Here is a 57,671-nt window from a genome sequence, read left to right on the forward strand (position 1 = left end):
TAAAATATTTGTTTAAATATAATATAACAAAAAATAAAGGTATTAATTGTAACGTCTATGCGAGGCGAGTAAATTTTATCGATCAAACGAAATCAAAGAGCCTTGGTGCCAGTTAATTTGAGACCAATCAGAACAAGAGAATTGAAATTCGGCAAGGGCACATTTGGGAAAAGATGCTGATAAGGCATCCTCTTGTGGTGTCCGTGTTTTAGAATATAATGGTAATAAATTATAAGCGAATTGATGTAATCCTGGATTATGACCAATTAAAAGTGCAGATTTTCCACGATCAATTTGGTTAATATGTGCTAATAAAACTTCAGGATGACAAAGATATAGTTTTTTTTGGATAAAGATGTGTGATTGATCATGATCTAAGTTGGAGTATTGTAATGTTTCACGAGTGCGAAGTGCTGAGCTGCAAAAAATTGTGTCTATAAAGGGTAACTTTTGTTTTAAAATCAGCCCTTTTTCAGCAGCCTGTTGTTGCCCTTTTTTTGTTAAAGGGCGATCAAAATCTGTATTTGCATGATCGCTTGCCTTACCATGCCTAAGAATAAAAAGAGTTAAATAAGGATTGGTTGACATTATCTTTGGTCTTTTTGTTCAGCAATAGCTTTGTGATGTTGTATGACTTCTGTGATGATAAAATTAAGAAATTTTTCAGCGAAATCAGGATTTAAACGCGCAGATTGAGCCATTTCACGCAGGCGTGCTATTTGTTTAGCTTCTCTTTGAGGATCAGCAGCTGGTAAATTATATGTTGCTTTGAGCTCTCCAACACTTTGTGTTAATCGAAAACGCTCAGCTAGGATATGAATCAAAGCATTGTCAATATTATCAATACTGAGGCGAAGCTTTTGTAATTGTTCTAATGCTTCTTCAGAAGAGGCCATTATAATATCCAATCATATAAAATAAAAAGTCACTTTAATTACACTAGCAATATTTATAGGGGAATATCAACCCAAGATAAATGCCCACCTTTGCTGGCACCTGTATCCATAAAAATAGCCGTCCCACCTGCATATCCTTTACGAACCCAAGGTCTTCCATCAGTAGAACGACAATCATGTCCACAATATAAAGTATATCCTTCGGGAATATGGTTTACCCATTTCAGTTTTCGAACAGGATACCCGCTTTTATACATTTTATTACTAGTTTCTCCATATAACGCTCTGGATAAAAGAGGATTAATCTGTGCCAAGGGATTAGATGGTGGGCTCTCTATCAACATTCTTGTATGAAAGCCTGCATGTACGAAAATTAACTTTTTTAATACAATCCATGCAGGTGCCTGTTCGAGCGCATAGATGATTTTTTCTGATAGATTTTTATCTGGATAATTTTCGATTTGTTCTATTGTTTCATTGAGAGCATTGTCTGTGCGTGGTTTATGGCCTTTTAGAACTAATCCTAACTTTCTATCATGGTTACCGATTATAAATAACCCTCTTTTCTCTTCAATAACCTTCAACATCAACGCCATAACTTTAGCGCTGTCAGCACCATAATCCACCAAATCACCCAATTGTATAATAAAATGGTGTGTGTTTACGGCATGACGAAAGGCGTGCCAGTCACCATGCACGTCGCCAATTATACGTAAAGATTTAGGGTAAGAAGTAAACAAATCAGACATAACAAAACATTTTAAACATAAACATTAAAATTTGCATCATATATTTCCAGAAATGATTCAAACACATGAGTTCACATTGTTTTGTGTAGTGTTTTTTAATTTTTTCTCTCATTTTTAAAAAGGAAAAGGTTATATAAAGGTTAATTAAACAAATAGGGGGTATTATGAGCCAGGAAAAACGTATCCATCACTCGGGCTTACAACATAAAATATGCAGCGCAGAAGATGCTGCAAAATGGATTAAACATGGTGACTTAGTCGGTGTCAGTGGTTTTACGGGTTCTGGTTATCCCAAGGCTGTGCCTGGGGCTTTGGCAGATCGTATAAAACAAGCGCATAGTGAAGGTGAAGAGTTTCAAATTAAAGTGTTAACAGGCGCTTCGACGGGCCCTCAGATGGATGGCGTGCTAGCTGAAGTTAATGGTGTTTCTTATCGATCATCATTTAACACTGACCCTAAAATGCGTGAGCGTATTAATAACGGAGATACGACGTATTTTGATATGCATTTAGGTCAAGTTGCCTCTTTTTATCGCAGTGGCGCCATAGGAGATATGGATGTTGCAATTATAGAGCTCTCTTCTATTCGTGCAGACGGCACTTTAATAGCATCTTCTGCGGTGGGAAATAATCAGCTTTGGTTAAATAGTGCAAAGAAAGTTATTCTAGAGGTTAACTCTTGGCAGCCTGCTGAGTTAGAAGGTATGCACGATATATGGGAAGTTACGACAACTTACCCTCAAGAAATCATCCCTCTTCGTAATCCATCAGATCGTATTGGTGTGGATTATATGACGGTAGATTTGGATAAAGTGGTAGCGATCGTAGAGACGAATTCGCATGATCGGAATACCCCCTTTAGTCCTCCTGATGATAATGCACGGATGATCGCTGGGCATTTAATGGAATTTTTAAAAGATGAGATGAAAGAAGGAAGAATCCCTCAAGAGTTTTTGCCGTTACAATCGGGTGTTGGAAATGTTGCAAATGCAGTGATGGAGGCGTTGAGTAAAGAAGATTTTGAAAATCTTATGGCTTATACTGAAGTCATTCAAGATGGAATGTTAACGATGTTGGAAAGTGGAAAAATGAGTGTTGCTTCTGCAACTTCTTTTTCACTAAGCCCAGATAAAGTTCAATATTTTAATAATAATATTCATAAATTTCGTGATAAAATTATACTAAGACCTCAAGAAATTAGTAATCATCCGGAAATTATTCGCCGCCTTGGGTGTATCGCGATGAATGCTGCGATTGAGATCGATATTTTTGGTAATGTTAATTCAACCCATATTATGGGTACTCGTATGATGAATGGAATTGGAGGATCTGGTGATTTTGCGCGCAACTCAAAACTTACAATCTTTATGACACCCTCTTTGGCTAAAAACGGTGCAATTTCTGCAATTGTTCCAATGGTATCCAGAGTAGACCATGCTTCGATGGATGTTCATGCGGTTGTTACTGAACATGGGTTGGCTGATCTACGAGGTCTTTCGCCTAAACAACGTGCTGAGTTATTAATTGAAAAATGTGCTCATCCCAATTTTAGACCTTTATTAAGAGAATATTATAATAAAGGTCTAGATAATGGCTCAATGTATACGCCTCATCATTTAAAAGAAGCGCTTTCATGGCATGAAAGATTTGTTGATACTGGAAGTATGTTGCCTAAGTCCAATTAGTTTATATTTTTGAGAAAGCCACATCATGATAATGTTAAAATGGCTTTCTTATTGATGATCTATCTAATCTAGGCAAAGTGTCAGTTGATCATTTGTTATATGTAAATATCCATCCTTTGGCCATTTAGGGCTATTTTTACAAAAGTTAATGTCTTGCTGTTCGGCAGCTTTAATATCAAATATTTTGCCCGTATAGGTATAAAATAAACCCTTGTATGACCAATCTACACTATTAATAGTATTCTTATTAACGATGATAATTTTTTGTCCTGTTGTATGTTTTAATATATCAACAGCTATATGCGAAGATACCCATTGGTCTTGGTTATTACTGTGTTCAACCTGAGTAAGAAATGAATTAGAAATTATAATCGCGTATGTAATTGCTATGATTGAAAGGGCATAGATTATTTTTTGACTAATACCCTGGCGGTATATAAAAATTAAAACCAATCCATAACAAAATGAGTAACCAAGTAATGACCTATGAGTAGGATCCCATGTTCTAACAATAGATATAGGTGCAATAACAATAATTAATGAAATAACAAATAATACAGAGATTAAAAGATATTTTTTAAAGGATAAAATTAATCCGTTTGTTATTGTTATTATAACTATTAACGATAATAAACTTGTAAACGAAGCAGGAATAATCCACCAATCTTTCCATAAAATTGATGGTATAAAAAACATAATATCATGTAATCTATGATTAATTTGTGAGATTGGGATCATACCAACTCTAGAATCCCAATTATTCAAGCCTGCAGCATTTTTAGTTATTGCATAAACAATTATATATAGAAGTATTCCGCATATTATAGGGGAAAAAAATATATAGATTTTGCGAATATTATAATTTATGTTTTGTACAAAAGCGTAAAAAAGACACCATATCGTAGCCACAGATAAACAGGGTTGATAAGCTCCACATGTTAAGGTCAAGGCAATAGATGCAAAAATTAGATATTTATATTGTTTAGATTCAAAAAAAGTTTTAGAGAAATAAAAAAAGCTACTCAAACATAAAAAAGCTACTGTATAGTTTGCTACGGTTTGATGATAGTCTGCAAGTGTACTAAAGATTGGGTGAGTGACAATCAGTGCAGAAGCAAACAGCAATGAAAAAATAGAATGATTTTTATTGGATAAATAGTATAAGAAACAAGAAACTGATAGCGATACAGAGGCAAAAAAAAGTATTTCGAAAGCAAAACCAGATGATGTTAAGGATAGGTTTAACCTATTAAATATAACGGAAATTGTTCCTTGTACAAAACGACCTTGCTGAAGAAAAAAAGCCAATGGAAGCTTTTCAACATTGACCAGATAGTCATCTGGAGTATAGGCAGAAAAAAGAGCTCGACCACAACTCAAAAAAAATAGTAAAAACGATATTATTGAGCAATATAATATCGATTTTTTTTCGCCTAATTCACTGAGTGTGAGATTAACATTAGTTTGTTGCATAATTTAATTCGCTATAGTCATTTGATAATGTGTTGGATATAAACATTCGTGATAAATTATAATAATTATTTATAAAACTAACATTAATAAGTTTTATATTGCACAGGTCTAAAGTGATCTCGGTTATAGGCGAGTTGCTCTGGGGAAAGTTGAAAGCCTATAAAAAGTTCATATCCATCAGGTTGTCTATCTGGTGTTGCGGGTATCTTAAGTAATATCTTATCTGATTTTAGCGTAATTTGATCAATATTATCAGGGAATTGCGCAACAGCAACAAAGTGTTTTTTGTCTACAATGTTACCATTTTTAATTGTTGTGATAAAATAGGGTATTTGATAACGACGTTCTTGTGCAGCTGGCCCCCGAGCAACCTGAATAACAATGCTCATCGTTGTATCAATTTTGTCAGTGTAAGCTTTGTGTTTTCTTTTCTTTTCTTTGTTGCTTCCATTGTCAGGATCATCAATACAATTTCCATCGATTCCTAAAATATTAGCTTTGGTTACTAAATGAGCTAAATCATCTTTATTGTTAGAAAAAGTATAATAATCCGAGGCAGAGGATAAAACGGTTACTTTGGGGCATGCAGGAGGAAAGTCATAGCTATCTTTAGCTGCACAACCCCAAAGGAAAAAGCTGGCTCCTAAGGGGAATAATATAGATTTTAAAGTCGATTGATGAAGAAACTTCGAAGGAATCATATTTTTTCTGCCATAATAATTTATTTAACATCACTTTGGGTTCATACCATAAAGCAAATTATACAAATGTGGAATATATTCTATATTTAAAAATTCTATTACGAAATGGTCTCTTGCTTACCGACCAAACTATAAATATATATTATAAATATACAGTATATAGATTTTATCATTTATTTGGGAATGTTATGCCTAGTCAAAATTCAGAATCTTTTATGAAAGAGTCTCGTGCGTTAAAAGTCTTGTTGGCTGGACCACGTGGCTTTTGCGCTGGTGTAGACCGTGCTATTCGTGTGGTTGAAGAAGCCCTGCGCAGGTATGGCGCTCCTGTTTATGTTCGTCATGAAATTGTTCATAATCGAACCGTTGTTGAGAATTTAGAAAAAAAAGGTGCGATTTTTGTAGAGGAATTGGATGAGGTTCCTCAAGATGCACATGTTGTATTTTCTGCACATGGCGTTCCAAAAACGGTACCACTTGAGGCAGTACGTCGCAACTTACTTTATCTTGATGCTACATGTCCTTTGGTTTCCAAAGTTCATAGAGAAGCAGAACGTCACTTTGCGGATGGTGGTGCAAACTCTCGTCATATTTTAATGATTGGGCATGCAGGTCACCCTGAAGTGGTTGGAACCATGGGGCAGCTACCCTCTGGTGCGGTAACATTGATTAAAGATGCAGATGAAGCCAGAACCGTGCAGCCTGAAAATCCAGATCGTTTGGCTTTTATTACGCAGACCACACTTTCTGTTGATGATACCGCGGAGATTGTAGCCATTCTTCGTCAGCGTTTTCCTCAGATTGAGGGCCCTAAACGCGAAGATATTTGTTATGCAACCACGAATCGTCAAGAAGCTGTAAAAAGAATAGCGCCTGAATGTGATCTAGTATTGGTGATTGGGTCTCCTAACTCTTCTAATTCTCAGCGTTTACGCGAAGTTGCAGAACGCTCTGGTGCACCTAGAGCCCTTTTAATTCCTAAACTAGAAAATTTAGAGTGGAATGCCTTGGAAGGTGTTAGTGTATTGGGGATTACTGCTGGTGCTTCTGCACCAGAGACATTGGTTCAAGAAATTATTGAAGCCTTGTCTGAAAGATTTAGCCTTGATATTGAAGAACGTATCGTTAAAGAAGAACATGTTACGTTTAGTTTGCCAGCACCTCTAGGATAATTAGGAATTATAGGGCTTATTCATGGCCGTTTATACACAAGTCTCGGAACAGGAAGTCTCGCAATGTTTACAAAATTACGAGATAGGTGATCTTGTAACGCTCAAGGGCATAGCCCAAGGTGTTGAGAACAGTAATTTTTTGTTGGAAACAACAACGGGTAAATATATTTTAACTCTATATGAAAAACGTATCAAAGAAGATGAGCTTCCTTGGTATTTAGAATATATGAAACACTTGGTACAACGTGGTGTTTCATGCCCTTTGCCTGTTGTAGATAAACGTGGTGTCGCACTGACAGTTCTGGCCAGACGACCAGCTGCAATCGTAACTTTTTTAGAAGGTAAAGAGGCACCACAAATTACTGAAAAACATTGTTTTTTGTTAGGGCAAGCGATTGCACATCTACATCAAGCAGGAGCAGGTTTCACCCAATTTCGGAAAAATAATGTTGGCCCAGATTCTTGGCAGGAATTATTGAATAAATCAATTGGATATGACCAAGAGGAATTGGTGCAAGAGATACAGCCTGTTTTACAGGAAATATTATCTCAATGGCCTACGGATAAAGATAATTTACCGATTGGGCAAATCCACGCAGATATATTTCCAGATAATGTTTTTTTTACTGCCCCTGATCAGCTAAGTGGTTTTATTGATTTTTATTTTGCTTGCACTGATTTCTTGGCTTACGACCTTGCTATTGCGATTAATGCTTGGTGCTTTAAAGATAATGGTGAGTGTTTAACAGATTTATCGGCAGCAGTTATAAAAGGTTATGAGACTATCCGTCCTTTAACTTCGGATGAAAAGCGGCTTTTTCCGATATTGAATATGGGTGCAGCAATGCGTTTTTTACTAACGCGGTTACATGATTGGATACATACACCAGCTGAAGCCTTGGTAACCCCTAAAGATCCCAAGCCATATTTATATCGACTTCGATATCATCAAACATTAATAGCGCTTTCTGATGGAACATGATCCAGCTTTAATTCTTGTTGATATTTGGACAGATGGTGGATGTAGTCCCAATCCTGGTGCAGGAGGTTGGGGTGTGCTTTTGCGTTGTCATGGTAAAGAACGAGAATTAATGGGGGGAGAGCCAGAGACGACCAATAATCGTATGGAGTTAACCGCGGCGGCTGTGGCATTGGAAACATTAACACGTTCTTGCTTGGTAAATTTGTATACCGATAGTGAATATGTTCGTAAGGGGATTACTGAATGGTTGGCGGGTTGGAAACGTAATGGTTGGAAGACTGCTGCGAAAAAACCTGTCGCAAATGCTGATTTATGGCAACGTTTGGAAAAAGCGGCACAAAGACATCAAATAGAGTGGCATTGGGTCAAAGGACATTCTGGGCATGTTGAAAATGAACGTGTAGATCAATTGGCAACTGAAGGTCGTCATCAATTAGCTTTGAATAAATGATTTTATTTTATGATAAGCTTAAGTATAAAATAATTGCAATTATAATTTCATATAATTGACTTGATAAATCATGGGACACATACTCACTTTTTTAAAGTTATAAGGTATGTGAATATGCAGCTATTGGTTGTGTGTGATCATAATCATGCACAACCAATAATGATGTTATCATAAAAAGGATTTAATAAATCGTTTATGTAATATTATTTAATCGTGCCGTTAGTTTATATATTAATACCCATTACCAACACTTTGTTGAAGAATAGCATCCCTGTTTCCACCAGGTTGTCCAGCATAAGTATCGTAAGATGCCGCTGCATTATAAGGAGGGGATACAGGTGCATTGAAATAGGCACGAATACCTGTTCCTGGAATATTTATTGATGGACCATTATAAGGGCGGTTAGGGGACTGGCTTGGGGTTGACCCAGGCATACCAGGACCTTTTTGTGAGGTGACACTGTCTGATTGTGTTGCTGTCATAGAGCTGGTATAGTCTTGAACGGGTTGATATTCAGACATGCCTGCACCAGGAGTTGGGCGAGCACTGGATTGAGCATAGGTATTGCTTGTTAATCCAGCACTTCCGATAAGAATAGAAAAAGAAAAAAGTGCTTGAGTAATTGTTTTTTTTGTAAAGTTGATCATTTTAATAAATCCTTTTCTTTTAATTATATTACAAATAAATCTTTTTAGTTGGCAATCAATAATAAAAAGTAGAATAGATGAGATTTTTAAAAAAAATGGTTTTTATGCCATATGTCTTAGGGTAAAACAGACTGAAAAGGAATAAGTTTTAATTGATGGATGAAAACCTAAATCATTCAGATCATGGACTTAAGAATATGATAGTGTGATGATTATGAAATCATAGATTGATTTAAAGAGATTGATACTAATAAAGAAAAGGTTCTGTAAATGACCATACAAGATCATACGAGTTTAACGCCACTTTCTTTGAATGATCAAGAAATTGCTCAATTGACAAATGCACTTGATAAACTTGAATCTGGCCGAGGGGTATTACTACGTCTGGCTGACATTATGGGTGGGGCCGTTGGGCATGCTGTAAAACTGGGTGGGCGTAGTCTAGGGATTTCTGCTAATTTTCAGCAAAAAATTCAAAATCTTGCTAATAGTGCGGTGCAACGTGCATTTGATGTTGCCGTTGTTGGTATGGATAAAGGAAATAATCGGCCTGTTAAATCTTTACAATATAAAAAGATAAGAAATACAGCAGTTCAAGCGGTAGTAGTGACTTCTGGTGCGGTAGGTGGGTTTACTGGGCTTGTGGGAATGCTACCTGATATTAGTTTTACTACATTGGCATTAATGCGTGAAATTGCTGCTATTGCTCAGGAGGAGGGTGAGGATCTGTCCACTGAAGAAGCAAAGAGAGCTTGTTTAGAAGTGTTTGCATTACGTTCTTTTGGCAATGCTGGGCGTGGTAATGAAGAGAATGAGTTGGGATTCTTTTCTGCTCGATTAATGTTACGTGGTCGTCCAATGGTAATGTTGATGGCAGATATTTCTTACCAATATGGCCTTAGCCTTTCGCAAAAATTAAGTTTACAAATGATGCCCGTAGTCAGTGCTTTATGTGGTGCATCTTTAAATGCAGCATTCTTGGCTCATTATCGTGCGTTGGCTAGAGTGCATTTTGTTGCGCGACGTTTAGAGCGCGAACATGGACCGTTGGCCAAAGAGACGATTGAATATATTCGTAAGCAACGTTTTAACGAATACGCAGCCTCCTAGGAGATGTCGATACCTACTGAAGAAATTACGGCTGATATTGTCTTAGACGCTTATAGAATAGGCGTTTTTCCTATGGCTGATGATAAGGATGATCCGCGGTTATTTTGGTATCATCCTGAGGAAAGGGGAATTTTACCTTTAGATGGTTTTCATTTACCCAGACGATTGGCCAAAACCGTATTGTCTGATCAATATGAAGTCAAAGTTGATACTGATTTTCTAGCAGTGATTGATGCTTGTGCCCAAATAACGCCCAAAAGAGATCAAACTTGGATTAATCAACCTATACGTTCTTTATATTTTGAGCTTTTTCAGCAAGGTCACTCTCATAGTGTTGAAGTATGGGATCAAGATCAGTTGGTTGGCGGGTTATATGGGGTGGCTATTGGTCAGGCTTTTTTTGGAGAAAGTATGTTTTCCAAAAGGCGTGATACTTCAAAGATTGCCTTGGTGCATCTAGTGGCACGTTTAAGATTAGGTCATTTTGAACTGCTGGATACACAATTTATGACTGCTCATCTTGCACAATTTGGAGGGATAGAGATAAATGAGGTTGAATATAAGAAACAATTAGATCACGTTATCGATAAACCAGCACAATGGTTAGATAATCAGTGGAAAGTGGATATTTTTCAGGAAATTAAGGCGATGCGTGCGTCGACATAATTGTAAAATACAGTTAATTTTTTAATAGAGTTAAAGGAAAAAAAATGTCGTCTCTTTTTAAAAAGAGTTATCAGTTGCCTTTTTATAAAGGGGCGATGTGTGGAATTGGTTCTTTATTACTGGTTCCTATGGCTTTGGCTCAGTATAACAATTCTGAAAAACCTTTATTTATGCCTAAGCGTGACGCTACGGTTATTTATGCAATTAAACCAGAAAATTCGTCTTTGTTGCAAAGCAGGAAGATTATTTTTTCTGGTGATGGTAATACCATGCGTGTGGATGGTCCTGATAATTTAGGGACTGTAATTGTTGATGCGGCCAAAAAGACTGCAACAGTTATTGCAAATAAATCTAGAATTTATACCGTTGTTGCGAGCAAATCAGGACAAGCAGGATTGTTTTTAGATCCAAGCATGACTTTTCAAAAGAAAGGCACAGAGCGTATTGCTGGGATCATATGTCGTGACTGGAAAGTCAAAGGACCCAAAGGATCTGCCATAGTTTGTATTACCGAAGATGGTGTTTTATTAAAACAAGAAGGGGCGGATGCTGATGGTGTGGAAGGTAAAACGGTTGCGCTTTCTGTTGATTATAGCAAGTTACCAGCGTCGACGTTTCAAATTCCGCCAGGATATCAACCTGTAAAGCTTCCTGAGCATAAAGGGGATAGCCCTGTTTTAATTAATCCCAATAGCACTGCTCAGCCTTTAATTCCGATGAAAGCTCAACCTGGTGAAGGACAAGGGGAAAAGGTTGAGGCTGATCAAAATCCTTTTATAACCCCTCAACGTGATGTGGATGTTGTCTATGCGATTGCTGGTGCGATGCCTGGATTACCACCATTTCATCAAAGAATGCGTTGGTCTGTTGGTGAATGGAAACAACGTATCGATTCTCAAGGAGTGGATACTTACATGATTACGGATTATAAAAACCAACAATTGGTTGTGCTTAATCCAGAACTCAAGAAAAAAACCACAATGCCTTCACCAGGAGATTCTATTTTGGCACCAAGCCAAAGGCCAACTGGGGACTATATGAAAGTAGGAGAGGCAACCATTGCAGGGCAACATTGTAATGAGTGGCAAATAGTGGATAGCGAAGGCAATCCAAATGATATTTGTTATACAGATGATGGTGTTATGTTGCGTGTGGTCAGAAATAACATTCCATTAGTTATGGCATTAAAAGTGGTTTATGCCCCACAAGATACAAAATTATTTCAGGTGCCCTCTAATTTAACAGAATTGGCACCTGCACATCCATAGGTTAAATTGTTAATTATTGGCCAAGTTGTTTGATTGTTTTTAAAACATCTTCAACATGGCCTGTAATTTTAACTTTGGGCCATATTTTTAAAATGGTACCTTGTTCATCGATTAAAAATGTTGCGCGTTCTATACCCATGTATTTACGGCCATACATTGATTTTTCCACCCATACACCATAAGCATAAGTGACACTGCCCTCTTCATCAGAGGCTAGGGGAAACGTTAAATTATATTTATCAGCAAATGCTTTGAGCTTTGTAACAGGATCTCTTGAAACACCAATGACTGGTATATTGATCTTTGCTAAAGTAGATAAATTTTCTTCAAAAGCACATGCTTCTTTGGTACAACCAGAAGTATCTGCCTTTGGGTAAAAATAAAGAATATATTTTCGTCCTTTTAGTTCAGCAGAAGAAATAGGTTTGCCCAATTGAGTTTGCATTTCGAAACTGGGTGCTGCATCGCCTTCGTTTAAATTGGCCATCATTGATCCTTATTTTATAAATTAACAAAATTAGTATAGCATAACATTTTATGACACAGCGCCAATATATTTAATGAATATAGTTCGAACTTTTGCTCCAACAAGTTTTGCTTTATCTTCTATTTGTTTAATAGCATCAATATCTTGGGTTGGTGTTTTTAATAAATCTCTAGACATGATTTCTATAATGGTTGGGGTCAGTTCTGTTCTTAGGTCTTGGGGTGGAAGCTTGCCAAAAAATATTCTTAGAAGGCTTTGCATATTTCTCCAAAAACGATCAGCTTGAATAAGGATTTTAGCATCTTTATGCTCTAAATATCCATGCTTTTCCAAACGTCTAAGTGCAATACGTGTGCAGGTATGATAAATTTCTGGATTATGTGCGATTAATTGCAAAGCCTGAGCAATAAATTCAACCTCCATTAACCCACCAGTTAAATGCTTTACATCCCATTGACTGCAAGGAGGGGCGTCTCTAAGTAGTCGAGCGCGCATATCGGCGGTATCTTTGAGTATTTGTGCATCACTGGTATTATGTGGGGCATTTAAGAGTGCATGTTGAATTGTTTCAGTGATATGTTTTTGTAACTTTAATGGTCCACCAATAATCCTTGCTCTGGTTAGTGCCATACGTTCCCATGTCCAAGCTTCTTCTTTGTGATAACGTTTAAAAGAAGTTAGCGAAACAGCAACGGGACCTTTGCTTCCAGAAGGGCGTAAACGCATATCAACCTCATATAAAGACCCTGCTGATCCAGCGCTGGTAATGGCAGAGATAAAGCTTTGGGTGAGGCGAATGTAATAATTATTTGTGGTAAGAGAGCGCTGCGTTGAATGAAGATGTGCATGTGAAGATAAAGGAAAGTGGCTTTCATAGATTTCAGGCGGATGATCAAAAATCAACATCAAATCTAAATCAGATCCAGAGGTCATTTCCCAAGATCCTGCTTTGCCAAGAACGATAACGCAAATACCACCACCTGGTATGTAACCATATTTTTTTTGATGCTCCTTGGTGACTTTATCTAACAAGGATTTAATAATGATATTAGCCATAGAGGTGCGTAGAATTTGAGTTCGATCAAGGCTAAGTTGATTATCTAAATACGCTATGGATAATCTAAATTCCTCGCTATGTACCAATCCATGTAAAGCAGGGATGGCATCCATATAATATTCTGTGTTTTTAAGATAATCTTTTACAGTTTTACGTAGGTTAAAGCGACTTTTTGCTAAATTAACCTCTAATAAAGCATCAATTGCAGCAGGGTTACTGGCCAAATGCTCGGCAATAAAATGTGACGTGCCAATGGCTGCGGATAGTCGTTTAATCAATGCAGGATTACGCTCAAACAACGACAAAAGCTGAATGCCAGCTCTGTGCCTTGCCAGTAAAGTATCAAACCGTTGTAAAACTAATAGCGGATTGCGTTGTCCAGCAAACGCGTCCAATAATTTAGGCAAAACATTGGTTAAAATTGTTCTGGCTTTGGCTGTGCGTAAAGCTCTGGGGCCGCTGTCATTCCACGATTGTAAAATAGAGGCAGCTTCGTCTGGAAAGCCTTTTTGATTTAAATATTCCTTGAGCTCTTCTGTTGGCATATCTAGGACATATTGCTCATCATTTTCTGGGGCTGCAAATAACCCTTCAAAACTTTGCCTAACAAATTGCATTAATGGGAATAATTCATGGGCGAATTTCTCGGGCGTTTCATATCCCATAAAAATTGAAAACTGACAAAGCTCCTCTAGGCTATTGGGAAAAGAATGTGTTTGATAGTCATTTTGCATTTGCAAACGATGTTCAGTTTTGCGTAGCAAGCTATAAGCTTCTATCAGTTTTTCGGTTTGAGGAGCAGTTAAAAGGTCTTTTTCTGTTAGTTTGGTTAACCCACCAATTGTCGTTGAATCTTGAAGCTCTGGGAAACGTCCTGCCCAGACAAGTTGCATGGTTTGTGGACAAAACTCGATTTCTCTGATCCCTCCATGACCCAGCTTAATATTTTGTCCAACTAGCCATTCAAGAGCATTTTCATCGGAAAGATTAGGGGGGAGTTTAGATAAATTGAGTTTTCCTGTTTTTTTATGCTGATCAATACGTTTTTTCATCGCATGAATATCATCAATAACGGTAAAATCCAGATGTCTTCGCCAAATAAAGGGGCGAATAGCTTCTAAAAAAGTATAACCAGCCTCTATATCTCCTGCGATGGGTCTGGCTTTGCTCATCGCAGAGCGTTCCCAAGTTTGTCCCAAACTTTCATAATAGGTGATTGCTGCGGGTAGAGAAACTGCTAGGGGTGAAGATGAAGGGTCTGGGCGTAAACGTAAATCAGTGCGAAAAACATAGCCATTTTCATCTCGTTCCTCCATCAAAGCGACGAGTTGGCGGGTTAATCTTACAAAAACCGTATTTAAGTCATCATTATCGGGATAAATATCGGGATCGTATAAAATAATCAGGTCAATATCAGAGGAATAGTTGAGTTCTTTTGCACCCAGTTTTCCCATTCCTAAGATAATAAAACCACAATTTTTCTCGGGTGTTGAAGGATGTGGTAAATTTATTTTTTTATTTTTATGTGCATGGAGTAAAAGATGGTTAAGAACAAGATTTAAAGTGACTTCTGCTAGATTGCTGAGAGTTAAGGTAATTTCTTGTAAAGACCATAAATTGCCAATGTCAGCCAACGCGCAGCCGAGGGCAATTTTTTGTTTGGTAATGCGTATGATTTTTGCAATAGCTTGACGAGATTCTTGTATTGAAAATTGATGTAAGGTATGAAATGTTGTTTTACATGCTTCATCGGGGCCATTCTGTAAAAGGAATTCGAAAAAATGAATATCTTTTAAAATTAAACTGGATAAATAAGGACTGTTGCCTCCAATTGCATGAATAAGATTTAAAATATATTTTTGCTGTATAAAAGTAGGGTCTTTTTCATATTGAACCCATAGCTTCATGAGGTCTTCTGCAAATATATTAGCAGATTGTTGGTCTGCTGGCTTAGGCCAGTTTTGATAAAACCATGGAGCCTCTGCGGAATGGGATATGGGCATATAAATGTTCCCTGTAATTTCTAAGCCATTGATGAGTAGTTAAATAAAGTATGCAATCAGATACCGAACAAGAACCACAAATAATAAAACAACAAAGTTATTTTATACGATGGCTGAAAAAGTTGCTATTCCTTATTCTTGGGGTGGTTGGTTTTTTCAGTTTTATGGTGATTGTTGGTGGGATTTATATTGCCTATAATCCAGTTAATATCACACCTCTTGTAAAACATTGGTTGCCATTACCGATTATTAAAGGGATCAATAAGAGCCATCCTGCTGGTATTCTTGATTTTGATAAACTCGTCTTAACGTGGCCTGTTGGTCAACAGGGTTTTTCTGCACCTTTGCAATTAGAGTTACAACAAGGAAAAATTTTAGATAACAAAGCGCAGATGCAAGGTTATGTGCAATATGCAAAAATAAAGCTGGCAGTATCTCCTTTATTTCATCGTGTTATAAAGCCGTTATCTCTAGAGGTTATTGGTGCTAGACTGCAATTAAGAAGAACAAAAGACTTGCAAATCAAGCTGGATATTGCTGATCAAAAAACAAGTTCGTCTAACTCTCGATTACATTTTGATTTTCATCATTTAGATCGAATAAATATTAAAAATAGTCATGTTCAATTAACTGATGAAATTGATAATAGAATTATACAGTTACAAAAAATAGATATGAATATCTTGCCTTTTTTTGTAAATAACACGCTTGGTATAGTTGGGCATGCGATGGCACAACTAGATATTAATGGCCATAGTATGAGTTTTAGTGCACAAAGTGGTGCTGATGAAAATATCGAAATTGCTCGTCAGCTATTGGATAATACGGGTGTATTAAATTGGCACATACAAATTAATGATTTTAATCCAGCAGATTTTTCGGGGATCAGTCCGTCTCTACATGCCTTAAAACAGATCGATTTGCCTATATCCGTTATGGCAGATATTAATTTAAAAATTGGTAAAAATCAGCATTCAATAGAGCCATATGAGGCTCAGTTTGCAATTCATATGGGCGAAGGTACTATTAACATCAAAGGACAGGAATTATATCCTTCATCGGTAACAGCGAATATCCATGCAAACTTTGCAATGGATGTGCAAAAACCTATTCATATTTCAATCGATGATCTAGCATTGCAGTTGCGCTCTCCGACAGCTTTAACCCAACCGAAAAGTGGTCCATTATTCCACTTTAAAGGCTCTTTATTTGCGTCTAGCATAGATAAAACAAAAGACGTAAAAGTAAATTTTGTTGCAGACAGCCCAGAGCTGGATTTTGCGACCATCAAAAATTATTGGCCAGCGAGTATTGCCAAAGGTGCGCATGCTTGGGTGACAGAGAATATTACCACAGGAACAGTTAAAAATTTTAATATTGAAGTTGGATTAGCAAGTCAAAAGGGGTGGGAGCATTTAGATTTGGTACATCTTGGCGGAGGCATAGAGAAGGCCGATCATGCTGAGATCCATTGGTTACGCCCAGCACCGCCTTTGAAAGATATGAGTGCTTCATTAAAATTTGTTGATCCAAGTCGTATTTATATTCAACTCAAAGACGGATATCAGGTCGTGTATCCACACAACAAGCCAACTGAACCCTATCACAAGCTTTATGTTCCCAAAGGGGATATGTGGATTACAGGGCTTGATAACCATCAAGAAACAGGAATTATTACTGCTGATATTCAAGGTAAATTACAAGACGTTATTTCTCTCTTATATGAGCCCAGATTACGTTTATTATCCCGACATCCTTTACCTTTTAAACATCCTAGTGGAGACGTAAAAACAACGTTAAAAGTTGAACTTCCCTTAAAGAAAAAGGTTAAAATAGAGCAAATTGGTATTCATGGACATAATGAAATTCGCAATGCATATATAGATAATGTAGCTTTAGATAAAGATCTTAAAGATGCTTTTTTAACGATAGATGTTGATACAGAACATTTAGAGTTAACGGGGAAAGGTATTTTTTCAGTTTTTCCAGTATCATTGAAATATATGCAGAAATTTTCACATAAAAATGAGCAAACAATTACAGAAACCGCTCAAGCAAAGTTGGATATTACGCCAGAATATCTAAAACAAATGAAATTTGATACTTCTGGTGATTTTATGGGGAAGGCATTGCTTTTTGTAGGGTATAAAAAACGTCATGATGGTAAATCAATGGTTAATTTAAAATTTGATTTATATAGTGCAGCTATTTTACTTCCTATATGGAAAAAAGAGATCGAACAACCTGCGCAAATGGTTGGCGAAATTGCTTTGGATCAGGGTAAACTGATGGCTATACGCAATGTTCATGCCGAGGGTAAAGACCTTTCATTAACTGCGAATATAGATGTAGTTAATCATATTCCTCAACAATTAAATATTACATCTTTTCATATTGGACGTTCCGTGGGACAGGCTGTTTTGAATGTGCCAATGACCAAAGAGTCAATTGATAATCCACAAAAAGGGGATATTCGCCTTTCTGTAAAAGCGGATGCGTTAGATGCGGCTCCCTTTGTTGGGAAATATATTGAAAAAGATAAAAAAATAAGTTCGAAAGCCAAATCAGAAGTAAAAGCCAAAGATCAATATCAATTACCGATTGCGGCGACGGGTCGGTATTCAGGACCTAGAGGGCGTAAATGGATTGTTAATTTACAAGCCCAAAAGATTTATTACCATAAAGATCAGTTCTTGAGCAGTGTTACGACATATATGGAGTATAATGGAGTGCGGTTAATGCGTTTATCTTATGGAATGCGCAAACCCTTTTTGTTGACAGCTTCATTAATTCCTAAAGGTAAAAATCGCTATTTTCACCTTGAGTCACAAGACTTTGGACGTATTTTACAAACGATTGGTGTTTCAACAGAGCTTAAGGGAGGGAAGGTTGTTTTTAAAGGACGATTTGATGATGCAAAACCTTCTGCACCTTTTGATGGCACGATAAATATAAAAAATGTTGTTTTGGAAAATGCACCACTGGCAATGCGAAGGTTAAGTGATGCTTCTATTTATGGGTTATTTAAAAGTAGAAAAAATAAAGAAATTATACTTGATACAATTAAAACCGATTTATTTTTGAATGATGGTGTTCTAACGGTCAAAGATGGATTGGTGCATAATTCAGAATTAGGGGCGACACTACAAGGTGAGATTAATCTTGATCAAGCCAAACTAGATTTAAATGGAACGATTGTACCTGCTTATGCCGTGAATAAGCTTTTTGGTATTATACCTGGTGTTGGCAAATGGTTTAGCCCTGAAAAGGGTGGTGGATTTATTGCTATTCCTTTTGACATTGACGGCAATTTCAAAGACCCTCAATTTGATATTCATCCATCTAGAATTTTAACTCCAGGGGCTTTGCGAGAATTATTTTGAATTAATGGTTAAGTTTAATGTTGAATTACAAAGAGGTAAACAGATTAAAAGGGTTTAAAATTATAGTAAGTTATTGGATCTGCCTTAATGCTGCCTTAATCTACACTTAATAATTTTTGATCTATAGTGAGGAAATCCGGCCTTAATTAAGGTATATTTTCTTTATTATAATAAAAATTCAATAAATAAATATTATTATTTATTTTCATTCATAACTATCTTTGTCGTGGTAACTGATTTTTTGCATAATATGATATATAGAGCTTATAAAATATTAGACAACAACGACTTCAGTTTGTGTAAAGATTATTGATTATCAAATTAAAAATATGGAGCATTTAGTTACGTGAATGCGATTGTTATTACGGCATTGAAACGTCCGTATACTTTTGTTGTTTTGGCAATTTTAATAGTGGTATTTGGTGTTCTTACTATATTTCGAACCCCTACGGATATTTTCCCAGATATTAAAATTCCCGTTGTGGCTGTTGTTTGGAACTATAATGGATTGATGCCCGAAGATATGTCTGGGCGTGTGGCCTATTATTACGAAAGAGCCCTGACATCGACGGTTGATAATATTGAACATATTGAAAGTAACTCTTTTTATGGTCGTGGAATTGTAAAAATATTCTTTCAGCCTGGTACGAATATTGCTGAAGCACAAACGCAAATTACTTCTGTTTCTCAGACTGTTTTAAAGCAAATGCCCAAGGGCATTACGCCGCCTTTAATTTTGAAATACAATGCTTCTTCTGTTCCTGTTTTAATGTTGAAAATTTCTTCTGAGACAATTACAGGATCTCAGCTTTATGATATGGCATCAAATCTTATTCGTCCTTCTTTGGTGTCGGTGGCAGGGGCAGCGTTGCCTTCCCCTTATGGAGGGACAGCAAATAATGTGCAGGTCTCTCTTAATCAAAAACGTTTGCTGGCTTACGGATTAACAGCGACAGATATTGGAAATGCTTTAAACCAACAAAATATTGTATTGCCTGCTGGGGATCAAAAAATTGGTGCCGTCGATTTTATGGTGCAAACCAATGCAACCCCAAGAGAGATCGAAAAGTTTAATAATATTCCGATTAAGCAAGTTGGTAATGCAACAGTTTATTTAAAAGATGTTGCTTGGGTCCATAGAGGGGGGGCTCCACAAACGAATTTGGTCTTGGTCAAAGGGCACAAAGCCATTTTAATGGTAGTGATGAAGACGGGGGATGTTTCAACGTTAAACGTCGTTTCTGACATTAAAAGGCTTTTACCCAAAGTTGAAAAAACACTGCCTCCTGGTGTGAAAATAGATATTATTTCTGATGCTTCTACTTTTGTAAAAGAGTCGGTAGAAGATGTTGTTCATGAGATGGTCATTGCTGCTTTATTAACCAGTATTGTGGTGATCTTATTCTTAGGTTCGTGGCGATCTACCTTGATTATTGCGACCTCAATTCCGTTGGCTATTTTAACATCCTTAATTGGGCTGGATCTTGCGGGACAAACAATTAACGTGATGACTTTGGGTGGCTTGGCATTAGCCGTAGGGATCTTGGTTGATGATGCCACGGTAATGATTGAAAATATTGATACGCATTTAGAGATGGGAAAAAATCTTTATGATGCGATTGTGGACGCTGCTAATCAAATTGTTATTCCAACCTTCGTCTCTACACTGTGTATTTGTGTTGTGTGGTTTCCATTATTTGAATTAACTGGGGTTGGGGGATGGTTGTTTATGCCTATGGCAGAAGCAATTATTTTTGCAATGTTAGCCTCGTTTATTTTATCCAGAACCTTGGTTCCAACGATGGCCTACTATCTCTTGCCAGGTCAAATTGCAGAGCATGAAAATCCCAATCGTAAAATTTCCAAATTTCAACAATTTTTAAATGGTTTTGATACTCAATTTGAAGAATTTAGAAAAAATTATAAAATTTTACTAGAACATTTGGTTTCTATTCGCAAAAGATTTATTGCTGGCTTTCTTGTGTTTTCTCTAGCTTCAATGGGGTTACTTTATTTTGTTGGAGAGAACTTTTTTCCTGAGATTAAATCTGCTGAATTAGACTTACATATGCGCGCACCATTAGGAACGCGTATTGAGGAAACAGGTAAGATCTCGTATTTGGTTAATGAAGAAATCGAAAGATTATTACCAGGACAAGTCAAGGGAATTGTTAATAATTGTGGTCTACCATTTAGCAGTTTAAATCAAGCCTTTATTCCTACTCCAACGATTGGCTCTCAAGATTGCGATTTAACCATTTCATTAAAGAATTCTGCTTCCCCAATTGCGGAGTATCGTAAAATTCTACGTAAAGGGTTACGTGACAAATTTCCAGGAACTGATTTTGCTTTTATGCCAGGGGATATGACCGCTAAAATTTTGAACTTTGGCTTGCCTGCACCGATTAATGTACAAATAGTTGGGCGTAAGCTTGCTGCTAATTATGAATATGCGAAATTAGTGGCTTCAAAATTAAAACGTATTCCTGGCATTGCTGACGTGCGTGTGCAACAAACAGTGACAACACCAACCTTAATGATAAATACACGCAGGACTTTCGCATTAAGTACGGGGTTAACTGAGGCCGACATTGCTAATAACGCTTTAGCAACCTTGTCTGGAAGTGGTCAAACAGCACCGACTTATTGGCTTGACCCAAAGACTGGGGTATCGCATTTGGTTAATATCCAAACCCCTCAATCTGAAATGCAAACAATGAATGATTTGGAAACTATTCCTGTGAACGGACCTGAAGGAGCCTCAGGAAAAACTAAAATGCAAATGTTGGGATCGTTAAGTCATATTTCTCAGACAGGAACAGGGGGCGAGGTTTCTCATTATAATATTATGCCTGTTTTTGAAATATACGCCAGTAATGATGGACGTGATCTTGGGGCAGTTTCTGCTGATGTTAAACAAGTGGTTCAAGAGTTAAACTCTCAGTTACCCAGGGGTTCTACCATTGCTATTCGAGGACAAGCAACAACAATGTATAATGCTTATTCTCAGTTAATTGGTGGGTTGGCGATGTCAATTTTGTTAGTTTATTTAATTATTGTTGTGAATTTTCAATCTTGGCTTGATCCGTTTGTGATTATCATGGCCTTACCTGGCGCATTGGCAGGCATCGCATGGAGTTTATTTATAACCCACAGCTCCATATCAGTTCCTGCATTAACTGGGGCAATTATGTGTATGGGAACTGCAACGGCTAATTCGATTTTAGTAGTCTCTTTTGCAAGAGAGCGTTTGGCGGTGCATGGGGACGCAGTGCTGGCGGCCGTCGAAGCTGGATATGGGCGAATCAGACCCGTTTTAATGACAGCTTTGGCAATGATTATTGGAATGCTGCCTATGTCACTTAGCAATACCCAAAACGCACCATTGGGTAGAGCGGTGATGGGGGGATTAAGCGTTGCGACTATAGCAACTTTACTTTTCGTACCTTGTGTCTTTGCTCTTGTTTATTATCGCCAGAAAAAGGAAACTGTATAATGGCCGGTTTTTCAAAGAAAATAAAAACAGTTTTTGCGATAATTGCTATTGGTGCTGTGATTTATACAGGCTTAGAGATTATTCAACGCCAGCATCATGTGCATGAATTGACCAAAGAGTCCAAAGAGGCTTCAATACCTAGTGTGCAATATGTTACTCCACAAACAGGTCCGACGGTGCGTAATTTAACCCTGCCTGGGAATGTAACGGCTTGGTATCAAGCCCCTATTTATGCGCAGGTATCAGGATATGTGCAACAATGGCATAAAGATTTTGGCGCAGATGTAAAAGCTGGAGACATACTTGCAACCATTGATACTCCAGGCCTTGATGCCGAATATGCAGCAGCCAAAGCGAACCTTAAAGTTGCTCAGACTAAATACCAACTGGCCAAAGTTACCGCACAGCGGTGGAAAGCGCTTTCTGGAACAAAAGCTGTTTCACAACAAGAGGTTGATGTGCAGGCAGCTAATGCCAAGGTGCAAGATGCTTTGGTTGATGCGGCAGAACATGAAGTTGCACGTTATGCAGCTTTACAGGCCTTCAAAAGTATCCGAGCCCCTTTTAATGGTGTGGTAACTTCACGTCTGACGGATATTGGAGATTTTGTAAACGATAATGGTGATTTAAGTCGGCATGGCAAGGCCACCGAACTATTTACAGTTGCAGATATTCAACGTTTGCGCGTTTTTGTTGATGTGCCTCAAGATTATGCATCAATTTTGAAACCAGAGTTAAAGGCTGAACTCAGTGCTATTCAATATCCAGGAAAAATATTTAAAGCTAATTATTTAACATCTGCTCGTGCTTTCAATACGGCGACAAGAACAGTTACAACAGAGTTGACCGTTGATAATGCCTCCCATTTATTATGGCCAGGAACATTTGTGAATGTTCATTTTGTTGCCCCAGCTGATCCTAATATTCTTATTTTACCGCAACAAGCATTAATTTTTAGGGCTCAGGGAATGCAGGTTGCGGTGGTTGGCCCTGATAATCGCGTTAGAATGCATAATGTGCAATTAGGAAATAATTTGGGTAAATCGGTGCAAATTCTATCGGGGATTACCAAAACAGATCGCATTGTGAATAATCCCTCAGCAGGGTTAATGGATGGGCAATTGGTAAAGTTGGTTGACAGCACACCTGGGTATAATGATGATTTTCAGAATACTGAGCAACCGACATTAAAACATGAAAATGATTCTTTAAAGAAAAATGCCGTGCAGCCAGTTGAGGTGCAACAATAATGTTAATTCATGCCAAGGTGCAATTCACTCGATCTATTGTCGGTTTAATTTCTGGTTTATTCTTGTTAAGCGCTTGCGATTTAGCCCCAGAATATAAACAACCTAAATATGCTTTGCCTGATACGTGGCAGGGCACAGCACCTTTTTATGTTGCACAACCTGCTGATCAAATACCCAAAGGGGAATGGTGGACTGTATTTAATGACCCTATTTTAAATCAGTTAGAAGATCAGCTTAATAAGAGTAATCCAGATCTTAAAGCTGCAGCAGAAACGTTTATGCAAAGTAGAGCTTTGTTAAGTGAGGTTAAATCACAGTTATACCCTAATCTTAGCCTTGAGGCAGGGGGAGGAAAGTATAAACAGTCTCACAACCGTTTATTTCGAAGCGCTACCAGTAATGGTCCCATCACAGAGAATAATGCTCAATATCAAGCTTCTGCAATGTGGGAAGTGGATTTGTGGGGAAGAATTCGCAACCAGATAAAAATGCAACGTAGCTTGGCTCAAGTTAGTGCTGCTGATTATGAAGCCGCAAAGTTAAGTTTACAAGCAGAGTTAGCGCGCAATTATATGATTTTACGAGGCTATGATGCGCAAAATGAAGTTTTAAAAGATTCCATTAAATATTTTGAAGCAGCTGTCGATGTAACTCGTATGCGAGAAATGGGAGCAATTGCCGCAGGCATAGATGTGTCAAGGGCCGAAAATCAGTTGGAAATGACCAAGGCGCAACAAACTGATGTACAAGCTCAACGTGATATTACAGAGCATGCGATTGCAGTATTAGTTAATGAGTTTCCTATGGGATTTCATATTGCTCCTGTAAGATCAAACGATGTAATGCGAGTTCCTAATGTGCCTTTGGGGGTTCCGTCGGCTTTATTACAACGTCGCCCTGATATTGCCAGCGCCGAGCGTCAAATGGCAGCAGCTAATCGCGCGATTGGTGTGTCAAAAGCAGCTTTTTACCCTGATATTACCATTAATGCCTTAAGCGGTTTTGAGGATAGTGGTTTTGGGCTTGCAAATTTACCCAATAGTATGTGGTCAGCTGCAGTAAAAGCTACTTTACCATTATTCCAAGGAGGATTACGTAGAGCAACATTGCAAAGAAATTGGTCTCAATACCGTCAAACTAGAGACAATTATCGCTCTGTTGTACTAAATGGGTTTAAAGAAGTTGCAGATAATTTAACCCTTACTCAAAAAATGTTGCAAAAACAAAAAGAAAATAAAGCAGCATCTGAAGCCGCGTTGCGCACGCAGGGGATGGCGATGTCTTTATATACAGGTGGCCTTACGAATTATCTAGATGTTGTTACCGCACAGACTGCTGCATTAAGTGCTCAAATTGCTGAAGTGGAAAGTAAAACTAGATTAATGCAAGCATCTGTTGGTCTTATTACCGCTTTAGGTGGTGGATGGGATGCTCAAGAGCTGCCACACAAAAAATTGGAATCGATTGGTGTGTTTCAATATAGCGGTTTAGGATATAATCTGGATAAGTAGTAAAGATGTTGATGTGTTATTGTTTAGATTATTAAGGTATTATTTGAGTATTATAAAAATAAAATCTTGACAAAAATCTAAAAAAATAAGAAAAATGCAAGTTCTCATCGGAACGCGGGAGATGAATTGCAAGGAGAAATTTGTTTTCCTTGTGGTTTTCGTGTGAACCGCGGTCTGGGTAGATTTTATTAAGGAGACCCGGATATGGCCAAAAAGATTGTTGGCTACATTAAGTTACAAATTCCTGCGGGGAAGGCGAATCCATCCCCACCAGTTGGTCCAGCGTTGGGTCAACGTGGTTTGAATATTATGCAATTCTGTAAAGAATTCAATGCTGCGACACAAAACCTAGAGCCAGGAATGCCAATTCCTGTTGTGATCACAGCATATGCAGATCGTACATTCAGCTTTATCACAAAAACACCACCTAATACTTATTTCTTGCTTAAAGCAGCTAAAGTATCAAAAGGCGCAGCTGTAATTGGTAAAGGTGCAACTGTTGGTACCGTTAAAATAAGTCAATTGCGTGAAATCGCTGCTGAAAAAATGAAAGACATGAATGCGAATGATGTCGATGGCGCAGTTCGTATGTTGGTTGGTTCAGCGCGTTCAATGGGCATTAAAGTAGAGGAGTCTTAAGACATGGCTAAAAATAAACGTCTTGCTGCGGCTCATGCTACTTTAGAACGCAATAAAGTATACACATTACAAGAAGCGATTGCTCTTGTTGTTGGTAATGCTAAAGCTAAATTTGATGAAACGATTGAAATTGCAATTAACTTGGGTGTAGATCCTCGTTATGCAGATCAAATGGTTCGTGGTTTAATGTCTCTTCCTCATGGTACTGGTAAAACATTACGCGTTGGTGTTTTTGCTCGTGGTGCGAAAGCTGAAGAAGCAAAAGCAGCTGGTGCTGATGTTGTTGGTGATGAAGATCTAGCAGAAAAAATCCAGGCTGGTGAAATTAATTTCGATCGTTGTATTGCAACACCAGATATGATGGCCCTCGTAGGTCGTTTGGGTAAGGTGCTTGGTCCGCGTGGTTTGATGCCAAACCCTAAATTGGGAACGGTGACCATGGATGTTAAAGGTGCAGTCACTGCAGCTAAGTCAGGTCAGGTAGAATATCGTGCTGAAAAAGGCGGTGTTGTGCATGCTGGTATTGGTAAAGCATCTTTTAGCTCAACAAATTTACTTGAAAATATCCGTGCATTTGTTGATGTTGTGCAAAAAGCTCGCCCAACAGGTGTAAAAGGCGCATATATGAAAAAGATTTATCTTTCTTCAACAATGGGCCCTGGAATTGAAATTGATATTGCTAGCGTTAATGCTGGTTAATATGATATAGAGTTATCATTACCTTGTAAAATACAAGGTAATGAATATATAGAGTAAAGAAATTTACTCTGAACCTGTCCAAGACCGTACGTGACTGAAGTTTTAAAAGTTTTATTACTGCGAACGGGAGGCGGGACTAGTATATTTTAGATTTTTTAATCTGTTTATATGCTGGTGTTACCGTTTTAGGACAGGCGAACCGGATTGTAATTTAAAATACAATCTAAATGGCAACCTGAAAAGTCACTATTGACTGATCAAAATGGAGACGGGATTTGGACCGCACGGAAAAACGAGCGTTTGTTGCTTCCATGGCATCTGTTTTCGCAAATACGTCAATGCTTGTTATTACTCGTAACAAAGGATTGAATGTTGCTGCTGTTACAGATTTGCGTCGTCGTATGCGCGCTGCTGATGCAACTTACAAAGTTGGAAAAAACCGCTTGGTCACCCTCGCCGCTAAAGGTACCCCATTCGAAGGTATTACCCCATTGTTAACTGGCCCTATTGCCCTTGCTTGGGCACAAGATCCAGTTGCAGTTGCGAAAGTAGCCGTCGAGTTCGCCAAAACCAATGATAAACTTGAAATTCTTGGTGGTAATTTAGATGGGCAAATGCTTGATGTAAATCAAGTTAAAGCTCTGGCTGAACTACCCTCATTGGATGTCTTGCGTGCACAGCTGGTTGGACTTATCTCTACACCTGCTACACGTATTGCTGGTGTTGTTCAAGCTCCTGCTGGACAATTGGCACGGGTTATTGGCGCTTATGCGGACAAAGGTGAAGCGGCTTAGGATTGACTAAGCTTTTTTATTTTTATTGATTTGCTAAATGTTTAGTAAATTTGTATTAAGACACTTAATAGTATATAAATAGGATAGATATCATGGCTGATTTAGCTAAAATTGTTGACGAATTATCTGCATTAACCGTTTTGGAAGCTGCTGAGCTTTCTAAAATGTTAGAAGAAAAATGGGGCGTTTCTGCTGCTGCTCCAGTTGCTGTTGCTGCTGCTGCTGCTCCTGCTGCTGCTGCTGAAGAAAAAACAGAATTTGATGTAATTCTTGCTAAATCTGGTGACAAAAAAATTAACGTCATTAAAGAAGTTCGCGCAATTACAGGTCTTGGTTTGAAAGAAGCTAAAGATTTAGTTGAAGGCGCACCAAAAACCCTTAAAGAGGGTGTAAATAAAGATGAAGCTGAAAAAATTAAGAAGACCCTTGAAGAACAAGGTGCTACTGTCGAATTTAAATAATGCTATGAATCAGACGTTTATAGGGACTTCTCTATATCGTTGGATTTAAGATTATGGTAGGGCGGAACCCAGGCTTTGGGGATCCGCCTGCTTGGTCGTTAAAGAGAAAGATTCTTTAACGGCTTGGATAAAGTATGATTCCCTAATGGTTTAGGGGTAGGCGTAACTCTGTTGGTTAAGAGTTATATTTAGTTATCATTAGCCAATTACTTGTTTTGATTTAGTTTGAAATAGCAAGTATATTTGGCAACAAGCGATGGGGCACAATACACGATGAACGCGGTAAGCAAATCGTTCACGGGACGCAAGCGCATTCGCAAAACTTTTGGACGGATTCCAGAAATCGCACCGATGCCAAATCTTATTGATGTGCAAAGGGCGAGTTATGAGGCTTTTTTACAACGTGATGTAAAGCCAGAGAACCGTACATTAATTGGGTTGGAAGAGGTATTTCGTTCGGTTTTTCCAATCAATGATTTTGCAGGTAATGGCCGTCTCGAATTTGTAAATTACGAATTTGAAGAACCGAAATATGATGTTGAGGAATGTCTTCAGCGTGGATTGACCTATGCGGCACCCTTAAAAGTTGTCCTTCGTTTGATTGTTTGGGACATTGACGAAGATACAGGGTCACGTTCAATTCGTGATATTAAAGAGCAACCCGTTTATATGGGTGACATGCCTTTAATGACCGAAAATGGTACCTTTATCGTAAATGGTACAGAGCGCGTCATCGTATCACAAATGCACCGCAGTCCAGGTGTGTTTTTTGATCATGATGGTGGTAAGACGCATTCTTCTGGTAAGTTCTTATTTACAGCAAGAATTATTCCTTATCGTGGTTCATGGTTGGATTTTGAATTTGATAGTAAAGATTTAATTTACGTTCGTATTGATCGTAAAAGAAAATTCCCAATTACAACGTTGTTGTATGCTTTAGAAGGTGAAAATTCTATTGCTCTGCGTGATGCAAAAGCAAAAGAAGGTGGGGATATAGATTCCATTCCAATGCGTGGAATGGACGATGATGAAATTCTTTCTTATTTTTATAATACCATCTCTTTTAAAAAGATTGATGGTGGTTGGGCGCGTGCATTTGAACCTGATGCATTTCGTAATATGAAATTGTTAGCACCTCTAGTTGATGCTGATACAGGTGAAGTTGTAGCCGATGTTAATGTGAAGTTGACAGCACGAACAGTTCGCAAGATTGCTGAAAAAACTAAAAGTGTTTTAGTTCGTAGAGAAGAGCTATTAGGTCGTTATTTTGCTCATGATTTGGTTAATGAAAATACCGGTGAAATTTACGCTGAGGCTGGTGAAGAGCTCACAGAAGCCACATTAGACAGATTCGAAGAATTGGGATTGGATGAAATTCCAACATTGGCTGTTGACAATGCAACAGGACCTTGGATTAGAAACACATTAATTACAGATAAAAATACCTCCAGAGACGATGCTTTGGTTGATATTTATCGTGTTATGCGCCCTGGTGAGCCGCCAACTGCTGAAACTGCAGAATCTTTATTACGCGGTCTATTTTTTGATTATGACCGTTATGATTTGTCAGCTGTTGGTCGTGTTAAAATGAACATCCGTTTAGGTGTTCCAGGTGATGATACGATCCGCGTCTTGCGTAAAGTTGATATTCTTCGTACGATTAAAATTATGTGCGAATTAAAAGATGGTCAAGGTAGTGTCGATGATATTGATAACCTTGGTAATCGTCGAGTACGTTCCGTTGGTGAATTGATGGAAAATCAATATCGACTCGGTCTGTTGAGAATGGAACGTGCTATTCGTGAGCGTATGGGGTCAGTTGATATTGATACCGTTATGCCTCACGACTTGATAAATGCAAAACCTGCTGTTGCTGCGGTTAGAGAATTTTTTGGTTCTTCTCAGTTGTCACAGTTTATGGATCAAACAAATCCACTGTCTGAAGTCACCCATAAACGCCGTTTGTCAGCTTTGGGGCCAGGGGGTTTAACACGTGAACGTGCTGGGTTTGAAGTTCGTGACGTTCATCCAACGCATTATGGCCGTATTTGCCCAATTGAAACGCCTGAAGGTCCAAATATTGGTTTGATTAACTCTTTATCTACCTATGCTAAGGTTAATAAATACGGATTTATTGAAACACCTTATCGCTTGGTACAAGATGGTAAATTGCAAGATGGATGGAAATATCTGTCTGCAATGGAAGAAGACAAGTTAATCGTTGCTCAAGCTGATGCAAAACAAGATGCTGAAGGTAATTTGACCGATGAACTTGTTTCTGTTCGTAAGAGTGGTGACTTCCAATTGGTTAAACCTGAAGATGTAACAGCTTGTGACGTTTCACCAAAACAATTGGTGTCTGTTGCTGCGGCACTTATTCCTTTCTTGGAAAACGATGACGCGAACCGTGCATTGATGGGTTCAAATATGCAACGTCAGGCTGTGCCTTTGATTAGATCTGATGCGCCATTGGTTGGTACTGGCATGGAAGCCGCAGTTGCGCGTGATTCTGGTGCGACGATCGTTGCTAAACGTGGTGGTGTTGTTGATCAAATCGATGGTGCACGTATCGTTGTTCGTGCAACAGATGAAAATGGTTCGACACAAGGGGTCGATATTTATCGCTTGCGTAAATATACACGTTCTAACCAATCTACATGTATTAACCAACGTCCACTTGTGTATGTTGGAGATCAGATTCAGGCAGGCGATATTATTGCTGATGGTCCATCAACTGAGCTTGGTGAATTAGCACTTGGTCGTAACGTTCTGGTCGCATTTATGCCTTGGAATGGATATAACTTTGAAGATTCAATTCTAATCTCTGAACGTATTGCTCGTGATGACGTGTTTACTTCAATTCATATTGAAGAATTTGAAGTTATGGCTCGTGATACCAAATTGGGCCAAGAAGAAATTACGCGTGATATTCCAAATGTTGGTGAAGAAGCGCTTCGTAATCTTGATGAAGCAGGTATCGTTTACATCGGTGCGGAAGTTAATCCTGGAGATATTTTAGTTGGTAAAATCACCCCTAAGGGTGAAAGTCCAATGACACCAGAAGAAAAACTTCTTCGTTCTATTTTTGGTGAAAAAGCTTCAGATGTTCGTGATACTTCTTTAAAACTTCCTCCTGGAACCAGTGGTACAATTGTTGATGTTCGTGTATTCTCTCGTCGTGGTATCGACAAAGATGAACGTGCAATGGCGATTGAACGTGCAGAAATTGAACGTTTGAGTAAAGATCGTGATGATGAATTGGCTATTCAAGAACGCTCATTCTATAATCGTTTAAGAGAAAACTTACTTGATCAAACAGCTGGTATCGGATTCAAAGGTATTCAATCAGGAACTGTATTAACAGTCGATGTATTGTCTGAACATCCACGTGGTGCATGGCGTAATATTGTTGTTGCTGATGATGCAGTAATGGCTAATATCGAAGCTGTTAAGCGTGACTTTGATCGTGAAGTTGCCGGTGTTCAAGCGCGTTTCAATAACAAAGTTGAAAAATTACAACGTGGTGATGAGCTTCCTCCTGGCGTGATGAAAATGGTTAAAGTTTTCATCGCGGTAAAGCGTAAATTACAACCAGGGGATAAGATGGCGGGTCGTCATGGTAACAAAGGGGTTGTATCCCGTGTTGTTCCTGTTGAAGATATGCCATTCCTTGAAGATGGAACTTCTGTTGATCTTGTGTTGAACCCACTGGGTGTGCCTTCACGTATGAACGTAGGTCAGATTTTAGAAACACATTTAGGTTGGGCTTGTGCCAATATTGGTAAACAAGTCAGCCAAGTCGTGGATGATTATGTTCGTCAAGGTGAGAAAAAGCAGGAGCTTTTAGATCGCTTAAGAACAATCTATGGTGAAGCAACCTATCAAGAAAAAATTGTTGATCTTTCTGATAGTGAGTTGATTGAATTCTGCAATGATATTCGCAAGGGTGTATCAATTATGACCCCTGTGTTTGACGGCGCCAGTATTCCTGATATTGAAGGAATGTTGACCCAAGCAGGATTAAATACATCTGGGCAAAGTACATTAATTGATGGTCGTACAGGTGAAGTTTTTGAACGTCCTGTTACGGTTGGTTATATCTATATGCTTAAATTGCATCACTTGGTTGATGATAAGATCCATGCGCGCTCTATTGGTCCGTATTCCTTGGTTACGCAGCAACCATTGGGCGGTAAAGCTCAATTTGGTGGTCAGCGTTTCGGAGAGATGGAAGTTTGGGCTCTTGAGGCTTATGGTGCTGCATATACCTTACAGGAAATGTTAACGGTTAAATCCGATGACGTTTCAGGTAGAACAAAGGTTTATGAAGCGATTGTCAAAGACCAAGATGACTTTGAAGCAGGTATTCCAGAAAGCTTTAACGTATTGATTAAAGAACTGAAATCGCTCGGTTTGAATGTTGAACTAGAACAAAGCGCTGAATAAGCAATTTAATTTAGTTTGTAAGTATTTTTATTAAAGAGGTGCTGTGTTAATGGCACCTCAATCCCCCAAAGGGTTTATGGCGAATGAATGAACTTATGAAAATTCTTGGTCAATCAGGCCAAGCAATGACGTTTGATCAAATTAAAATTCAATTAGCCTCGTCTGAGCAAATACGGTCATGGTCTTATGGTGAAGTAAAAAAACCAGAGACCATTAATTATCGTACATTTAAACCAGAACGAGATGGACTATTCTGTGCCCGTATTTTTGGGCCTATCAAAGATTATGAATGTTTGTGCGGCAAATACAAACGGATGAAATTCCGTGGTATTGTTTGTGAAAAATGCGGTGTTGAAGTTACGCTTGCCAAAGTACGTCGTGAACGTATGGGGCATATTGAACTGGCCAGTCCAGTTGCACATATTTGGTTTTTAAAATCTTTACCAAGTCGTATTGGCCTGATGGTCGACATGACTTTAAAAGATTTGGAACGTGTTCTCTATTTTGAAAATTATGTTGTTTTGGAATCTGGAACATCTCCACTAAAACAATATAGTTTGTTGTCAGAAGAGCAATATCTTGATGCTATGGATGAATACGGGCATGAAGGTGTTGAGATCAGCATTGGTGCTGAAGCTGTAAAGAAAATCTTGATTAACATTGATTGCGATGTTGATAAAGTTGATTTGCGTGCTGAACTCAAAGAAACAACCTCAGAAGTCAAACGTAAAAAGCTCGTTAAACGCTTGAAATTGGTTGAAGCGTTTGCAGGAAGTGGCTGTCGTCCAGAGTGGATGATTATGGACGTTGTTCCTGTTATTCCACCTGAACTACGTCCTTTGGTTCCATTGGATGGTGGTCGTTTTGCAACGTCTGATCTGAACGATTTATATCGTCGCGTGATTAACCGTAATAACCGCTTAAAACGATTGATGGAGCTTCGCGCGCCAGATATTATTGTTCGTAACGAAAAACGTATGTTACAAGAATCTGTGGATGCATTATTTGATAATGGACGCAGAGGGCGGGCAATTACTGGTGCAAATAAACGCCCATTGAAATCTTTAGCAGATATGCTCAAAGGGAAACAAGGTCGTTTCCGTCAAAACTTGCTTGGCAAACGTGTTGATTATTCTGGTCGTTCCGTTATTGTGGTGGGACCTGAGTTAAAGCTGCATCAATGTGGTTTGCCAAAGAAGATGGCGCTTGAGTTATTTAAGCCTTTCATTTATTCTAAACTTGAAAAATATGGACATGCAACAACCATTAAAGCTGCAAAGCGTATGGTTGAAAAAGAACGTCCAGAAGTTTGGGATATTATTGAAGAAGTTATTCGCGAACATCCCGTAATGTTAAATCGTGCGCCTACTTTGCACCGTTTGGGTATTCAAGCTTTCGAACCTATATTGGTTGAAGGTAAAGCTATTCAATTACATCCATTAGTTTGTACCGCATTTAACGCTGACTTTGACGGTGACCAAATGGCTGTGCATGTTCCGTTGAGCCTTGAAGCTCAATTAGAAGCACGCGTTTTGATGATGTCTACGAATAATATTCTCAGTCCTGCAAGTGGTAAGCCAATTATTGTGCCTTCACAAGATATTGTCTTAGGTTTGTATTATCTGAGTTTAGATATTCCTGAATATAAACTAACACTAGATCAATCTGAATATGATGCTGAGGGTCATTTTGTTAAAGAAGGTGCTCCTGTATTTGCTAATATCGGTGAGATTGAGCATGCTTTATCGGCAAAAGCAATTAAATTGCACGATAAAATTCGTACAAGATATGAGACCAAAGATGCTGAAGGTAACTCTGTTACTCAACGTGTGATTACCACTGCGGGTCGTATGTTGATATCGCAGATACTACCTAAGCATCCAGCGATCAGTTTTGACTTAATTAATCAACAATTAACCAAGAAATCCATTTCTGATATTATCGATATGGTTTATCGTCATTGTGGTCAGAAAGAGTGCGTTATTTTTGCTGATCGTATGATGGGTCTTGGATTTGCTTATGCTGCTAAGGCGGGGATTTCTTTTGGTAAGGATGATATGATCATTCCTGACGAGAAAAAGGAATTGGTTGCCAAAACCACAGCTGAGGTCAAAGAATTCGAACAACAATATCAAGATGGTTTGATTACTGCGGGTGAGCGTTACAATAAAGTTGTTGATGCTTGGTCTCGTTGCACTGACGAAGTTCAGGCTGCGATGATGAAAGAGATTTCACGTGTTGAACCTGGTCAACGTATTAATTCTGTGTGGATGATGAGTCACTCTGGGGCTCGTGGGTCACCAGCTCAGATGAAACAGTTGGCGGGTATGCGTGGTTTGATGGCTAAACCGTCTGGTGAGATTATCGAACAACCGATTATTGCAAACTTTAAAGAGGGCTTGTCGGTTCTAGATTACTTTACTTCTACCCATGGTGCTCGTAAAGGTCTTGCTGATACTGCGTTGAAAACCGCGAACTCTGGATATTTAACACGTCGTCTGGTTGATGTGGCACAAGATTGTATTATTATTGATCAAGATTGTGAAACAGAACGCGGATTGACAGTGCGTGCTGTGATGGATGGTGGTGAAGTAATTTCATCTCTGTCAGAGCGTATTTTAGGACGTACTTTGGCTGCTGATGTTCTTGATCCTTCATCTGGCAAGGTCTTATATCCTCGCAATACATTGGTTGAAGAATCAGAAGCTGAAGCCATTGAGAAAGCTAGCGTTGAAAGTGTAATGATACGTTCTGTCTTAACATGTGATAGCCAAATTGGGGTATGTGCGCATTGTTATGGACGTGATCTTTCTCGTGGAACACCCGTAAATATTGGTGAGGCTGTTGGTGTTATTGCAGCGCAGTCAATTGGCGAGCCTGGAACTCAGCTAACCATGCGTACTTTCCATATTGGTGGGGCTGCTCAAAGAGGGGCAGAACAGTCAATGGTCGAGGCTTCACGTGATGGGACAATTAAAATTCTTAACTTGAATGTAGTTCAAAACAGTCAAGGTTTTGATATTGTGATGTCCAGAAACTGTGAAATTATTTTATTGGATGAAAATAAAGTAGAACGCGCTCGTTACCGTATTCCTTATGGTGCAAGATTACTGGCTAAAAATGCAGCTAAGGTTACACGTAATCAAAAAATGGCAGAGTGGGATCCTTATACCCTTCCGATTATTACCGAGAAATCAGGAACAATTGAGTATCAAGATCTGATTGAAGGTATTACGTTGGTTGAACGTATGGATGAAGTCACAGGCTTGTCTTCTAAAGTGGTGGTGGATTACAAACAAACCAGCAAATCTCGTGACCTACGCCCAAGATTACAACTAAATGATTCTAATGGCGAAGTAATGAAGCTTGCGAATGGAAATGAAGCACGTTACTTCCTTTCTCCAGATTCATTGCTGTCTGTTGAGAATGGCGTTGAGGTCAACGCAGGTGATGTGTTAGCGCGTATCCCTCGTGAAGGTTCGAAGACCCGTGATATTACAGGGGGCTTACCACGTGTTGCCGAACTGTTTGAAGCACGTCGTCCGAAAGATCATGCTATTATCGCCGAAAATGATGGTATTGTTGAATTTGGTAAAGATTATAAAGCCAAACGCCGTATTGTCGTTCGTAATGAAGACACTGATGAAGAAACAGAATATCTTATTCCAAAAGGTAAGCATATTTCTGTGCAAGAAGGTGACTTTGTACGTAGAGGAGATCCATTAGTCGATGGTCCTCGTGTGCCTCATGATATCTTGAAAGTTATGGGTGTAGAAGCGCTGTCAGATTACTTGATTGATGAGATTCAAAGTGTTTACCGTCTGCAAGGTGTGAAGATCAACGACAAGCACATTGAAGTTATCGTTCGTCAAATGCTGCAAAAGGTAGAAATCACCGATCCTGGTGATACAACGTACCTTATTGGTGAAACTATTGATCGTCTTGAGTTTGAGCAAGAGAATACTAAACGTATGAACGCAAATGAGCGTCCTGCCGTTGCTTCTCCTGTTTTGCAAGGGATTACCAAAGCGGCGTTACAAACGAAATCATTTATCTCTGCGGCATCGTTCCAAGAAACTACACGTGTCTTAACTGAAGCTGCGTCTGCGGGTAAGATTGATAACTTGGCGGGGCTAAAAGAGAACGTAATCGTTGGTCGTTTGGTTCCAGCAGGAACAGGAAGTGTTATGAATCGCTTCCGTGCATTAGCGTATTCACGTGACAAGCAGAGATTGGCAGATGCTCGTAAGCAAATACAATCTAGAGAATCTGTTGATATTTCATCTACTGCACAAGAAAATGAAATGGAAGAGTGACATAATCTATAAAATAGGTTATTAAGGAACGATTCTATTAATTTCATATTTGTTGGATGAGGGGATTCTCTTATCCAACAAATTAAAATACGGGTTATTTCCGTCTTTTGGCGGAAATAAAATGCTTTGTTTCTAACAAAGCCTTTGATAATTTGCCGTCTTTAAAGATAATTTTTTTATCTTGCAAATTTTAAAGGTTTGTGTTAGATAAAGCATCATTGTTCGTTGAATTAAATGTATTTTTTATAAAAATAAAGTTTTGAGAAAAAACTTTTCAATTTTTTATATTAGATGTATTCAGTAAGAAGTATCTGGTTTTATATTAGATGCAAGAGTGTTGTAAATGACCGTTAAGACAATAGATATAAAATTGCTTAACCTAGAAATAGTAAGGATCGGGAAAGGCGAATGCCGACCATTAACCAATTAATCGCTAAAGGCCGCGAACCTGCTGCCAAGCGCAATAAGGTTCCTGCTTTGCAGGGATGTCCGCAAAAACGAGGGGTATGTACTCGTGTTTATACAACAACACCTAAGAAGCCTAACTCAGCATTGCGTAAAGTTGCAAAGGTACGTCTGACAAATGGTTACGAGGTGGTGAGTTATATTCCTGGTGAAGGTCATAACTTGCAAGAACATAGTGTGGTCTTGATACGCGGCGGGCGTGTTAAAGATTTGCCAGGCGTACGTTATCATATATTACGTGGTGTTCTGGATACACAAGGTATTGCAAAGAGACGTCAACGTCGTTCTTTGTATGGTGCTAAACGTCCAAAATAAGAGGAATAACAGGCATGAGTCGCCGACACCGCGCAGTTAAGCGTGAGATACTTCCCGATCCTAAATTTGGTGATATAGTCATCACGCGTTTTATGAATGCGTTGATGTACGATGGAAAAAAATCGATTGCTGAAAAAATCGTTTACGGAGCATTGGAAACATTGCGTGCCCGTGGCGGAGCAGAAGCAGATCCAGTGCGTTTATTTCATGAAGCTTTAGATAACGTAAAGCCAGCTGTAGAAGTTCGTTCTCGCCGTGTAGGTGGTGCAACTTATCAGGTGCCTGTTGAGGTTCGTGCAGATCGACGCCAAGCATTGGCCATTCGTTGGTTAATTGATTCGTCTCGTAAACGTGGTGAAAGCACCATGGAAGAAAGACTGTCTAACGAGTTGTTGGATGCTGTGAATAATCGTGGATCCGCTGTAAAAAAACGAGAAGATACTCATCGTATGGCTGAAGCAAATAAAGCTTTCAGTCATTATCGCTGGTAAGTGAACTGAGTTTAGGTTAACCTTTTAACCGAAGGTCTTGGAAGTGTCCAAGCAAACGGAGAGAGAGAATGGCAAAGGCTAAATTTGAGCGGAATAAACCGCACTGTAATATTGGTACCATCGGTCACGTCGATCATGGTAAAACTTCATTAACTGCTGCTATTACAAAAGTATTGGCAGAAGTTGGTGGTGCAGAATTTACTGCATACGATATGATTGATAAAGCACCTGAAGAACGTGCTCGTGGTATTACCATTTCAACAGCTCATGTTGAATATCAAACTGAAAAACGTCACTATGCTCACGTTGACTGTCCTGGTCACGCCGATTATGTTAAGAACATGATTACTGGTGCTGCTCAGATGGATGGTGCTATTCTTGTTGTGTCTGCAGCAGATGGTCCAATGCCACAAACACGTGAACATATCTTGTTGGCACGTCAAGTTGGCGTTCCTGCACTTGTTGTTTTCATGAACAAATGTGATCAAGTTGACGATCCAGAGCTTCTTGAATTGGTTGAAATGGAAATTCGTGAACTTCTTTCTTCATATGATTTCCCTGGTGATGATATCCCCATTATTAAAGGTTCTGCATTGGTAGCACTTGAAGATGGTGATGTTGAATTAGGTAAAAACCGTGTTATCGATTTGATGAATGCAGTTGATGAATATATTCCTCAACCAGAACGTCCTATCGATCGTCCATTTTTGATGCCAATCGAAGATGTGTTCTCTATTTCTGGTCGTGGAACAGTTGTTACAGGTCGTGTAGAGCGCGGTGAAGTTAACGTTGGTGAAGAAGTTGAAATTGTAGGTATTCATCCTACAACAAAAACAACTGTTACTGGTGTTGAAATGTTCCGTAAACTTCTTGATCGTGGAGAAGCTGGCGATAATATTGGTGCACTTCTTCGTGGAACAAAACGTGAAGATGTGGAGCGTGGTCAAGTTCTTGCTAAACCAGGAAGTATTAAACCACACAATAAATTTAAAGCAGAAGCTTATATTCTTACAAAAGAAGAAGGCGGACGTCATACACCATTCTTTACAAACTATCGTCCTCAGTTCTACTTCCGTACAACTGATGTGACAGGTGTTGTTCATTTACCAGAAGGCATTGAAATGGTAATGCCTGGTGATAACGCTGCAATGGATGTTGAATTGATTGCTCCTATTGCTATGGACGAAGGTCTACGCTTCGCTATTCGTGAAGGTGGACGTACAGTTGGAGCTGGTGTGGTTGCTAAAATCACCGAGTAACTCGTAGCTCACTAAGTTTGGATTCTCAGTCAGTTTTCTGGCTGGGAATCTTGTTGCTATTAGGGTCTGGCTTTTTAGATCCGTTATTATGATTAGGCAAATAGAAAATGGAAAGCCAAAATATCCGTATTCGCCTGAAAGCTTACGATTACAGAGTGCTTGACAATAGCACTAAAGAAATTGTAAATACAGCGAAGCGTACGGGGGCGCAGGTAAGAGGACCAATTCCTTTACCAACGCGTATTGAACGGTTTACAGTTAACCGTTCTCCTCATATCGATAAGAAGAGTCGTGAACAGTTCGAAATTAGAACTCACCGACGTTTGTTAGATATTGTTGAGCCTAACCCGCAGACCGTGGATGCTCTCATGAAACTTGACCTCGCCGCTGGCGTGGATGTCGAGATAAAGCTATAAGGTCCAGACGATGCGTACAGGATTGATCGCAAAAAAGTTGGGGATGACCCGACTATTTAAAGAGGACGGCACTCATGTGCCAGTCACTGTATTGCACTTAGATGAAGTGCAAGTAGTAGATACTCGTACACAAGACCGTGACGGCTATACAGCTGTTCAGCTAGGTATTGGTAAAGCTAAAGTTAAGAATGTTAGTCAGCCAAACCGTGGTCACTTTGCACGAGTAAAAGTTGAGCCAAAACAGAAGCTTGTTGAATTTAGAGTTTCAGAAGATGCTTTACTTGAATCAGGGTCAGCATTGACTGCAGCTCATTTTGTGGCTGGTCAAAAAGTTGACGTAACGGGAACCAGTAAAGGTAAAGGTTTTGCTGGTGCGATGAAACGTTGGAATTTCCGTGGTTTGGAAGCGACCCATGGTGTTTCAGTTAGTCACCGTTCTCATGGTTCTACGGGTAATCGTCAAGATCCTGGTAAAACTTTTAAAAATAAGAAGATGGCAGGACATTTGGGTGATGAAAGAGTCACTACTCAAAATTTAGAAGTCGCTGCTGTAGATGTTGAGAAAAATTTGATCATGATAAAAGGTTCAGTGCCTGGTGCAAAGAATGGCTTTGTCCTCGTACGTGATGCGATCAAGAAAGCCCGTCATGCGGATGCACCGTTTCCTGCTGCATTAGCTACGGTTGCAGAGAAAGGTTGAGGGAAATGGATCTAGAAATCAAAACCCTCGATAATGGAAGTGTTGGTAATATCACTCTTCCTGCAGAGTTGTTCGAAATTCAACCTCGTGCTGATATCATGGCGAGAGTTGTTCATTGGCAGCTTGCAAAACGTCGTGCTGGTACGCATAAAGTTAAGGGTCGTGCCGAAGTTTCAGGAACTAAAAAGAAACCTTTCCGTCAAAAAGGTACAGGTAATGCTCGTCAAGGTTCATTACGTGGTCCGCATTTTCGTACTGGTGGTGTAGTTCATGGTCCTGTTGTTCGTGATCACGGATATGATCTCCCTAAGAAAGTAAGAACGTTAGGTTTAATTTCTGCTTTATCTCAGAAATTATCAGAAGGTAAGTTGGTCATTCTTGATCAAGCTAGTGGTGTTGCTAAGACTTCTGAATTGGCTGCCAAATTAAAAGTTCTCGGTTGGACTTCTGCCTTAATTGTGGATACAACCGTTGATGAAAATTTCGGTCATGCAATAAGAAATATTCATTCAGTAGATATCCTTCCGACGATTGGTGCTAATGTTTATGATATTTTAAATCATGATGTATTGGCAATTACTCGTGCTGCAGTTGATGGGTTGAAGGAGCGCTTAGTATGACAAATATTCTAGCTCTTCGTCGCAAAGCGGAGACAATGTCTCGTGAAGCGATGTTTAATATTATTCGTGCGCCTTTAATTACAGAAAAAGCAACGATGTTATCTGAAAAAAATCAGGTTGCTTTTAAAGTAGCTCCAAATGCAACGAAAACACAAATTAAAGTGGCAATAGAAACTTTATTTGGTGTTAAAGTTCTTGGTGTGAATACTCTTGTTTTAAAGGGTAAAACGAAGAAGTTTAAAGGTCGTTTAGGGCGCCGTTCTGATATTAAAAAAGCGTTTGTTCAGCTTGCTGAGGGTCAATCAATTGATTTGACCACTAAGCTGTCTTAAACGTAAGGTAGGAATTAATGGCATTAAAGCATTTTAATCCAGTTACTCCAAGTCTTCGCGGCACGATTTTAATCGATCGTAAGGAGCTTTGGAAAGGAAAGCCAGTTAAAACGCTTACCGAAGGTAAGAATAAAACTGGTGGTCGTAATAATAATGGTCGTATTACCTCTCGTTTTATTGGTGGTGGACATAAACAATCTTATCGTTACGTTGATTTTAAACGTCGTAAGTTTGATATGCCTGCAACTGTTGAACGTTTAGAATACGATCCAAACCGCACAGCCTTCATTGCTTTAATTAAGTATGAAGATGGTGAGTTGTCTTATATTTTAGCTCCACAACGCTTAAAAGTTGGTGACGTTGTTATCGCTGGTCAACGTGTAGACGTTAAGCCAGGTAATGCAATGCCTTTAGCTGCTATTCCTGTTGGAACTATTGTGCATAATATTGAGCTTAAAGAGGGTGCTGGTGGTAAACTGGTTCGTTCTGCTGGAACATATGCACAATTGGTTGGTAAAGACGCTGGTTACGCACAAATTAAATTGCAATCGAATGAATTGCGTTTGGTTCGTGGTGAATGTATGGCAACTGTTGGCGCAGTATCAAATCCAGATAATATGAACCAACATTTTGGTAAAGCTGGCCGTACTCGTTGGAAAGGACGTCGTCCTCATAACCGTGGTGTTGTAATGAACCCGGTTGACCATCCACATGGTGGTGGTGAAGGTCGTACTTCAGGTGGACGTCATCCTGTTACTCCATGGGGTAAACCAACTAAAGGTTATAAAACTAGAGTCAATAAGCGTACGGATAGCTTAATTATCCGTCGTCGTAAGACAGGTAAATAAAGGGGCGAATAAAAGATGGCAAGATCCGTCTGGAAAGGCCCGTTTGTAGACGGGTATTTATTAAACAAAGCTGAAGCAGCTCGTGCTTCTGGTCGTAATGATGTGATTAAGATTTGGTCACGCCGCTCAACCATTTTACCACAATTTGTTGGTTTGGTTTTCGGTGTTTACAATGGTCACAAATTTTTGCCAGTGCAAGTAAGTGAAAATATGGTAGGTCACAAATTTGGTGAATTTTCTCCTACACGTACTTACAATGGGCATGCTGCAGATAAGAAAGCAAAGCGGGGCTAGTTATGAGTAAACCAAAGCATCCACGTGCACTTTCTGAGAACGAAGCTCAAGCAGTTGGTCGTAATATCAGAACTAGTCCACGTAAATTGAACTTAGTTGCAGGTTTAATTCGTAATGAACCTGTATCTCAAGCATTAGCAAAACTAAGTTTCTCAAAACGTAGAATTGCTCAGCAAGTAAAAACGATACTTGAAAGTGCGATTGCTAACGCAGAGAATAACCACCAGCTTGACGTTGATCGTTTGGTCGTGTCACGTGCTGAAGTTGGTAAAGCAATGGTTATGCGTCGTTTTCATGCAAGAGGTCGTGGACGTTCCGCACAAATCGAGAAATTCTTTAGTCATATAAAGATAGTAGTTGCCGAACGTGAAGACAACGATGAAGGAAAGGCTGCATAATAATGGGTCAAAAAGTAAATCCAATTGGTTTGCGTCTAGGCATTAATCGCACTTGGGATAGTCGTTGGTATGCTGATCAAGATTATACCAGATTATTATTCGAAGATTTTAAGCTTCGTGAATTTTTGCGTAAAAAATTAGCAGGTGCAGGCGTTTCTCGCGTAGTTATCGAACGCCCTGCTAAAAAACCTCGTGTTACGATTTATGCAGCTCGCCCTGGTATTGTTATCGGTAAAAAAGGTCAAGATATCGACAGTTTGCGTAAAGAATTGGCAGCAATGGCAAAAGCAGATGTTGCTTTAAACATTGTCGAAATTCGCAAGCCTGAGATTGATGCTACTTTAGTTGCTGAAAATATTGCACAACAACTAGAAAGACGTGTTGCTTTCCGTCGTGCTATGAAACGTGCTGTGCAATCAGCAATGCGTTTAGGTGCACAAGGTATTCGTATTAATTGTAGTGGTCGTTTAGGTGGCGCTGAAATTGCTCGCGTAGAATGGTATCGTGAAGGACGTGTTCCTTTGCATACTCTGAGAGCAGATATTGATTACGGTGTAGCTGCAGCACAAACTACATATGGTAAATGTGGAGTGAAGGTTTGGATCTTTAAGGGCGAAATTATGGCTCATGATCCTTCAGCCCAAGATCGCCGTGCTGCTGATCAAGTTCCACAACGGTAATTGATTTATTTGAGTTTAGTAGTTATACATACAACTATTACAACGCATGAGGATATTAAATAATGCTATCTCCGCGGCGGACTAAGTTCCGCAAAGCTCATAAAGGTCGTATTCACGGCAATGCGAAGGGTGGAACAGAGTTAAATTTTGGAACCTATGGTCTGAAAGCTTTGCAACCTGAACGTATTACTGCACGTCAAATTGAAGCTTCTCGTCGTGCGATTACTCGTGCTATGAAGCGTATGGGGCGTGTATGGATTCGTGTATTTCCAGATCTTCCTGTTTCTAGTAAACCTGCAGAAGTTCGTATGGGATCTGGTAAAGGATCTCCTGAATTTTGGGTTGCTCGAGTCAAACCAGGTCGTATTTTGTTCGAAATTGAAGGTGTTTCACCTGAAATAGCTAAAGAAGCACTAACACTTGGTGCTGCTAAGCTTCCAATTAAAACAAAATTTATAACCCGTATTGGGGAGGCCTAAAGAATGGCAAAGGCATTAAAGCCAGCTGATCTTCGCGTCAAAACCATTGATGAACTGAAAACGCTTCTTGTTGATTTAAGACGTGAACAGTTCAACTTGCGTTTTCAACGTGCGACAGGTCAAAATGAAGGTGTCAGCCGTGTTGGTGTAATTCGTCGCGATATCGCACGTATTAAAACGGTTATGGTTGAATTAAACAAAAACGCCGTGGGTGCAACTGCATCCACCAGCAAGTCCTAAGGAGTTCGTGGGCAATGCCAAGGCGCGTTCTTACTGGTCGGGTGACAAGCGATAAAATGGACAAAACAGTGACAGTGCTGGTTGTTCGTCGTGTTATGCATCCGCTTTATAAAAAATTCATTCGTCGTTCAAAAAAATATGCGGCGCATGATGAATTAAATGAATGTAAAATTGGGGATACGGTTCGTATTATCGAATCGCCTCCAATATCAAAAAGAAAATCATGGGCTGTGACTACACGCAATGGTGCTCCTCTCGGGGCAACTGAGCAAGTATCCAGCGTTGAAGTTTAAGGGAGGCTAAGACATGATCCATCCCGAGACCAACCTTACAGTGGCTGATAATTCAGGCGCAAGAGAGGTGCAGTGCATTAAGGTACTGGGCGGTTCAAAGCGGAAAACTGCTTCGGTCGGCGACGTGATTGTCGTTTCCGTCAAAGAGGCTATTCCTCGTGGAAAAGTAAAAAAAGGTGAGGTTCATCAAGCTGTAATCGTGCGTACAAGTTATCCTGTACGTCGTGCTGATGGCACATCTATTCGTTTTGATAAAAATGCAGCTGTGCTGATTAATAAACAAAGCGAACCTATCGGAACACGTATCTTTGGCCCAGTGGTCAGAGAATTGCGTGCTCGTAAGTTTATGAAAATTATCTCCTTAGCTCCGGAGGTTCTATAATGGCTGCACGCATAAAGAAAGGTGATCAAGTTATCGTGATCACTGGCCCTTATAAAGGGGTTAAAGGGGAAGTTCTTTCTGTTCTTCCTGAAGAAGATAAGGCTGTTGTGCGCGGTGTTGCAATTGCAAAACACCACAAGAAGCCTTCCCGTATGGGTGAACCTGGTGGGATTATTGAACGTGAAAAACCTGTTCATTTGTCTAACCTGAAGCTCGTTGATCCAAAATCTGGAAAACCAACACGGGTTGGTTTTAGAGTTCTAGAAGATGGTCGTAAAGTCCGTATCGCCAAAGCTACTGGCGAAGTGATTGAAAGTTAGGAGAGAGAGGAATGTCAGAAAATACTCAAACAGCTTCTGAAGCACGCCTTTATACTCTCTATAAAAACGAGTTTCGCAAAAGCCTACGTGAACAGTTCTCATATAAAAATGAGATGCAAATACCGCGCCTAGAAAAAATCGTTTTGAATATGGGTGTTGGTGAAGCTGCTGCTGATCAAAAAAAATTAGATGCTGCAACTGAAGAAATGACCTTGATTGCTGGTCAAAAAGCAGTTAAAACACTTAGTAAGAAAGCTATTGCTGGCTTCAAGATACGTGCTGGTTTGCCAATTGGTTGTAAAGTTACATTACGTAGTCGTCGTATGTATGAATTCTTAGATCGTTTGGTGACAATTGCATTGCCTCGTGTTCGTGACTTTAGGGGTTTACCTGCGAACAAAGGTTTTGATGGTCATGGTAACTTTGCAATGGGTTTGAAAGAACAAATCGTATTTCCTGAAATCGTTTATGACAAAGTAGACGAAGTTCGTGGTATGGATGTTATTTTCGTGACCTCTGCTAAAACAAATGAAGAAGCTAAAGCTTTATTAAAAGCTTTCTCTCTTCCTTTCGTTGGCTAAGAACTGGTTCTTTTCGCTGCAAGGTGAATTAAATATCACCTTGCAAATTTGTTTATTTTGGAAAACGGTCGAAAGTTTCGACAGGTTCCGGAGGGTAAAATAAAGCATGGCAAAAACTTCCGCCATCCATCGTAATGCGAAGCGTGCAAATATGTCTGCGCGTGATAAAACAAAACGCATTGCATTAAAAAATATAGTCATGGATAGAAGTCTGCCCGTTGAAGATCGTTTCGATGCTTCTTTGAAATTGGCAAAACTTCCACGTAACGGTTCTCGTACAAGAGTGCGTTTGCGCTGTAAATTAACAGGCCGTTCTCGTGGTAACTATCGTAAATTCGAGCTATGCCGTATTGCATTGCGCGAACTCGCATCTACTGGGCAAATACCCGGTATGGTTAAGTCAAGTTGGTAAGGGGCTGTAGATGTCATTATCTGATCCATTAGGTGATATGCTCACCCGTATTCGTAATGCGCAATCTGCTCGTCACTCTTCTTGTGTGGCGCCAGCTTCTAATCTAAGACTTAATGTTTTAGAAGCGTTGAAACGTGAAGGTTATATTCGCGGTTACAAAAAAGAAGAATTGCGTAAAGGTATTAGTCAACTTCATATTGAATTGAAATACTCTGACGGTGAACCTGTAATTAAAGAAATTCAAAGAGTTTCAAAACCAGGCCGTCGTGTATATTCTAAAATCAAAGAATTGCCACGTGTTTATGGTGGTCTTGGCGTATCTATTCTTTCAACACCTTGTGGTGTTTTATCTGATGTTGAAGCTCGCGCTGCTAATGTTGGTGGCGAAGTTCTTTGTCGTGTATTCTAAGGGGGATTAAATGTCACGTGTAGGCAAAAACCCTGTACAGATTCCACAAGGGGTAGAAGTTTCTTTAGCAAATGGTGTGATGACAGTAAAAGGGAAAAGAGGTGCTTTATCTATTCCTGTTTCTGAACATGTTGATGCTAAAATCGAAAATAGCCAAGTTGTTGTTGCGCCAAAAGGTAAAGCTATCATCGCTCGTGCGATGTGGGGAACAACTAGAGCTTTAATAGCAAATATGGTTCATGGAGTTTCTGAAGGTTATACTAAAACTTTAGAAATTACAGGAACAGGTTTTCGTGCATCTGTTCAAGGTTCAAACTTGGTTATGAATCTTGGGTATTCTCACGATATTGTTTATCCAATTCCAGCTGATATTAAAATTACAACACCTCGTCCAACCGCAGTAACGGTTGACGGGAATGATAAGCAACGTGTTGGTCAGGTTGCTTTAGACATTCGTAATTTTAGGAAGCCTGAGCCTTATAAAGGTAAGGGTGTTCGTTATGATAATGAAGTCATACGTCGCAAAGAAGGCAAGAAGAAATAATGGGTACGCAACGTGAATTACAAGCGCGCCGGCGTAGACGGTTGCGTTATCAGCTTAGTCAAAAAGGAAATGGGCGTCCTCGTCTATCAGTTTTCCGTTCTAGCAAAAATATTTATGCTCAGGTCATTGACGATGTTGCTGGTAAAACTTTAGCTGCTGCGTCTACTTTAGATGCAGCGGTTAAAGCACAATTGAAAACTGGAGCTGATATTGATGCTGCTCGCACAATTGGTAAATTAATTGCTGAACGTGCAAAAGCAGCTGGGTTGGAACAGGTCGTGTTTGATCGTGGCTCTTATATTTATCATGGGCGTGTAAAAGCGCTTGCTGAGGCTGCCCGTGAGGGCGGACTTGCGTTCTAAGGGAGGTTGCGAATGGCACGTGAAGTAAAAGAAGGCGGTCGCGCAGGACGTGAGCGTGATAATGATGATTTGGTTGATAAGCTCGTAACAATCAACCGTGTTGCAAAAGTTGTAAAGGGCGGTCGTCGCTTTGCATTTGCTGCATTGGTTGTTGTTGGTGATCAACGTGGTCGCGTAGGATACGGTTCTGGTAAAGCTAGAGAAGTTCCTGAAGCAATCCGTAAAGCAACAGAGCAAGCTAAGAAATCAATGATTCGTGTTCCAATGAAAGAAGGCAGAACATTACATCATGATGTTCAAGGCTGTTTTGGAGCAGGTAAAGTGATTTTAAGATCAGCAGAAGCAGGAACTGGTATTATTGCCGGTGGTCCTATGCGTGCTGTTTTTGAAAGCCTTGGGATTAATGACGTTGTTGCTAAGTCAACAGGTTCACGTAATCCTCATAACATGGTGAAAGCTACTTTTGATGCATTGCGTCGTTGTGCAAGCCCTCGGGTTGTTGCTGCAAGACGTGGCAAAAAAGTTTCTGAAATACTTGGACGCCGAGATAATGCAACTAATGCGCAAAATGCGGAGGTTGTAAATGGTTGATTCTAAAGCTGCAAAAGTTAAAGTTACACAAATAGCTTCTGCAATTGGTCGTCAAAAAGATCAAAAGCAAACATTGGTTGGTTTAGGGTTAAATCGTATTGGCGCAACTCGTGAGTTGGAAAATACTCCAGCTGTTCAAGGGATGATCAATAAGGTTCGCCACCTTGTGAAGGTGGAAGGATAATTTAATGAACTTAAATGAACTTCGTGATAATCTGGGCTCTAGATACCATAAAAAACGTTTAGGTCGTGGTATTGGTTCAGGTAAAGGTAAAACATCAGGTAAAGGTCATAAAGGCCAACATGCTAGATCTGGTGTTGCAATTAACGGCTTTGAAGGTGGACAACTTCCTCTTTATCGTCGTTTACCTAAAAGAGGATTTAAGAATATCTTCCGCAAAATTTATGCAGAAGTAAATCTTGATACTCTGACTATAGCAATTGATAGTGGTAAACTAAACGCTTCTTCAGTAATTAATGAAGCTTCTTTGCGTGATGCTGGCTTATTTAAAGGTAAAAAATACGTTGGTGTTCGTTTGCTTGCTAAAGGTGAGCTTAATAAAGCTGTAAATATTGAAGTCTCTGGTGCTTCTGCTGCTGCTGTTGAAGCAGTAAAAAAAGCTGGTGGCACTGTTAAGCTATTGGTGCCTTCTGGGGATGTATCTGCAGATGCCTAAACTATAAGTGAGATATAACTTGCATTATCAAATGATAAATGCTTATAAGTTTATAAAACACAATAGATCTTAAGGTTAAAAATACAGCGTCCCGTAACTATTGCGGTGACGCTGTTTTTTCTGAAAGGATAAGATTATGGCCTCTATGGCCGAGCAATTAGCATCTAGTATTAATGTCAGTGCTTTTTCTAAGGCGACTGAATTAAAAAAACGCATTTGGTTTACCTTAGGGGCTTTGATTATTTACCGTTTAGGTACGTATATTCCTGTCCCAGGTGTTGATGCGGCTATTATGGCTCAATTACTTGCCAAACATCAAGGCGGTATTTTGGGTATGTTTGATATGTTTAGTGGCGGTGCGCTTGGCCGTATGACTATTTTTGCCCTGAACATTATGCCTTATATTAGTGCGTCAATCATTATTCAATTAATGTCTTCGGCGATGCCTTCTTTGGAAGCTTTAAAAAAAGAAGGTGAACAAGGGCGTAAAAAGCTTAACCAATATACGCGTTATTTAACAGTTTTTATTGCACTATTCCAAGCATATGGGATTGCGGTTGGACTCGGGAGTATGAGTACTCCTGCAGGTAACGCAGTTATTCATCCAGGTCTATTCTTTACAGCGACATGTGTAATTACACTTGTTGGTGGGACGATGTTTTTGATGTGGCTGGGTGAGCAAATTACTGCCCGTGGGGTAGGAAATGGTATTTCATTAATTATTTTTGCTGGTATTGTTGCTAATTTACCAACTGCTTTAGCAAGCTTATTTAATTTGGGTTATACTGGGGCCTTATCGCCTATATTTGTAGTTATTTTCCTAGTTTTAGCGGCTATTACTATTGCTTTCATTGTATTTATGGAACAAGCACAAAGGCGTGTTGTTATCCAGTACCCTAAAAGACAAGTAGGACAACGCCAATATGGTGGGGATTCTACACATATGCCACTTAAGGTAAATACAGCAGGAGTAATCCCTCCAATTTTTGCATCTTCTGTTTTGTTAATACCTGTAACGATTTCTGGATTTTTATCAAGCGATTCAACACCAGGTTGGTTGGCGATTGTTGGACAGGAATTTAGTCAAGGGCGTTTTCTGTATATGTTGTTTTATGCAGCAATGATTGTGTTCTTTTCTTTTTTCTATGCGGCGGTCAGTTTCAATCCGAAAGAAACTGCTGATAACCTACGAAAACAAGGTGGTTTTATTCCTGGGATTCGTCCTGGTGCGAATACAGCAACTTATTTTGATACGATTTTAACCCGATTAACGACGATTGGTGCTTTATACTTGGTCGCAGTTTGTTTGCTGCCACAATTTTTAATCAATCACTATAATGTACCTTTCTATTTTGGTGGAACGAGTTTGATTATTATTGTGTCTGTGACAATTGATACTGTTACACAAGTGCAATCTCATCTAGTTGCACATCAGTATCAAGGGTTATTGCGTAAGTCACGTGGCGGTAAAGGGAAAAAGCGATGAAATTAGTTTTTTTAGGCCCACCAGGTGCTGGTAAAGGTACACAATCTCAACATCTTGCTAAAGAATACAAAATCGCTCAAATTTCAACAGGTGATATGTTGCGTGCTGAAGTGAAAGCAGAATCTGATATTGGCAAGCTTGCGAAGAAAATTATGGATAATGGTGAGCTAGTCCCAGATGATTTGATCGTATCTATGATTCAAAAAAGAATCCAAGTCGATGATTGTAAGAATGGATTTATTCTTGATGGTTTTCCACGTAGTTTGGGGCAGGCCGAAGCATTAGATACAATGTTTGCCTCGCAAAATATGCAGCTAGATGCAGTGCTTTCTTTGGAAGTTGATGAGGAAGTCTTGGCAGAGCGTATATCTGGTCGTTTTAGTTGTGCAAAATGTGGTGCTAGCTATCACAAGTTGTTTAAGCAGCCAAAAGTGGATAAAGTTTGTGATAGATGTGGTTCTACTGAGTTCGTGTCTAGAGCTGACGATAATAAGGAAACAGTCTTAGCAAGATTGGAAACATATCGTAAACAAACTGCGCCATTATTACCATACTATCAGAAAAAAAACTGTTTATATGCGATTAATGGTATGAAAAGCGTGGATGAGGTCACAAAAGACATTGACCAAGTCTTAAAACAAATTAAATTAAGCAACTAGAATTCTTTATGCAAAATAAATTTTTTGTGTTGCGGTATTGACTCTAAGGGCAGGAAGGTTATATTGCTGCCTTTATAGGTATTTTAGGTGTTAGCTTTCTCTATATTTATAAACACGCTATGTGTTTTATTTAGGAGCTAATTATTAAAGAAATAAGCCTGATTTTTTTAGGTTAATTGAGGAGTAACAGGCGTGGCGCGTATTGCCGGCGTAAACATCCCGACAAATAAACGGGTAGCAATTGGTCTGCGTTATATTTATGGCATTGGGCCTACAAAAGCGCAGGAAATTTGTAATAAACTTTCAATTCCTGACGAACGCAGAGTAAACGAACTTTCAGATGATGAAATTTTGAAAATTCGTGAGTTAATTGATAGTGAATATCAAGTTGAAGGTGATCTTCGTCGTGAAGTAGCGATGAATATTAAACGTCTAATGGATTTAGGATGCTACCGTGGCTTGCGTCACCGTCGTGGTTTACCTGTAAGAGGGCAAAGAACCCATACCAACGCGCGTACGCGTAAGGGTAAGGCTGTTGCTATTGCTGGTAAGAAAAAAGCAACACGTTAGTCCCTAGGTTGGTTTTTATTTTTTGTAACTAAACAACAGGATAAAAAAAGTCATGGCGAAACCCGCCGCTCCGCGTCTTAAAAGAAAAGAACGCAAAAACATTATTTCCGGCGTAGCACATGTTTTGTCTACGTTTAATAATACAATGATTACCATCTCTGATGTTCAAGGAAATGCTATTTCTTGGTCATCAGCAGGTGCACAAGGCTTTAAAGGTTCTCGTAAATCTACACCTTATGCAGCACAAATGGCTGCAGAAGATGCTGGAAAAAAAGCACGTGAACATGGTATGGAAACGCTTGAAATTGAAGTTTCAGGTCCAGGATCAGGGCGTGAAAGTGCACTTCGTGCATTACAGGCTGTTGGTTTTACCGTAACTTCTATTCGGGATACAACCCCAGTACCACATAACGGATGTCGTCCTCGTAAACGACGTCGCGTTTAGTTCGTTCCTTTTGTTACTTTTCTAGTATTTAGAAAAGTAATCAGAGATTAATCCTAATCTTTTGGTTAGGATTTTGTCGCCTCTATGGCAAAATTCTGGATTGAAAGGCCACCACCTTGGTCCTCCAAAAAAACTGGCAGTCTCTTATAAAACCAGAGAAGCTAGAAGTCGAACCGGGCTCGGCGTCATCTAATGTGGCGACCGTGGTGGCGGAGCCACTTGAACGTGGCTTCGGCATGACGCTCGGCAATGCGCTTCGGCGGATACTTCTTTCTTCCCTTCAAGGAGCAGCTGTTACAGCACTTCGTATTGATGGTGTTCTTCATGAATTCTCATCTGTAAATGGTGTTCGTGAAGATGTTACCGACATTGTGTTGAACGTAAAACAACTTGCGATTCGTATGCACAGTGAAGGTCCAAAACGTATGATTCTATCTGCAGTTGGACCCGGACAAGTGACAGCAGGGCAAATTCAAACGGATCATGATATTGAAATCATGAACCCAGATTTAGTAATTTGTACTCTTGATGATGGTGTTAAGTTGGGTATGGAATTTACCGTTTCTATGGGTAAAGGCTATGTTCCAGCGGCAGCAAATCGTCAGGAAGATGCTCCAATCGGCATGATTCCTATTGATGCAATTTATTCTCCAGTTCGTCGTGTTTCCTATAAAGTGGAACCAACACGTGTCGGTCAGGTTACTGACTTCGACAAATTGTTGTTAACATTGGAAACAGATGGTTCTGTAACTCCTGAAAATGCGGTTGCTTTAGCAGCTCGTATTTTACAAGATCAGTTACAGCTCTTTATTAATTTCGATGAACCTAAACCTGTTCAAGCTGAAGAACCTCAAGAAGATCTTCCATTCAATCGTAATTTATTGCGTAAAGTTGATGAACTTGAACTTTCAGTTCGTAGTGCAAATTGCCTGAAAAACGATAATATCGTTTATATTGGTGATTTAGTTCAAAGAACTGAACAGGAAATGTTGCGTACTCCTAACTTTGGACGTAAATCATTGAATGAGATTAAAGAAGTTCTTACTTCAATGGGATTGTCTTTAGGGATGAATGTGCCTGCATGGCCACCTGAAAATATTGAAGAGTTAGCAAAACGGCTTGATGAGCTGTTTTAGCATTGTGAATAAAAAAGGATAGTATAAATTATGCGTCACGGTATGTCTGGCCGTAAGCTTGGTGTTACAACGTCTCATCGTAAAGCGATGTTTCGTAACATGGCTGTTGCCTTGATCAAGCACGAACAAATTACAACAACTTTGCCAAAAGCCAAAGAATTGCGCCCAGTTGTTGAAAAATTGGTTACTCTTGGTAAACGTGGTGATTTACATGCACGTAGACAGGCATTCGCTTTATTGCGTGATGAAACCATTGTTTCTAAATTATTCTCTACCATTGCTGACCGTTACAAAGCTCGTCAAGGCGGATATATTCGCGTACTTAAAGCGGGCGTTCGTTATGGTGATGCAGCAAATATGTCTGTAATTGAATTCGTAGAACGCGATGTTAATGCAAAAGGTTTAGACAGTGGTCCAAAACCTGAAGTTGAAGATGCAGACGATTTCGCTGCTTAATTTAACTGCTTTCTAATAGACTTTTAAAAAGAGATAGGAATTTTCCTATCTCTTTTTTTTGTATATACTTGTATTCATCGAAAATAACTGAATCTTAACAAGTAAATAAATATTAATATTTTTGTGTAACAGAGAATTTTTTATAATAAAAGGATATCATTATGCCATTGGCAATATGGGCATTAGCAATGATGACGTTTGGTATAGGAATTACTGAATTCTCTATATCTGGGTTATTGCCATTTATAGCGCATGATTTTTCAATTTCTATTGATAATGCAGGATTTGCAGCAACGATTTATGCATTGGGTGTATTTCTATTTACTCCTGTTATTATTATTTTAGGTGCAAAAGTGCCGCAAAAAAAAATGCTATTATTGTTAGTAGGATTTTTCATTGTTGGTAACTTAATTACTGCTTGGTCTCCTTATTTTTTCGTAACACTTATTGGTCGTTTTATTACATCATTAGCGCATGGTGCTTTTATTGGGATTGGGTCTTTAATTGCTGTGGAACTGTGTAAAGGAAGGGAAACTTCTGCAATCTCTTTTATGTTTAGTGGTTTGACACTTTCTACATTGATTGGAACGCCTTTAGTTACCTATTTAGGGTATAAGATATCATGGCATTTCGTTTTTTATATGATTACATTTATTGGAATTGTAGCATTTATAGCAGTTGCTAAATTAGTTCCAGCTGAAATCAAAAGAGAAGACGAGCCTGAATTCCATTTATTAAAAGAGCTTGCAGTTTTTAAAGATCCTGATGTGTTGATTGCAATGGCTATTACGGTTCTGGGGCCAGGTGCTTTTTTTACATCAATTACGTATATAGCTCCTGTTATAACCAAAGTTGCTGGATTTCATGATACGGCAGTGCCATGGATTTTATTTGTATTTGGTTTAGGGCTTTGTATTGGAAATATTATGGGTGGGAAACTTGCACGTAGATCATTGATGCCTGTGTTGTTATCTAGTCTTATATTGCAAGCAATCATGTTGTTTGTTTTATATTTTATGGCAGCTAATGCTGTTATTCTAGTATTAAGTATCTTTTTAATTGCGGCTTTTGGTTTTGCAACAGTATCACCGATTCAACATTTGGTAATGACTAAGGCACGTAAAGCAGGTGCTGCTAATTTGATTTCATCCTTTAATATTGGTATGTTTAATTTAGGAAATGCGTTGGGAGCGTGGATAGGTGGTGTGGTTATTGCACATCAATTTGGATATGCATCTCCAAATTTTGCCGGAGGTTTATTATCGATTGCTGCCTTTGTGCTAGCATTAATTTCTTATCTAAGAGGCAAAAGAGAAACTAAGTTAGCTATTGCTTGAGAAATAAGTTTTCAACCTTCTGAGTAAGAAGGTTGAAATTGAAGGACTAATTAGGATTTTTCTGCATAAAAGAAGGCACAAAAGGAAGATTGGATGTTAATGAAGATTTACTTGGTAAGCGTTTATCATTCCATCCTCCACCCAAATTTTGTATTAACAGCACGCTATCAACCATACGTTGCTGTTGGATCCCTAAGGCTGTTTGTTGGTTACTAAGAGACGTAATTTGTTGGGTAACGACTGTTGTATAATCTTGGGTCCCAACTTTATATTGGTTAAGGGCAATTTGTGCTGTTTGATTGGCAAGACTTACAGCTTGTTGCTGTTCAATATATTGCTGTTCCAAAATTCTTAGGTTAGAAAGTTGATCTTCTACGCCTTGTATGGCCTCTAGGACTGTTTGGCGATAAGTTGCAACAGACATATCATATTGTGCTTCGGCTTGTTTAACCAATGATGTTCTTGAGCCCCCATCAAAAAGGGTTTCAGAGGCAGATGCCCCCAAAGACCAAATTCGATTTGCAACTTGGATTAAGCTACCTACAGGGGTGCCACTATAACTTAAACTGGCACTTAGGGTAACATCAGGATAGAAAGCTGCAATAGCAGCACCGATCTGAGCATTTTGCTCTTCCATTGCTCTTTCAGCCGAGGCTATATCTGGTCTACGTTGTAAAAGGGTTGCTGGGACTTCTACAGGAATAGCTGGTACCGTAAAGCTGAGACTGCCACGGGGAATAGAAAGCTCAGCAGGTGGTTTACCAATTAAAATAGCAATAGCATGTTCATATTGTGCACGTGCTATACCTGCTTGGGTTAGTTGTGCTTTGGTTTGTTGTAATTGTGTTTTAGCTTGCAAAAGAGCAGTGGGTTCGATTGTTCCTGCATTATGTTGGTTCTGTGTAACACGTAAAGAGGCTTCATAAAAATCAATGTTTTTTTGCAAAAGATCCATTAGGGAATCTTGGTAGCGTAAGTTGAAATAAGTTTGTGCCAATTGGCTTTGATAAGAGAGGCGTGCATTAGCAAGATCAGCAGCACTGGCTTGAGCAGCAGCAACTTGGCTTTGTGTATTTCGCCTGATTTTTCCCCATAAATCCAAGTCCCAGCTGGCTGCTGTTTGTAAGGCATAAGTATTTTTTGTTTGTCCTTTGGCATAACTGATATTCCCTCCGCTGCCGATACCTGTTGCCCCACCACCATTACCTTGACGGTTAAAGCTTGGCCCGATGCTTAGGGTTGGGAAAAAACCGGCTCTTACTTGATCAATCATTGCACGTGCATTGCGATAAGAAGCCTCAGCTTGCTTAAGATTTTGGTTTGAAATATCAATCTGTTCTTCTAGTTGATTTAGCAAAGGATCATTATAAAGTTTCCACCATTCGCCTTTTTCAGCAGAGGCTAAGTTTGGATCTGCCTTAACCCATCCTGTAACTGGTTGAAGCTCTTTAAAATGAGGAGAAGTAATCGCAGAAGGTCGGTGATAGTTTGGACCAGCCATACAACTGCTTAGGGACAATAAGCAAACTGTAGAAATAGTTTTCAAAAAACGATTTTTAGGAAAAGGAGGAAACGAAAAAAATACGTTATACACGTTGTTGCCCTTTGTGAGATGAGAAGAAACGTTTAAATGGTCGCCATTTACCCAGCCTATCCATATAAAGATAAATTACGGGTGTGGTGTATAAGGTAAGTGCTTGGCTCATAATTAACCCCCCAACAATAGCTATTCCCAATGGTTGACGAATTTCGCTGGCATATCCCGTTGCAATGATCAGAGGAACACTTCCAAAAGCTGCTGCGATAGTAGTCATCATAATCGGGCGAAAGCGTAATTTACAAGCTAAGATAATAGCGTCTTTTGCAGGCATATTATCCATTTTTTCAGCATTAATAGCGAAATCAACCAGTAAAATCGCATTCTTTTTGACAATACCAATCAAAAGAATAATACCGATCAAAGCTATAACCGTAAATTCTTGACCGAAGAAATCTAGTGCTAATAAAGCTCCAACGCCAGCAGAGGGTAAAGTCGAAAGAATAGTAATAGGATGAATATAACTTTCATACAAAATACCGAGGGTGACATAAACTGCAAGAATAGCAGCAAGGATTAAAACCAGACTGTTACTGTTACTTTGTTGAAACTGAGCAGCGTTACCAGCAAAGCTGCCTGAGATATTTTTAGGTAGATGAATTTTAACGGTTTCAGATTTAATCAGCTGAACGGCATCGCTGAGCGATTTACCTTTGACAAGGTTAAAGGATATGGTTGCAGATACAAATAAACCTTGATGATTAACACTTAATGAAGTTAAAGCAGGTTTTTTATGACTGACAATAGATAAAGGCACCATCGTTTGACTGGTGGTAGAGACCGCAGATCCATTCGATGCTCCATTTCCACCAGCCAGTTGATTGGCAATTTGGTTTTTAAAGTTTTGTTGGTTAACTTGATCTTCTAGACTAAGGCTGCTCGGGTTTGAAACACGTATAGTATTAGAGGTTGCGCCGCCTCCTGCCGTTCCACCAGAAATACTGACCCATGTTTGTTTTAAAATATTCGAATTTTCTGAATATTTAGGGTCAACCTCCATAATAACGCGGTATTGATTAAGCGGGTTATAAATAACCGATGCAGCTCTTTGGCCAAAAGCATCATAAAGCGTATTAGAAATCAATTGAGGGGTAATTTGAAGGCGAGGGGCAGTATCTCTCAGAATATCAACATCAATTGCTTCACCGCCTTGTTGTACATCAGAGGAAACATCTCTGAGAATATCAGGATGTTTTTGTAAGGCACTGACGAGTTTAGGGGTCCAGTCATATAAATTTTTAGAAGAGTCACTTTCCAATGTATATTGATATTCTGCATTGCTGGAACGCCCTCCAGAGCGAACCATGCCAGGAATCGTCATATAAAATTTTGCACCGACCAAATTATTAAGTTTTTTAGAAATACGAGCAACAGTTTCTTGAATTGAATGGTTACGATCGCCCTTATCAATTAACTGAATAAACATACTGCCTTGGTTGACGGCTCTTCCCCCTGTAAAAGCGGAAATAGATTGTACATCTTTGTCAGAGACAATAATATTTTGGACTTCAATAATTTTCTTTCTCATATTTTG

The 57,671-nt window shown here is 39.1% G+C and carries 58 protein-coding genes (1 of these 58 only partly in view); 48 read left to right on the forward strand and 10 right to left on the reverse strand.

The window, feature by feature from the left end:
- Positions 1 to 75: 75 nt before the first annotated feature.
- The 3 genes from COMX_RS00285 to COMX_RS00295 are packed head-to-tail and all read right to left on the reverse strand — an operon-like array spanning position 76 to position 1,645.
- Positions 76 to 588 (reverse strand): SixA phosphatase family protein, encoded by a 513-nt coding sequence (locus COMX_RS00285; protein WP_051461742.1) that lies wholly within the window; start codon positions 586 to 588, stop codon positions 76 to 78.
- Positions 588 to 896, reverse strand: a complete 309-nt coding sequence (locus tag COMX_RS00290) for a chorismate mutase (protein WP_034335694.1) — start codon at positions 894 to 896, stop codon at positions 588 to 590. The genes COMX_RS00285 and COMX_RS00290 overlap by 1 nt, the downstream gene beginning before the upstream one ends.
- Positions 897 to 949: 53 nt before the next feature.
- Entirely contained in the window at positions 950 to 1,645 is a 696-nt protein-coding gene (locus COMX_RS00295) for a metallophosphoesterase (RefSeq protein WP_034335697.1), read from the reverse strand.
- Positions 1,646 to 1,809: 164 nt separating this feature from the next.
- On the opposite strand from COMX_RS00295, the gene COMX_RS00300 reads away from it, so the two are divergent.
- Positions 1,810 to 3,330: an acetyl-CoA hydrolase/transferase family protein gene (locus COMX_RS00300; RefSeq protein ID WP_034335698.1), complete on the forward strand. Its 1,521-nt coding sequence runs from the start codon at positions 1,810 to 1,812 to the stop codon at positions 3,328 to 3,330.
- Between the two features lie 63 nt (positions 3,331 to 3,393).
- Here COMX_RS00300 and COMX_RS00305 read toward each other — a convergent pair whose 3' ends face one another.
- Complete coding sequence (locus COMX_RS00305; RefSeq protein ID WP_034335700.1) at positions 3,394 to 4,803, reverse strand: glucosyltransferase domain-containing protein; 1,410 nt, start codon at positions 4,801 to 4,803, stop codon at positions 3,394 to 3,396.
- Between the two features lie 83 nt (positions 4,804 to 4,886).
- Positions 4,887 to 5,504: a hypothetical protein gene (locus COMX_RS00310; protein WP_034335702.1), complete on the reverse strand. Its 618-nt coding sequence runs from the start codon at positions 5,502 to 5,504 to the stop codon at positions 4,887 to 4,889.
- A 188-nt stretch (positions 5,505 to 5,692) separates the two neighbouring features.
- Here COMX_RS00310 and ispH point away from each other — a divergent pair, with 188 nt between their 5' ends.
- The 3 genes from ispH to rnhA are packed head-to-tail and all read left to right on the forward strand — an operon-like array spanning position 5,693 to position 8,109.
- Positions 5,693 to 6,676 carry a 4-hydroxy-3-methylbut-2-enyl diphosphate reductase gene (gene ispH, locus COMX_RS00315; RefSeq protein ID WP_051461743.1) on the forward strand — a complete coding sequence of 328 codons (984 nt, stop codon included), beginning with the start codon at positions 5,693 to 5,695 and terminating at the stop codon, positions 6,674 to 6,676.
- 22 nt (positions 6,677 to 6,698) lie between these two features.
- Complete coding sequence (locus tag COMX_RS00320) at positions 6,699 to 7,658, forward strand: homoserine kinase (protein WP_034335705.1); 960 nt, start codon at positions 6,699 to 6,701, stop codon at positions 7,656 to 7,658.
- Positions 7,648 to 8,109, forward strand: a complete 462-nt coding sequence (gene rnhA, locus COMX_RS00325; RefSeq protein ID WP_034335708.1) for a ribonuclease HI — start codon at positions 7,648 to 7,650, stop codon at positions 8,107 to 8,109. Before COMX_RS00320 ends, rnhA begins: the two co-directional genes overlap by 11 nt.
- 231 nt (positions 8,110 to 8,340) lie before the next feature.
- On the opposite strand, the gene COMX_RS00330 is transcribed toward rnhA, so the two are convergent.
- The gene (locus COMX_RS00330; RefSeq protein WP_051461744.1) at positions 8,341 to 8,757 is read right to left on the reverse strand and encodes a hypothetical protein; all 417 of its coding nucleotides are present in this window, start codon (positions 8,755 to 8,757) and stop codon (positions 8,341 to 8,343) included.
- A gap of 270 nt (positions 8,758 to 9,027) precedes the next feature.
- Between COMX_RS00330 and COMX_RS00335 the strand changes: the two genes are divergently transcribed.
- The 3 genes from COMX_RS00335 to COMX_RS10525 are packed head-to-tail and all read left to right on the forward strand — an operon-like array spanning position 9,028 to position 11,801.
- Complete coding sequence (locus tag COMX_RS00335; protein WP_034335711.1) at positions 9,028 to 9,867, forward strand: EcsC family protein; 840 nt, start codon at positions 9,028 to 9,030, stop codon at positions 9,865 to 9,867.
- Positions 9,868 to 9,870: 3 nt separating this feature from the next.
- Positions 9,871 to 10,533: a leucyl/phenylalanyl-tRNA--protein transferase gene (aat, locus tag COMX_RS00340; RefSeq protein ID WP_034335714.1), complete on the forward strand. Its 663-nt coding sequence runs from the start codon at positions 9,871 to 9,873 to the stop codon at positions 10,531 to 10,533.
- A gap of 44 nt (positions 10,534 to 10,577) precedes the next feature.
- Positions 10,578 to 11,801, forward strand: coding sequence for a DUF4412 domain-containing protein (locus tag COMX_RS10525; protein WP_051461745.1), 1,224 nt, complete (start codon positions 10,578 to 10,580; stop codon positions 11,799 to 11,801).
- Positions 11,802 to 11,814: 13 nt separating this feature from the next.
- Here COMX_RS10525 and bcp read toward each other — a convergent pair whose 3' ends face one another.
- Together bcp and COMX_RS00355 are read right to left on the reverse strand one after the other, a co-directional pair.
- Positions 11,815 to 12,291: a thioredoxin-dependent thiol peroxidase gene (gene bcp / locus COMX_RS00350; protein WP_034335717.1), complete on the reverse strand. Its 477-nt coding sequence runs from the start codon at positions 12,289 to 12,291 to the stop codon at positions 11,815 to 11,817.
- 45 nt (positions 12,292 to 12,336) lie between these two features.
- On the reverse strand, positions 12,337 to 15,348 hold the full coding sequence (locus tag COMX_RS00355) for a bifunctional [glutamine synthetase] adenylyltransferase/[glutamine synthetase]-adenylyl-L-tyrosine phosphorylase (protein WP_034335721.1): 3,012 nt from the start codon (positions 15,346 to 15,348) through the stop codon (positions 12,337 to 12,339).
- A 50-nt stretch (positions 15,349 to 15,398) separates the two neighbouring features.
- Between COMX_RS00355 and COMX_RS00360 the strand changes: the two genes are divergently transcribed.
- The 41 genes from COMX_RS00360 (at position 15,399) to COMX_RS00560 (ending at position 54,540) form a co-directional block, all read left to right on the forward strand.
- Positions 15,399 to 18,731 (forward strand): AsmA-like C-terminal region-containing protein, encoded by a 3,333-nt coding sequence (locus COMX_RS00360; RefSeq protein WP_034335723.1) that lies wholly within the window; start codon positions 15,399 to 15,401, stop codon positions 18,729 to 18,731.
- Between the two features lie 346 nt (positions 18,732 to 19,077).
- Positions 19,078 to 22,227 (forward strand): efflux RND transporter permease subunit, encoded by a 3,150-nt coding sequence (locus tag COMX_RS00365; protein WP_034335725.1) that lies wholly within the window; start codon positions 19,078 to 19,080, stop codon positions 22,225 to 22,227.
- Positions 22,227 to 23,477: an efflux RND transporter periplasmic adaptor subunit gene (locus COMX_RS00370; RefSeq protein ID WP_034335727.1), complete on the forward strand. Its 1,251-nt coding sequence runs from the start codon at positions 22,227 to 22,229 to the stop codon at positions 23,475 to 23,477. Before COMX_RS00365 ends, COMX_RS00370 begins: the two co-directional genes overlap by 1 nt.
- Positions 23,477 to 24,988, forward strand: coding sequence for an efflux transporter outer membrane subunit (locus tag COMX_RS00375; RefSeq protein WP_034335730.1), 1,512 nt, complete (start codon positions 23,477 to 23,479; stop codon positions 24,986 to 24,988). The genes COMX_RS00370 and COMX_RS00375 overlap by 1 nt, the downstream gene beginning before the upstream one ends.
- 204 nt (positions 24,989 to 25,192) lie before the next feature.
- Positions 25,193 to 25,627, forward strand: coding sequence for a 50S ribosomal protein L11 (gene rplK / locus COMX_RS00380; protein ID WP_034335732.1), 435 nt, complete (start codon positions 25,193 to 25,195; stop codon positions 25,625 to 25,627).
- A gap of 3 nt (positions 25,628 to 25,630) precedes the next feature.
- Positions 25,631 to 26,326: a 50S ribosomal protein L1 gene (gene rplA, locus COMX_RS00385; RefSeq protein ID WP_034335735.1), complete on the forward strand. Its 696-nt coding sequence runs from the start codon at positions 25,631 to 25,633 to the stop codon at positions 26,324 to 26,326.
- Between the two features lie 275 nt (positions 26,327 to 26,601).
- Positions 26,602 to 27,120, forward strand: coding sequence for a 50S ribosomal protein L10 (gene rplJ, locus COMX_RS00390; protein WP_034335737.1), 519 nt, complete (start codon positions 26,602 to 26,604; stop codon positions 27,118 to 27,120).
- A gap of 92 nt (positions 27,121 to 27,212) precedes the next feature.
- Positions 27,213 to 27,581 (forward strand): 50S ribosomal protein L7/L12, encoded by a 369-nt coding sequence (gene rplL / locus COMX_RS00395; RefSeq protein WP_034335740.1) that lies wholly within the window; start codon positions 27,213 to 27,215, stop codon positions 27,579 to 27,581.
- 273 nt (positions 27,582 to 27,854) lie between these two features.
- Positions 27,855 to 32,027, forward strand: coding sequence for a DNA-directed RNA polymerase subunit beta (gene rpoB, locus COMX_RS00400; RefSeq protein WP_034335743.1), 4,173 nt, complete (start codon positions 27,855 to 27,857; stop codon positions 32,025 to 32,027).
- 83 nt (positions 32,028 to 32,110) lie between these two features.
- Positions 32,111 to 36,343 carry a DNA-directed RNA polymerase subunit beta' gene (gene rpoC, locus COMX_RS00405; RefSeq protein WP_034335746.1) on the forward strand — a complete coding sequence of 1,411 codons (4,233 nt, stop codon included), beginning with the start codon at positions 32,111 to 32,113 and terminating at the stop codon, positions 36,341 to 36,343.
- Positions 36,344 to 36,751: 408 nt separating this feature from the next.
- The gene (gene rpsL / locus COMX_RS00410; RefSeq protein WP_003621118.1) at positions 36,752 to 37,123 is read left to right on the forward strand and encodes a 30S ribosomal protein S12; all 372 of its coding nucleotides are present in this window, start codon (positions 36,752 to 36,754) and stop codon (positions 37,121 to 37,123) included.
- Positions 37,124 to 37,137: 14 nt separating this feature from the next.
- Complete coding sequence (gene rpsG, locus COMX_RS00415; RefSeq protein WP_034335749.1) at positions 37,138 to 37,614, forward strand: 30S ribosomal protein S7; 477 nt, start codon at positions 37,138 to 37,140, stop codon at positions 37,612 to 37,614.
- Positions 37,615 to 37,682: 68 nt separating this feature from the next.
- On the forward strand, positions 37,683 to 38,873 hold the full coding sequence (gene tuf, locus COMX_RS00420) for an elongation factor Tu (RefSeq protein WP_034335752.1): 1,191 nt from the start codon (positions 37,683 to 37,685) through the stop codon (positions 38,871 to 38,873).
- A 107-nt stretch (positions 38,874 to 38,980) separates the two neighbouring features.
- Positions 38,981 to 39,289 carry a 30S ribosomal protein S10 gene (rpsJ, locus tag COMX_RS00425; protein WP_034335755.1) on the forward strand — a complete coding sequence of 103 codons (309 nt, stop codon included), beginning with the start codon at positions 38,981 to 38,983 and terminating at the stop codon, positions 39,287 to 39,289.
- A gap of 10 nt (positions 39,290 to 39,299) precedes the next feature.
- Positions 39,300 to 39,989: a 50S ribosomal protein L3 gene (gene rplC / locus COMX_RS00430; protein WP_034335758.1), complete on the forward strand. Its 690-nt coding sequence runs from the start codon at positions 39,300 to 39,302 to the stop codon at positions 39,987 to 39,989.
- A 5-nt stretch (positions 39,990 to 39,994) separates the two neighbouring features.
- A complete protein-coding gene (gene rplD / locus COMX_RS00435) occupies positions 39,995 to 40,609 on the forward strand; it encodes a 50S ribosomal protein L4 (RefSeq protein ID WP_034335761.1) in 615 nt (204 codons plus the stop codon).
- Positions 40,610 to 40,644: 35 nt separating this feature from the next.
- Positions 40,645 to 40,941, forward strand: a complete 297-nt coding sequence (locus COMX_RS00440) for a 50S ribosomal protein L23 (protein ID WP_200867613.1) — start codon at positions 40,645 to 40,647, stop codon at positions 40,939 to 40,941.
- 17 nt (positions 40,942 to 40,958) lie between these two features.
- Positions 40,959 to 41,789, forward strand: coding sequence for a 50S ribosomal protein L2 (gene rplB / locus COMX_RS00445; protein ID WP_034335766.1), 831 nt, complete (start codon positions 40,959 to 40,961; stop codon positions 41,787 to 41,789).
- Between the two features lie 15 nt (positions 41,790 to 41,804).
- A complete protein-coding gene (gene rpsS / locus COMX_RS00450) occupies positions 41,805 to 42,083 on the forward strand; it encodes a 30S ribosomal protein S19 (protein ID WP_034335769.1) in 279 nt (92 codons plus the stop codon).
- Positions 42,084 to 42,085: 2 nt separating this feature from the next.
- On the forward strand, positions 42,086 to 42,481 hold the full coding sequence (gene rplV, locus COMX_RS00455) for a 50S ribosomal protein L22 (RefSeq protein ID WP_034335772.1): 396 nt from the start codon (positions 42,086 to 42,088) through the stop codon (positions 42,479 to 42,481).
- A gap of 2 nt (positions 42,482 to 42,483) precedes the next feature.
- On the forward strand, positions 42,484 to 43,161 hold the full coding sequence (rpsC, locus tag COMX_RS00460; RefSeq protein WP_034335775.1) for a 30S ribosomal protein S3: 678 nt from the start codon (positions 42,484 to 42,486) through the stop codon (positions 43,159 to 43,161).
- A gap of 62 nt (positions 43,162 to 43,223) precedes the next feature.
- Entirely contained in the window at positions 43,224 to 43,640 is a 417-nt protein-coding gene (gene rplP, locus COMX_RS00465) for a 50S ribosomal protein L16 (protein ID WP_008853162.1), read from the forward strand.
- Between the two features lie 3 nt (positions 43,641 to 43,643).
- Entirely contained in the window at positions 43,644 to 43,880 is a 237-nt protein-coding gene (rpmC, locus tag COMX_RS00470; protein WP_034335780.1) for a 50S ribosomal protein L29, read from the forward strand.
- A gap of 14 nt (positions 43,881 to 43,894) precedes the next feature.
- Complete coding sequence (gene rpsQ, locus COMX_RS00475) at positions 43,895 to 44,173, forward strand: 30S ribosomal protein S17 (protein WP_034335783.1); 279 nt, start codon at positions 43,895 to 43,897, stop codon at positions 44,171 to 44,173.
- A gap of 13 nt (positions 44,174 to 44,186) precedes the next feature.
- Positions 44,187 to 44,555 carry a 50S ribosomal protein L14 gene (gene rplN, locus COMX_RS00480; protein ID WP_034335786.1) on the forward strand — a complete coding sequence of 123 codons (369 nt, stop codon included), beginning with the start codon at positions 44,187 to 44,189 and terminating at the stop codon, positions 44,553 to 44,555.
- Entirely contained in the window at positions 44,555 to 44,875 is a 321-nt protein-coding gene (gene rplX / locus COMX_RS00485; protein WP_034335789.1) for a 50S ribosomal protein L24, read from the forward strand. Before rplN ends, rplX begins: the two co-directional genes overlap by 1 nt.
- An 11-nt stretch (positions 44,876 to 44,886) precedes the next feature.
- Positions 44,887 to 45,456: a 50S ribosomal protein L5 gene (gene rplE / locus COMX_RS00490; protein ID WP_034335793.1), complete on the forward strand. Its 570-nt coding sequence runs from the start codon at positions 44,887 to 44,889 to the stop codon at positions 45,454 to 45,456.
- A gap of 106 nt (positions 45,457 to 45,562) precedes the next feature.
- Positions 45,563 to 45,868, forward strand: coding sequence for a 30S ribosomal protein S14 (gene rpsN, locus COMX_RS00495; protein ID WP_034335796.1), 306 nt, complete (start codon positions 45,563 to 45,565; stop codon positions 45,866 to 45,868).
- 10 nt (positions 45,869 to 45,878) lie between these two features.
- Positions 45,879 to 46,277 (forward strand): 30S ribosomal protein S8, encoded by a 399-nt coding sequence (rpsH, locus tag COMX_RS00500; RefSeq protein WP_034335799.1) that lies wholly within the window; start codon positions 45,879 to 45,881, stop codon positions 46,275 to 46,277.
- A 10-nt stretch (positions 46,278 to 46,287) separates the two neighbouring features.
- Positions 46,288 to 46,821 carry a 50S ribosomal protein L6 gene (gene rplF / locus COMX_RS00505; protein ID WP_034335802.1) on the forward strand — a complete coding sequence of 178 codons (534 nt, stop codon included), beginning with the start codon at positions 46,288 to 46,290 and terminating at the stop codon, positions 46,819 to 46,821.
- Positions 46,821 to 47,183, forward strand: coding sequence for a 50S ribosomal protein L18 (gene rplR, locus COMX_RS00510; RefSeq protein WP_034335806.1), 363 nt, complete (start codon positions 46,821 to 46,823; stop codon positions 47,181 to 47,183). Before rplF ends, rplR begins: the two co-directional genes overlap by 1 nt.
- A gap of 12 nt (positions 47,184 to 47,195) precedes the next feature.
- Positions 47,196 to 47,774 carry a 30S ribosomal protein S5 gene (gene rpsE / locus COMX_RS00515; protein WP_034335808.1) on the forward strand — a complete coding sequence of 193 codons (579 nt, stop codon included), beginning with the start codon at positions 47,196 to 47,198 and terminating at the stop codon, positions 47,772 to 47,774.
- Positions 47,767 to 47,958, forward strand: a complete 192-nt coding sequence (gene rpmD, locus COMX_RS00520; RefSeq protein WP_034335811.1) for a 50S ribosomal protein L30 — start codon at positions 47,767 to 47,769, stop codon at positions 47,956 to 47,958. Before rpsE ends, rpmD begins: the two co-directional genes overlap by 8 nt.
- Before the next feature lie 4 nt (positions 47,959 to 47,962).
- Complete coding sequence (rplO, locus tag COMX_RS00525) at positions 47,963 to 48,451, forward strand: 50S ribosomal protein L15 (RefSeq protein ID WP_034335814.1); 489 nt, start codon at positions 47,963 to 47,965, stop codon at positions 48,449 to 48,451.
- A gap of 136 nt (positions 48,452 to 48,587) precedes the next feature.
- Positions 48,588 to 49,937, forward strand: coding sequence for a preprotein translocase subunit SecY (secY, locus tag COMX_RS00530; RefSeq protein ID WP_034335819.1), 1,350 nt, complete (start codon positions 48,588 to 48,590; stop codon positions 49,935 to 49,937).
- Positions 49,934 to 50,596, forward strand: coding sequence for an adenylate kinase (locus COMX_RS00535; RefSeq protein ID WP_034335822.1), 663 nt, complete (start codon positions 49,934 to 49,936; stop codon positions 50,594 to 50,596). Before secY ends, COMX_RS00535 begins: the two co-directional genes overlap by 4 nt.
- A 192-nt stretch (positions 50,597 to 50,788) precedes the next feature.
- The gene (gene rpsM, locus COMX_RS00540) at positions 50,789 to 51,166 is read left to right on the forward strand and encodes a 30S ribosomal protein S13 (RefSeq protein ID WP_034335826.1); all 378 of its coding nucleotides are present in this window, start codon (positions 50,789 to 50,791) and stop codon (positions 51,164 to 51,166) included.
- 52 nt (positions 51,167 to 51,218) lie between these two features.
- Positions 51,219 to 51,611 carry a 30S ribosomal protein S11 gene (gene rpsK, locus COMX_RS00545; protein WP_034335829.1) on the forward strand — a complete coding sequence of 131 codons (393 nt, stop codon included), beginning with the start codon at positions 51,219 to 51,221 and terminating at the stop codon, positions 51,609 to 51,611.
- A gap of 116 nt (positions 51,612 to 51,727) precedes the next feature.
- A complete protein-coding gene (locus tag COMX_RS00550; RefSeq protein WP_034335832.1) occupies positions 51,728 to 52,747 on the forward strand; it encodes a DNA-directed RNA polymerase subunit alpha in 1,020 nt (339 codons plus the stop codon).
- Positions 52,748 to 52,777: 30 nt separating this feature from the next.
- Positions 52,778 to 53,203 (forward strand): 50S ribosomal protein L17, encoded by a 426-nt coding sequence (gene rplQ / locus COMX_RS00555; RefSeq protein ID WP_034335835.1) that lies wholly within the window; start codon positions 52,778 to 52,780, stop codon positions 53,201 to 53,203.
- A 161-nt stretch (positions 53,204 to 53,364) separates the two neighbouring features.
- Positions 53,365 to 54,540: an MFS transporter gene (locus COMX_RS00560; protein WP_034335838.1), complete on the forward strand. Its 1,176-nt coding sequence runs from the start codon at positions 53,365 to 53,367 to the stop codon at positions 54,538 to 54,540.
- A 46-nt stretch (positions 54,541 to 54,586) separates the two neighbouring features.
- Here the strand turns inward: COMX_RS00560 and COMX_RS00565 are convergent, their stop codons facing one another.
- Both COMX_RS00565 and COMX_RS00570 read right to left on the reverse strand, forming a co-directional pair.
- Positions 54,587 to 56,086, reverse strand: a complete 1,500-nt coding sequence (locus tag COMX_RS00565) for an efflux transporter outer membrane subunit (RefSeq protein ID WP_034338568.1) — start codon at positions 56,084 to 56,086, stop codon at positions 54,587 to 54,589.
- A gap of 40 nt (positions 56,087 to 56,126) precedes the next feature.
- A protein-coding gene (locus tag COMX_RS00570) for an efflux RND transporter permease subunit (protein ID WP_034335840.1) crosses the window boundary here: on the reverse strand, positions 56,127 to 57,671 show its 3' portion. The gene runs 1,740 nt beyond the window's last position; 1,545 of the gene's 3,285 nt are visible here — the last part of the coding sequence; its start codon lies off the right edge, out of view; it ends in the stop codon at positions 56,127 to 56,129.

This window comes from Commensalibacter papalotli (ex Servin-Garciduenas et al. 2014) (assembly GCF_000527695.1).
In the GTDB taxonomy this organism is placed as follows: domain Bacteria; phylum Pseudomonadota; class Alphaproteobacteria; order Acetobacterales; family Acetobacteraceae; genus Commensalibacter; species Commensalibacter papalotli.

What these genes read in the sequence shown, in the direction of transcription:
- rpsJ (WP_034335755.1), top strand. Translation starts at nt 38,981, where the DNA reads ATGGAAAGCCAAAATATCCGTATTCGCCTGAAAGCTTACGATTACAGA.
- rplL (WP_034335740.1), top strand. Translation starts at nt 27,213, where the DNA reads ATGGCTGATTTAGCTAAAATTGTTGACGAATTATCTGCATTAACCGTT.
- aat (WP_034335714.1), top strand. Translation starts at nt 9,871, where the DNA reads ATGTCGATACCTACTGAAGAAATTACGGCTGATATTGTCTTAGACGCT.
- rpsE (WP_034335808.1), top strand. Translation starts at nt 47,196, where the DNA reads ATGGCACGTGAAGTAAAAGAAGGCGGTCGCGCAGGACGTGAGCGTGAT.
- rpoB (WP_034335743.1), top strand. Translation starts at nt 27,855, where the DNA reads ATGAACGCGGTAAGCAAATCGTTCACGGGACGCAAGCGCATTCGCAAA.
- COMX_RS00300 (WP_034335698.1), top strand. Translation starts at nt 1,810, where the DNA reads ATGAGCCAGGAAAAACGTATCCATCACTCGGGCTTACAACATAAAATA.
- rplN (WP_034335786.1), top strand. Translation starts at nt 44,187, where the DNA reads ATGATCCATCCCGAGACCAACCTTACAGTGGCTGATAATTCAGGCGCA.
- rplX (WP_034335789.1), top strand. Translation starts at nt 44,555, where the DNA reads ATGGCTGCACGCATAAAGAAAGGTGATCAAGTTATCGTGATCACTGGC.
- COMX_RS00440 (WP_200867613.1), top strand. Translation starts at nt 40,645, where the DNA reads ATGTCTCGTGAAGCGATGTTTAATATTATTCGTGCGCCTTTAATTACA.
- rplB (WP_034335766.1), top strand. Translation starts at nt 40,959, where the DNA reads ATGGCATTAAAGCATTTTAATCCAGTTACTCCAAGTCTTCGCGGCACG.
- COMX_RS00310 (WP_034335702.1), bottom strand. Translation starts at nt 5,504, where the DNA reads ATGATTCCTTCGAAGTTTCTTCATCAATCGACTTTAAAATCTATATTA.
- COMX_RS00285 (WP_051461742.1), bottom strand. Translation starts at nt 588, where the DNA reads ATGTCAACCAATCCTTATTTAACTCTTTTTATTCTTAGGCATGGTAAG.
- rpsK (WP_034335829.1), top strand. Translation starts at nt 51,219, where the DNA reads ATGGCGAAACCCGCCGCTCCGCGTCTTAAAAGAAAAGAACGCAAAAAC.
- rplV (WP_034335772.1), top strand. Translation starts at nt 42,086, where the DNA reads ATGAGTAAACCAAAGCATCCACGTGCACTTTCTGAGAACGAAGCTCAA.
- rpsH (WP_034335799.1), top strand. Translation starts at nt 45,879, where the DNA reads ATGTCATTATCTGATCCATTAGGTGATATGCTCACCCGTATTCGTAAT.
- COMX_RS00360 (WP_034335723.1), top strand. Translation starts at nt 15,399, where the DNA reads ATGCAATCAGATACCGAACAAGAACCACAAATAATAAAACAACAAAGT.
- COMX_RS00295 (WP_034335697.1), bottom strand. Translation starts at nt 1,645, where the DNA reads ATGTCTGATTTGTTTACTTCTTACCCTAAATCTTTACGTATAATTGGC.
- rpsN (WP_034335796.1), top strand. Translation starts at nt 45,563, where the DNA reads ATGGCAAAAACTTCCGCCATCCATCGTAATGCGAAGCGTGCAAATATG.
- rplO (WP_034335814.1), top strand. Translation starts at nt 47,963, where the DNA reads ATGAACTTAAATGAACTTCGTGATAATCTGGGCTCTAGATACCATAAA.
- rpsG (WP_034335749.1), top strand. Translation starts at nt 37,138, where the DNA reads ATGAGTCGCCGACACCGCGCAGTTAAGCGTGAGATACTTCCCGATCCT.
- rplF (WP_034335802.1), top strand. Translation starts at nt 46,288, where the DNA reads ATGTCACGTGTAGGCAAAAACCCTGTACAGATTCCACAAGGGGTAGAA.
- rpmD (WP_034335811.1), top strand. Translation starts at nt 47,767, where the DNA reads ATGGTTGATTCTAAAGCTGCAAAAGTTAAAGTTACACAAATAGCTTCT.
- rpoC (WP_034335746.1), top strand. Translation starts at nt 32,111, where the DNA reads ATGAATGAACTTATGAAAATTCTTGGTCAATCAGGCCAAGCAATGACG.
- COMX_RS00335 (WP_034335711.1), top strand. Translation starts at nt 9,028, where the DNA reads ATGACCATACAAGATCATACGAGTTTAACGCCACTTTCTTTGAATGAT.
- secY (WP_034335819.1), top strand. Translation starts at nt 48,588, where the DNA reads ATGGCCTCTATGGCCGAGCAATTAGCATCTAGTATTAATGTCAGTGCT.
- rpsC (WP_034335775.1), top strand. Translation starts at nt 42,484, where the DNA reads ATGGGTCAAAAAGTAAATCCAATTGGTTTGCGTCTAGGCATTAATCGC.
- COMX_RS00375 (WP_034335730.1), top strand. Translation starts at nt 23,477, where the DNA reads ATGTTAATTCATGCCAAGGTGCAATTCACTCGATCTATTGTCGGTTTA.
- rplK (WP_034335732.1), top strand. Translation starts at nt 25,193, where the DNA reads ATGGCCAAAAAGATTGTTGGCTACATTAAGTTACAAATTCCTGCGGGG.
- rplD (WP_034335761.1), top strand. Translation starts at nt 39,995, where the DNA reads ATGGATCTAGAAATCAAAACCCTCGATAATGGAAGTGTTGGTAATATC.
- COMX_RS00305 (WP_034335700.1), bottom strand. Translation starts at nt 4,803, where the DNA reads ATGCAACAAACTAATGTTAATCTCACACTCAGTGAATTAGGCGAAAAA.
- rplC (WP_034335758.1), top strand. Translation starts at nt 39,300, where the DNA reads ATGCGTACAGGATTGATCGCAAAAAAGTTGGGGATGACCCGACTATTT.
- COMX_RS00290 (WP_034335694.1), bottom strand. Translation starts at nt 896, where the DNA reads ATGGCCTCTTCTGAAGAAGCATTAGAACAATTACAAAAGCTTCGCCTC.
- rnhA (WP_034335708.1), top strand. Translation starts at nt 7,648, where the DNA reads ATGGAACATGATCCAGCTTTAATTCTTGTTGATATTTGGACAGATGGT.
- rplP (WP_008853162.1), top strand. Translation starts at nt 43,224, where the DNA reads ATGCTATCTCCGCGGCGGACTAAGTTCCGCAAAGCTCATAAAGGTCGT.
- COMX_RS00330 (WP_051461744.1), bottom strand. Translation starts at nt 8,757, where the DNA reads ATGATCAACTTTACAAAAAAAACAATTACTCAAGCACTTTTTTCTTTT.
- rpsS (WP_034335769.1), top strand. Translation starts at nt 41,805, where the DNA reads ATGGCAAGATCCGTCTGGAAAGGCCCGTTTGTAGACGGGTATTTATTA.
- COMX_RS00560 (WP_034335838.1), top strand. Translation starts at nt 53,365, where the DNA reads ATGCCATTGGCAATATGGGCATTAGCAATGATGACGTTTGGTATAGGA.
- COMX_RS10525 (WP_051461745.1), top strand. Translation starts at nt 10,578, where the DNA reads ATGTCGTCTCTTTTTAAAAAGAGTTATCAGTTGCCTTTTTATAAAGGG.
- COMX_RS00535 (WP_034335822.1), top strand. Translation starts at nt 49,934, where the DNA reads ATGAAATTAGTTTTTTTAGGCCCACCAGGTGCTGGTAAAGGTACACAA.
- COMX_RS00355 (WP_034335721.1), bottom strand. Translation starts at nt 15,348, where the DNA reads ATGCCCATATCCCATTCCGCAGAGGCTCCATGGTTTTATCAAAACTGG.
- COMX_RS00370 (WP_034335727.1), top strand. Translation starts at nt 22,227, where the DNA reads ATGGCCGGTTTTTCAAAGAAAATAAAAACAGTTTTTGCGATAATTGCT.
- rpsQ (WP_034335783.1), top strand. Translation starts at nt 43,895, where the DNA reads ATGCCAAGGCGCGTTCTTACTGGTCGGGTGACAAGCGATAAAATGGAC.
- rplQ (WP_034335835.1), top strand. Translation starts at nt 52,778, where the DNA reads ATGCGTCACGGTATGTCTGGCCGTAAGCTTGGTGTTACAACGTCTCAT.
- bcp (WP_034335717.1), bottom strand. Translation starts at nt 12,291, where the DNA reads ATGATGGCCAATTTAAACGAAGGCGATGCAGCACCCAGTTTCGAAATG.
- rplA (WP_034335735.1), top strand. Translation starts at nt 25,631, where the DNA reads ATGGCTAAAAATAAACGTCTTGCTGCGGCTCATGCTACTTTAGAACGC.
- rpmC (WP_034335780.1), top strand. Translation starts at nt 43,644, where the DNA reads ATGGCAAAGGCATTAAAGCCAGCTGATCTTCGCGTCAAAACCATTGAT.
- COMX_RS00320 (WP_034335705.1), top strand. Translation starts at nt 6,699, where the DNA reads ATGGCCGTTTATACACAAGTCTCGGAACAGGAAGTCTCGCAATGTTTA.
- rplR (WP_034335806.1), top strand. Translation starts at nt 46,821, where the DNA reads ATGGGTACGCAACGTGAATTACAAGCGCGCCGGCGTAGACGGTTGCGT.
- tuf (WP_034335752.1), top strand. Translation starts at nt 37,683, where the DNA reads ATGGCAAAGGCTAAATTTGAGCGGAATAAACCGCACTGTAATATTGGT.
- ispH (WP_051461743.1), top strand. Translation starts at nt 5,693, where the DNA reads ATGCCTAGTCAAAATTCAGAATCTTTTATGAAAGAGTCTCGTGCGTTA.
- rplE (WP_034335793.1), top strand. Translation starts at nt 44,887, where the DNA reads ATGTCAGAAAATACTCAAACAGCTTCTGAAGCACGCCTTTATACTCTC.
- rpsL (WP_003621118.1), top strand. Translation starts at nt 36,752, where the DNA reads ATGCCGACCATTAACCAATTAATCGCTAAAGGCCGCGAACCTGCTGCC.